We start from the raw sequence: 57,671 nt of genomic DNA on the forward strand, positions 1-57,671 counted from the left end.
AACCGTCCAGGACCGCCCCGACGGACCCGAGTTGACCATCACCCTCAGTTGGCCCGGCGGCCTCCTGGACGAGGCGGCGGCGCTGGAGCTTGGCCAGCTGTGGACACGTGTGCTGAACTCGCTGGCCGCGCACACGACCAGCCCGTCAGCGGGCGGCCACACCCCCTCCGACTTCCCCCTCGTCCGCCTCACCCCGCACACCGTGGCGGACCTGGAGGCCCGTGTGCCCGGCCTGGCCGACATCTGGCCCCTGTCACCGCTGCACGAAGGCATGCTCTTCCACGCGGCCTTCGACGACGAAGGCCCGGACGTCTACCAGACGCAGCGACTGCTGGCCCTCGACGGCCCGCTCGACACGGCACGTCTGCGCGCCTCGTGGGAGGCGGTACTCGCCCGGCACCCGGCCTTACGGGCCGGCTTCCACGAGCAGGACTCCGGCGAGGCGGTCCAGGTCGTCGCGCGGAACGTGGAACTCCCGTGGCACGAGGCGGATCTCTCCGCCCTCCCGGAGACCGAAGCCCTGGCCGAGGCCGAACGACTGGCCCGGCGCGACCTCGCGCGGCGCTTCGACCTGACGAGGCCACCGCTCCTGCGCCTCCTGCTGGTCCGCCTGGGCGAGAACCGGCACCGGCTCGCCATCACCTGCCACCACATCCTCCTGGACGGCTGGTCGATGCCGATCGTCCTCAACGAGGTGTCCGCCGTCTACGCGGACGGCCGTGACGCCCCGACCCTGAAGCGGGCGGCTTCCTACCGGGACTACCTGGGGTGGCTCGGCCGTCAGGACAAGGAGGCCGCGCGCACCGCATGGCGGCAGGAACTGGCCGGCGCGGACGAACCGACGCTGGTCGCCCCCGCCGCCGCGGGCAACTCGCCGACGACTTCGGACGTGGTCTGGGAGGAGCTGCCCCTGGAGCGGACCGCGGAGCTCACCGAGTGGGCGCGCTCGCAGGGCCTGACCGTGAACACCGTGGTGCAGGGCGCGTGGGCGCTGGTGCTCGCCCGGCTGTCCGGCCGTACGGATGTCGTCTTCGGCGGCACGGTGGCGGGCCGCCCGCCCGAGCTGCCGGACGTCGAGTCGATGGTGGGCCTGTTCATCAACACACTCCCCGTGCGCGTACGTCTCGACGCCGACCAGCCCGTGGTGCGGATGCTCACCGACCTCCAGGAACGGCAGGCGGCACTGATCGCCCATCAACACCTCGGTCTGCCGGGCATCCAGCAACTCGCCGGTCCCGGCGCGACGTTCGACACGATGCTGATGTTCGAGAACTACCCGCGCGGATCCGTCGCGCTCTCCGGATCCGACCGGTCGGCCGACGACGACGCGACCATCACCATCACCCGACTCCACACCGTCGCGGGCACCCACTACCCGCTCGCCGTGGGCGTCGTCCCCACCGAGCGGCTCCGCGTGGTGGTGACCTACCGACCGGACCTCTTCGACCGGGAGCGGGCCGGCCTGATCGCCCGCCGCGTCGTATCGGTCCTGGAGGAGCTGCTGCGGAACCCATTCGCGCCCGTGGGCCGGGTGGGTGCGCTGGGCGCGGTGGAGCGGGCGGCCGTGCTGGCCAGGTCGAGCGCGGCGGCGAGCGGGGCCCCGAACGGTTCCGTACCGGAGCTGATCGCGGAGCGGGCGCGGGTGGTGCCCGACGCGATCGCGCTGACGGAGGACGACCGGTCGCTGTCGTACGGGGAGTTGTGGGCGGCGTCGGGGCGCGTGGCCTCGTACTTGGCGGGTCCTGCGGGGGTACGGCGTGGTGATCGGGTCGCGGTGGTCATGGACCGGTCGGTGGATCTGGTGCCGGTGCTGTTGGGAGTGTGGCGTGCGGGGGCGGCCTACGTCCCCGTGGACGCGGGGTCTCCGGTTGAGCGGGTGTCGCTGGTCCTGGAGGACTGTGCTCCGGCCGTGGTGCTGTGCTCGCAGGCGACGCGTGCGGTGGTGCCGGACGAGGCAGCTGCCGCACGGGTCGTGGTCGTGGACGAGCGTGCTGTCATACGCGAGTTGACCGCAGGCGGGCCCGCACCCACCGTGCACGTCGGTCCGGCCGACGTGGCATACGTGATGTACACGTCGGGGTCCACCGGCGTGCCGAAGGGCGTGGCGGTGCCGCACGGGAGTGCCGCCGCGCTGGTCGGCGAACGCGAGTGGCACGTGGGGCCCGATGACACGGTGCTCATGTACGCACCGCACGCCTTCGACGCCTCCATGTACGAGCTGTGGGTGCCGTTGGCCGCGGGCGGGCGCGTGCTGATCGCCGAGCCCGGCATCCTCGACGCCCAGCGCATGCAGGCGTACGTCGCCGACGGCGTTACGGCCGCCTTCGTCACCGCGGGCCTGTTCCGGGCCCTGGCCGAGGAGGCACCGGAGTGCTTCGCGGGCCTGCGCGAGGTGCTGAGCGGCGGTGACGTGGTGCCCGCCGCGTCGGTGGCCCGGGTGCGGGAGGCGTGCCCGCAGCTGGCGGTCCGCAACTGCTACGGGCCGACCGAGGTGACCATGTGCGTGACCTGGCACCGGGTGCGCCCCGATGAGCCGGTGGGCTCCGTACTGCCCATCGGGGGGCCCATGCCGGGCCGCCGTACGTATGTGCTGGACGCCTTCCTCCAGCCGGTGCCGCCCGGCGTGACCGGTGAGCTGTACGCGGGCGGAGAGGGACTGGCGCTGGGGTATTGGGGCCAGGCGGGTCTGTCGGCGGAGCGGTTCGTGGCCTGTCCGTTCGTGCCGGGGGAGCGGATGTACCGGACCGGTGACCTCGTGCGCTGGACGGACGACGGCACCCTGGTCTTTGTCGGCCGTGCGGACGCGCAGGTGAAGATCCGTGGGTTCCGGGTGGAGCCGGGCGAGGTGGAGACGGCCCTCGCCGCGCATCCGTCCGTGGCCCAGGCCGTGGTCACCGCACGGGCCGACCACACGGGAGAACTCCGGCTGACCGGATACGTCGTGCCCGAGGGCCCGGACGGTGTGGACGGCGACGACGTGCGCGCGTACGTCGCCTCACGGCTGCCCGACTACCTGGTCCCCACCGCCGTCCTCACGCTCGACGCCTTCCCCGTGACGAGGAACGGGAAGCTCGACCGCGCGGCCCTGCCCACACCCCATGCCGCCGAGAAGACCGGCGGACGGCTGCCGCAGACCGAGACGGAGGCCATCCTGTGCCGGCTCATCGCCGAGTTGCTGGGGCTGGAGCGGGTCGGGGGCGACGACAGCTTCTTCGAGCTGGGCGGCGACTCGATCACGTCGATGCAGTTGGTGGCACGCGCCCGGCGCGCGGGCCTGGTGCTGAAGGTGCAGGACGTGTTCGCCCAGGCGACCCCGGCGGGTCTCGCGGAGCTGGCGGAGGCGGCGAGCGACGACGCCGTCCCGGTCGAAGCCGACGACGGTGTGGGTGTGGTGCCGTGGACGCCGGTGATGCGGGCGCTGGGGGAGCACGCCGCTACTCCGGAGTTCGCGCAGTGGGCCGTGGTCGGGGCACCGCCCGGGCTGGGGCTGGGGGCGCTGGCGGCCGCTCTGGGGGCAGTGCTGCAGACGCATGCGGTGCTGCGGGCGCGGGTGGGCGAGCACCTCACCCTGGTGGTCGGCGAGTCGGCCGCGGTCGCGACGGACGCGCTCGTCACCCGCGTGGACGCGGCGGCCGGCGATCCGGACGAGGTCGCTGGCCGTGCGGCGCGTGCGGCGGTGCGGCGGCTGGATCCCGCGGCCGGGGTGATGGTGCAGGCCGTGTGGGTGGACGCCGGACCGGACCTGATGGGCCGGTTGGTGCTGATAGTGCATCACCTGGTGGTGGACGGGGTGTCCTGGCGGATCCTGCTGCCGGATCTCCGGTCCGCCTGGGAAGCGGTCACCGTCGGCCGCGCACCCGAACTCGACCCGGTGGCGACCTCGTTCCGGGGCTGGTCCGGGCTGTTGACGGAACGGGCCGCCGACCCGGCACTGACCGGTGCGCCGGACGCCTGGGCCGAGCTGGTGCACGTGCCCGACATCTGCTTGGGCGAGCGGGAGCTGGACCCGGCGCTCGACACCGCCGCCACCATGACGCAGCGGTCCTGGACCCTCCCGGCACGGGAAGCCGCCCAGCTGGTGAACACGGCGCCCGCGCTGTTCCGCTGCGGTGTGCGCGAGGTGCTGCTCGCCGCGCTGGCCGGTGCGGTGGCGCACTGGCGTCCGCAGGTCGCGAGCGGCGTGCTGGTCGACGTGGAGGGACACGGGCGCGAACCCCTTGCCGGTACGGATCTGTCGCGCACGGTCGGCTGGTTCACCAGCACCCACCCGGTGCGGCTGGACGTCACCGGCGTAGACCTGCAAGACGCTCTGAACGGTGGTCCGGCGGCCGGTGCCCTGCTGAAGGCCGTCAAGGAACAGGTGCGCTCGGTACCCGGCGGCGACGGTCTGGGCTACGGCCTCCTGCGGTACCTCAACCCGCGGACGAGCACCGTTCTGTCCGAACGGCCCGCCGCGCAGATCGGCTTCAACTACCTGGGCCGCTTCACGACGGGTGGTCGGCAGCAGTCCACCGCCGACGAGCCCTGGCAGCTGACCGGGCAGACCGCGATCGGCGGCTCGGCCGGTCCCGACATGCCCGCCCTGCACGCCCTGGAGGCCGCCGCGACCGTCCAGGACACCCCGGACGGCCCGGTCCTGACCGTCACGCTCGGCTGGCCGACAGCCCTTCTGGACGAGACGGCGGCGGAGGGCCTCGGCCGGATCTGGCGGGACACCCTCATCGGGCTCGCGACCCACGTCGGCGACCCGGCGGCCGGCGGGCACACCCCGTCCGACTTCCCCCTCGTCCGCCTCACACCGCACACCGTGGCGCAACTGGAAACCCGGGTGCCCGGCCTGGTGGACGTCTGGCCGCTGTCGCCGCTCCAGCAGGGGCTGCTGTTCCATGCCGCATACGACGACCAGGGCCCCGACCTCTACGAGGGTCAGCGGATCCTGGCTCTGGACGGTCCCCTGGACGTGGAGCGGCTGCGGACCTCCTGGCGGTCCCTGCTGCACCGGCACCCGATCCTGCGGGCGAGCTTCCACCGGCAGGACTCCGGCGAGGCGGTCCAGGTCGTCGCCCGGGATGTCGAACTCCCTTGGCACGAGGCCGACTTGACGGGGCTGACCGAGGCCGAGGCGCAGGCCGGGCTCGACCGGCTGGTGCGGGACGAGCGGTCGCGCCGCCTCGATGTGACCCGGGCCCCGCTGCTGCGGCTGACCCTCGTCCGGCTGGGCGAGCACCGCCACCTCCAGATCGTCACCAGCCACCACATCGTCACGGACGGCTGGTCCCTGCCGGTGCTCATCGGCGAGGTGTCCGCGATCTACGAGGCGGGCGGCGACGTACGGACCCTGCCCCCGGCGACCTCCTACCGCGACTATCTGGCCTGGCTCGGCACGCAGGACAAGGACGCGGCGCGGGATGCCTGGCGGGCCGAGTTCGCGGGGGCGGACGAGCCGACGCTCGTGGCACCCGGGGAGCAGGGCCGGGTGCCCACGGTTCCGGCGCGGGTCGCCTTCGAGTTCACGGCGGAACTCACCACCGCCGTGGCCGAGTTGGCGCGCGATCACGGGCTGACCGTGAACACGGTGGTGCAGGGTGCCTGGGCGCTGCTCCTCGCCCGGCTCGCCGGACGGACCGACGTGGTGTTCGGCGCGACGGTCGCGGGGCGGCCGGCGGAGCTGCCGCGCGTGGAGTCCATGGTCGGTCTGTTCATCAACACGCTGCCGGTGCGCGTACGGATCGACGGTGACCGGCCGGTCGCCGAACTCCTCCACGACCTCCAGCGGCGGCAGGTCGCGCTGATGGCGCACCAGCACATCGGGATGCCCGAGATCAGGCAGCTCGCCGGTCCGGGCGCAGTCTTCGACGCTCTCTTCGTGTACGAGAACTACCCGCGCCCCCGTCTCGCCGAGCCCTCGCCCGACACCCTCACCATCCGACCCGGGGGCAAGCCGGAGGACACCGGCCACTACCCGGTCACGCTCATCGCGGTGCCGGGGGACCGGCTGCACGGTGAACTCATCTACCGGCCCGAGGTGTTCGGGGCCGAGTGGGCGGAGCAGGTCACGGCTGCGCTCGGGCACGTCCTCGAACAGCTGACGGCGGATCCGGACGCCCCCGTCGGGCGCGTCGATGCGTTGAGCCCGGACCGGCGCGAGCTGGTGGTGGACACATGGAGCGGCACGCAAGCGCCGGTCGAGGCCGCGCCGCTGCCGGAACTGTTCCGACGTCAGGTACGACGGTCGCCGGACGCGGTGGCGCTGGTGTCCCGCGGTTCCGCGGCGGCCCTCTCATCGGCGACGGTCCCCTCATCCGCGACGGTCCCCTCATCCGCGGTGGCCCTCTCAGTCGCGGCGGACGCCCCGGACATTCCGGGCGCCGCGGACCGCCCCGGCCCGGGCGAGCGCACACTGACGTACGCCGAGTTGGAGACGGCAGCCGGGCGCCTGGCCCGCTACCTCACCGATGCGGGGGTGGGCCCGGAGGTCCGCGTCGCCGTGCTGGTGCCCCGCTCGGAGGCGATGATCGTGTCCGTGCTCGCCGTGTCCATGGCGGGCGGTGTCTTCGTCCCCGTGGACGCCGGTCACCCGGCGGACCGGGTGGCGTTCCTGCTGCGTGACTCCGACCCGGCGGTCGTGGTGTGCACCCGGCAGAACAGGGGCACGGTGCCCGACGGGTTCCGGGGACGGATCGTGGTCCTGGACGACCCGGACGTCACCGCATCCGTGGCCCGCCGCAAGGGCGGCCCTCTCGGCGAGGAGGAGCGGCGCGCGGCCCTGCGCCCGGAAAACGCCGCGTACGTCATCTACACCTCCGGATCGACCGGCACCCCGAAGGGCGTCGTCGTCACCCACACCGGACTCGCCCACCTCGCACGGGCGCAGATCGAACGGTTCGCCGTACAACCCGACGCACGGGTCCTGCAGTTCGCCTCGCTGAGCTTCGACGCGGCCGTCTCCGAACTGTGCATGGCCCTGCTGTCCGGCGCCTCGCTCGTGGTGCCGGACCAGGACGGGCTGCCGCCGCGGGTGACGCTCGCCGAGGCCGTGCGGGAGTGGGGCGCCACCCACGTCACCGTGCCGCCCAGCGTGCTCGGCACCGAGGAGCGTCTGCCCGCCTCCCTCAGGACGCTGGTGGTGGCCGGCGAGGCCTGCCCGCCGGCACTGGTGGACCGCTGGGCCGGTGACCGGCGGATGGTGAACGCGTACGGGCCCACCGAGGTGACCGTGTGCGCGGCGATGAGCCAACCGCTCATCCCCGGCGACGTCGACACCGTCCCCATCGGCGGCCCTCCGCCGAACGTACTCGTCTACGTCCTGGACGCCTTCCTCCACCCGCTGCCCCCGGGAGCGGTCGGCGAACTGTACGTCGCCGGCCCGGGGTTGGCCCGGGGCTACGGCGGGCGGCCCGGACCGACCGCCGAACGCTTCGTCGCCTGCCCCTTCACGCCAGGCGCCCGCATGTACCGCACCGGAGACCTCGCCCGCTGGACCGACACCGGCGAACTCGTCTTCGCGGGCCGCGCGGACGGCCAGGTCAAGGTGCGCGGCCACCGCATCGAACCCGCGGAGGTGGAGGCCGCCCTCACCGCGCACCCCGCGGTCGCACAGGCCGTGGTGATGGCCCGCGAGGACCGTCCGGGCGAGCAACGGCTCGTCGCCTACGTCGTCACACGGGCGCGGGCGGCCGGGCCCGAGCCCGGTGCGACCGGGCAGAACGTGTCGTGGTCCGACGAACTCGCCTCCGAGGTAAGGGACTTCGCCGCCACGCGGCTCCCGGACTACATGCTGCCGACCGCCTACGTCCCGCTGGCCGACCTCCCCCGCACCCCGAACGGCAAGCTCGACCGCCCCGCCCTGCCCGCCCCGGACTTCGCCGGAAGGGCACGCGGACGCGAGCCGCGTACACCCGCCGAGACCATCCTGTGCGAGGTGTTCGCCGATGTCCTCGGCCTGGAGCGGGTCGGCGCCGACGACAGCTTCTTCGAGCTGGGAGGCGACTCCATCTCCTCGATGCAGCTGTCCTCCCGGGCCCGGCAGGCCGGACTGGTCGTGACACCACGGCAGGTCTTCGAGGAGAAGACCCCCGAACGCCTCGCCGTCGTCGCGGGCACGACCCCCGCGGCCGGCCGGGCAGGTCCCGACCCCGACGACGTCGCGGTCGGCGAGGTGCCCTGGACCCCGGTCATGCGGGAACTCGGCGAGCACGCCCTCAGCCCCGGATTCGCCCAGTGGGTGGTCCTCGGCGCCCCGGCGGACCTCACCCGCGAGGTCCTGGCGGCCGGGATCGGCGCCCTGCTGACCACGCACCACATGCTGCGTGCCCGGGTGACCGAGGACGGCCGACTCATGGTCGCCGAGGCGGCGTCGGAGTCGGAGGCGGGGGCAGAGACCGGGACCGAGGTCGGGGCCGGCACCGAGACCGGCGCTGAGACCGGCGCTGGGACCGGCGCTGGGACCGGCACTGGGACCGGCACCGAGGCCGACGCCATGGACGCGGATCGACTCGTCCTCCGTATCGACGCCCGCGACGCGACCCCGCACGGCCGCGACACTCTCGCGGACCGCGACCCAAGCGCGGACCTCGAAACCACGGCGGACCTCGACACGATCGCCGTCCGTGCGGCACGCGAGGCCGTATCGCGGCTCGACCCCGCCACCGGCACCATGCTCCAGGCCGTCTGGGTGGACGCCGGGCCCGGGCGCGGCGGACGCGTCGTCCTCGCCGCCCATCACCTCGCCGTAGACGGGGTGTCCTGGCGGGTGCTCGTCCCCGACCTCGCCCAGGCGTGCAGGGACGCCGCGGCCGGACGGGAAGCCCGGCTCGAACCGGCGGTCACCTCGTTCCGGCGTTGGGCGACCCTGCTGGCCGAACAGGCCCGCACGCCCGACAGGACCGCCGAACTGCCGCAGTGGACCCGGCTGCTCGACGTCGCCGAACCCCTCCTCGGCGAGCGCGCCCCGGACCCGGCGGTCGACACGGCGGCGACCGTGCGCCACGCCTCCTGGACGGTGCCCGCGCCGCAGGCGGCCACCCTGACCGCCGCCACACCGGCCCTGTTCCACTGCGGTGTGCACGAGGTGCTGCTCGCCGGTCTCGCGGCGGCCGTGGCGCAGGCCCGGGCAGACGGTGACCGTGTCCTGCTGGTCGACGTGGAGGGCCACGGCCGGGAAACGGTCGACGGCGTGGACCTGTCCCGCACGGTGGGCTGGTTCACCCGCACGCACCCGGTGCGCCTCGACCTGAGCGGCATCGACCTGGAGGACGCCCGCGCCGGGGGCCCGTCGAGCGGGTCCCTGCTGAAGGCGGTGAAGGAGCAGACACGGGAGGTGCCCGGCGACGGGCTCGGCCACGGACTGCTGCGGCACCTCAACCCGGAGACCGCCCCGTCCCTGGCCGCACTGCCGACGCCCCAGATCGGCTTCAACTACCTGGGCCGCTTCACCGCGGGAGCCCGTCAAGGGGCGCCCGGTGACTGGCAGTTGACGGGGGAGATCGGCGGCGGCGCCGACCCTGACATGCCGTCCACGCACGCGCTGGAGGCCGGCGCCATCGTGGTGGACACTGCTGACGGACCCGAGCTCACCCTGTCCCTCGGATGGCCCCGCGGCGTGCTCGACGACGCCGCCGCCCGACGCCTCGGGCAGGCCTGGCTGGACATGCTCCGCGCGCTCGCCGCCCACACCGACGGCCCCGCCGCCGGTGGGCACACCCCTTCCGACTTCCCCCTGCTCGACCTGGCACAGAGCCAGATCGAGGAACTCGAAGCCGGGTTCGCCGACGACCAGGCATAGGCCCTGTCCAGGACCTGCCCGACCACGCCCCGCCGAGGAGAGAAGCGATGACCCGATCGTCAGTCGAGGACGTGTGGCCGCTGTCGCCGCTGCAGGAAGGGCTGCTCTTCCACGCCGCCTTCGACGACCAGGGACCCGACGTCTACACCGTGCAGTCGGCGCTCGCCGTCGACGGCCCGATCGACGAGGCACGTCTGCGCGCGTCATGGGCGGCGCTGCTGGACCGGCACGCCGCGCTGCGGGCCTGCTTCCGGCAGGTCAGCGGAGCACGGATGGTGCAGGTCATCGCGCGGAACGTGACCCTGCCATGGCGCACCGAGGACGTGTCACACCTGCCCGAGGCGCAGGCCCGCGCCGCCGCCGAACGCCTCGCCGAGCGTGACCGCGCCGAGCGCTTCGACCTGGCGACCGCGCCGCTGCTGCGGGTCCTGCTCGTCCGGCTCGCCGAGCACCGCCACCGCCTGGTGATCACCAGCCACCACATCCTCATGGACGGCTGGTCCGCACCCGTACTGATCGGCGAACTCGCCGCCCTGTACGCCCAGGACGGCGACACCTCGACGCTGCCCCGCACGACGTCGTACCGGGACTACCTGCTGTGGCTCGGCAAGCAGGACAAGGAGGCCGCCCGCACCGCATGGCGGGAGGAGCTGGCCGGGGCCGACGAGCCGACCCTGGTCGCACCGGTCGCCCCCGACCGCCGGCCCGTCTTCCCCGACCACGTCGACCGCGAACTGCCGGACGACGTCGCCCGCGCCCTGACCGAGCTGGCCCGCACCCGCGAACTCACCGTGAACACCGTGGTGCAGGGCGCCTGGGCACTGGTCCTCGCCCGTCTGGCCGGGCGCACGGACGTGGTGTTCGGCGCGACCGCGGCCGGGCGTCCCGCGGACCTGCCCGGCGTGGAGACGATGGTGGGGCTGCTCATCAACACCCTGCCGGTGCGGGTCCGACTGGACGGCGACCGGCCGGCCGACGACCTGCTGCGGGACCTCCAGCAGCGGCAGTCCGCGCTGATGGGCCACCAGCACCTCGGCCTGCTGGAGGTCCAGCAACTCGCCGGTCCGGGCGCGGTGTTCGACACCCTCGTGATCTACGAGAACTTCCCCCGGCAGCCCACCGGACGGCAGGGCCGAGCCGCCGCGCCCGACACCCCGGTCATCCGGCCCGAGGGGTTCGCCCGAGAGGCGGCTCACTACCCGCTGACCCTGGTGGTCGCCCCCGGTGAACGCACCCGGTTCCGGCTCGAATACCGGCCCGACCTGTTCGAGAAGTCCGCCGCCGAAGCCGTCCTCACCTCCCTGGTCGGCATCCTGGAGCAGCTGACGGCCGACCCTTCCGTGCCGACGGGCCGCATCCGGGTCACCGAACCGGCGCTCCCGGAGCAGGGTGCCGCGCCCGGCGTGGCGCCGGTCCGCACGGTGCCCGGGCTGATCGCCGGACGGGTCGCCGTCGCCCCGCACGCCGTGGCGCTCGTAACGGACGAACAGGCCCTGACGTACGGCGAGTTGTGGACGTCCGCCGGGCGGCTCGCGGCGTATCTCGCGGACGCGGGAGTGGTGCGCGGCGACCGCGTCGCGGTGGTGCTCGAACGGTCGGCGGACGTGGTCGTGGCACTGCTGGCCCTGTGGCGGGCCGGTGCCGTACAGGTGCCGGTGGACGCCGGTCATCCGGTGGAGCGGGTGGCGGCGGTCCTCGCGGACTGTGCGGCCTCCGCGGTGCTGTGCAGCGGAGCGACGCGCGCCGTGGTGCCGGAGGGCGCGCCGGGCGTCGTGGTCCTCGACGACCCCGCGGTACAGGCCGGCCTGCTCGCGCACCGGGCCGGCCCGGACGCCTTCCCCGTCGCCGCGCACGAGGTGGCGTACGTGATGTACACCTCCGGCTCGACCGGGGAGCCCAAGGGCGTCGCCGTCCCGCACGGGAGCGTCGCCGCGCTGGTCGGCGAGCCCGGCTGGCGGCTCGGGCCGGACGACACGGTGCTGCTGCACGCCCCGCACGCCTTCGACGCCTTCCTGTTCGAGGCGTGGGTGCCGCTGACCGTGGGCGCCCGCGTGGTCGTCGCGGGACCGGGCGTGGTCGACGCGCAGGAGGTGCGCCGGTACGTGGCCGAAGGCGTCACCACGCTGCATCTCACGGCCGGCACCTTCCGGGTGCTCGCCGGTGAGACCCCCGAGTGCTTCACCGGGCTGCGCGAGGTCCTGACCGGCGGGGACGTGGTGCCCGTCGACGCGGTGGCACGGGTGCGGGCCGGCTGCCCGGAGGTGGCCGTACGGCATATGTACGGGCCCACGGAGACCACCCTGTGCTTCACCTGGCACACCCTGCGGCCCGGGGACGAGAACCTGGCCGTGCTGCCGGTGGGCCGTCCGCTGCCCGGCCGGCTGGCCCTTGTGCTCGACGCCTTCCTCCAGCCGGTGCCGCCCGGGGCGACCGGCGAGCTGTACCTGGCGGGCGCGTCCCTGGCCCGCGGCTACTGGAACGCACCCGGGCCGACCGCGGAGCGCTTCGTGGCGTGTCCCTTCCTGCCCGGCGAACGGATGTACCGCACGGGGGACCTGGCCCGCTGGACGGACGACGGCGAGCTGGAGTTCGTCGGCCGCGCGGACGCGCAGGTGAAGATCCGCGGGTTCCGTGTGGAACTGGGCGAGGTCGAGGCCGCCCTGACCGCACACCCGGCCGTCGCGCAGGCCGTCGCCGTCGCCCGCGACGACGGTCCCGGCGGGCGGCGCCTCGTCGGCTACGTCGTCCCCGCCGCCGCGGAGACGGTGGACCCGGAACGGATACGGGAGTACGTCGCCCGGCGCCTGCCCGACTACATGGTCCCGGCCGCCGTCCTCGCCCTGGGCGCGCTGCCGGTGACCCGCAACGGCAAGGTCGACCGCAGGGCGCTGCCCGCCCCGGACTTCGCCGCCCGCGTCACCGGACGCGGGCCGCGCACGGGAGCCGAGGAGAAGCTCTGCCGCCTCTTCGCCGAGGTGCTCGACCTGGAACGGGTGGGCTCCGACGACAACTTCTTCGAGCTGGGCGGGGACTCCGGCCTGGCCATGCGGCTCGCCGGGCGGATCCGTGAGGAGTTCGACGCCGAACTGCCCATCCGGCAGTTCTTCGGCTCGCCCACCCCCGCCGGGGTCGCCCGCCTCCTCGCCACCCGCGCCCGCCCCGTCCTCGGCGCCGCGGCACCCGACGCGGACGGCACCCAAGTCCCGGTCACCGCAGGCCAGTTGCAGACCTGGCTCACCGCCAGGCTCGACGACCTGGCGGGCCTGGACCGCATCCCGGTCGCCCTGCGGCTCACCGGCGAACTCGACAAACAGGCACTCCGCTCGGCCCTGACCGACCTCGCGACCCGCCACACCGTCCTGCGCACGATCTTCCCCGGCACTCGGAGCGGAGACCTGCACCAACACATCCTGACCCCAGAGGAGACCCGGTCCCGGGCAACAGACCCCGACCCCGCCGAGCGCCCTCCGACCAGCGACGCCGACCTCGCCGAGGACGTTCCGAGCACGGGCCTTGCCCTTGCCGAGGGCGCTTCGAGTACCGGCCTTGCCCTTGCCGAGGACGTTCCGAGCACCGGCCCTGCCCTTGCCCAGGACGTTCCGAGTACCGGCCCTGGCCTCGCCAACGGCGCTTCGACCAGTGACCCCGACCTTGCCGAGGGCGCTCCGAGCGCCGACCTCGTGGTCGAGGAACCGGTCGACGAGGAGGCACTGGCCGGTGTCCTCGCCGAACATGCCCGACGCCCCTTCGACCTCGCCCGCCACACCCCCTGGACCCGGCACCTGCTCACCCTCTCGGACACCGACCATGTGCTGCTGCTGGTCGTGCACCGGATCGCCGCCGACGAGGCCTCCGTGGAGGTGCTGCTGCGCGACCTGGCCACCGCCTACGCCGCCCGGCGCGAGGGACGTGTGCCCGAACGGGCCCCGCTGCCCGCGCAGTTCGCCGACTACGCCCGCTGGGAGCGGGAACTGCTCCGCGGCGAGGAGGCCAGGGAGAGCCTCGCCGGCGACCAGCTCGACTACTGGAAGGGCACCCTCGCGGGCCTCGACGCCGAACTCGCGCTGCCCGCCGACCGTCCGCGCCCCCAGGTCGCCTCCCACCGGACCGGCGCCGTCCCGCTGCGCCTCGACGCCGACCTGCACGCCCGCCTCGCCGACCTGGCCGAATCCGCCGACGCGACGCCGTTCACCGTGGTGCACGGGGCGCTCGTGGCCCTGCTCGCCGGGCTCGGTGCCGGCGACGACATCACCGTCGGCACCCTGATCCCGCGCCGCGACGACCCGGCCCTCGAAGGCGTCGTGGGCCCCTTCGCCGGCCCCCTCGCCCTGCGCGCCGACGCCTCGGGCGACCCCACGTTCACGGACCTGCTGGCCCGGGCCCGGGAGACGTACCAGGAGGCGGCCGCACACCGCGACGTACCGTTCGAACGACTCGTGGACGTCCTCGGCCTGCCGCCCTCACTCGCCCGCCACCCGGTCTTCCAGGTCATGCTCGACGTCCGCGACGACATCGCCGACGCCTGGGACCCCTGGGAACTGCCCGGGCTGCGGACCACCCGTCTCGACATGGGCCCACGGCCCGCCGAGACCGACCTCTCGCTCGACCTCGCCGAGCGCTATCGGTCCGACGGCGACTTCGGCGGCATCGACGGCCAGGTCCGCTACGCCACCGACCTGTTCGACGAACCCACCGTCACGGCGTTCGCGCACCGGCTCGTCCGCGTCCTGGAACAGGCCGTCGCCGACCCGCGGCTGCGGCTGAGCGCTCTCGACGTCTTCCTGGACGAGGACGAGCGCCGACGTGCGGTGGACCTCGGCAACACCACGGCCGCGCCGCTCCCCGAGGCCACCGCGGTGGAGCTGTTCGCCGCACGGGCCTCGCGCACCCCGGGCGCCGTGGCCGTCCTCGACCAGCGGATCCCCGGAATGTACGAGGCGTCCATGACGTACGAGACGCTGGACGCCCTCTCCGACGAGGTGGCCGGGCGTCTGGTGGCGGCCGGTGCGGGACCCGAGCGCGTCGTCGTCGTGGCGATACCACCCACCCTCATGCTGGTGATCGCGCTGCTCGGGGTCCTGAAGGCGGGCGCCGCCTGCCGCTTCGCCGACCCGTCCCGGCCCTGGGAGGACGACGCCCCTGCCCGGCCCGCCGCCCTGCTGTGCGACGCCGCCGGACCCCTACCGTCCGACACAGACGTCCCCGTCATCCTCCTGGACGACCCGGTGACGGACGGGACGGATCAGGACGGGACGGACCAGGGCGTGGCTGACCAGGACGGGCCGGCTGTGGACGGGGCGACGGCGGACGGGCCGGCTGTGGACGGGTCGGCGGTGGACGGGTCGGCGGTGGACGCGGCGACGGTGGACGGATCGGCTGGGGACGGGGCGACTGCGGCTGTGCTCGACTCCCTTGCCGGGCAGGCGAGTCGGACCGGGTCCGATGGACACGCACGGCTGCCGCACCCCGACCACCCGGCCCTCGTGCTCGACAGCACGACACATCCCGGTGCCGCGGCGCTCGTCTCCCATCGCGCACTGGCCGGCCAACTGGCCGACCGCGCCCGCACCGCACACACCGAGGAGCCGCTACGGCTGGACAGCAGGGCCCCGGCCGCGGACCTCGTGGCCCCGCTGCTGGCGACGCTGTGCGCGGGAGGCCAGGTGACCCTGGGCACGGCACAGCCGACACCACTGGGTGCCGGACACGGGGCCGCGGAGACGGGCGGCCGGTGGCTGGAGTACGGCGACGGTACGGAAACCGCCGGTGAACAGCCTTCGGCGGGGCGGCAGATGGCCAACACCCGCGCGTACGTGCTGGACGACTTCCTGCGACCGGTGCCCCCGGGCGCCCCCGGCGACCTGTACCTGGCGGGCACCTCACTCGCCCGCGGCTACCTCGGCCGCCCCGGCACGACCGGCGAGCGGTTCGTCGCCTGCCCGTTCGGCCCGGCGGGTGAGCGCATGTTCCGCACCGGGCAGCGGGCGCGCCGGGACGCGACGGGCGGGCTCACCCTGCGGGCCGGCACCGACCCCGCCGCGCGACGCGGACGCGCGGGCCGTCGTACCGGCACCGCAGGCGGCGACCTCAACGTCCTGCTGCCACTGCGCCCCGAGGGCAGCCGCCCGCCGCTGTTCTGCGTCCATCCCGGCATGGGCCTGAGCTGGGGGTACGCCGCCCTTCTGCCGTATCTCCCCGGGGACGTGCCGGTGTACGGCATCCAGGCGCGCGGCCTGGCCCGGCCCGAGGCGCTGCCCGGCAGCATCGAGGAGATGGCCGCCGACTACGCGGACGAGATCCGTGCCGCGCAGCCCTCCGGCCCCTACCACCTGCTCGGCTGGTCCATCGGCGGCACCCTCGCCCAGGCCGTGGCCGCCCGCCTTGAGGAGCTGGGCGAACAGGTGGCGCTCCTCGCGCTCCTCGACGCCTACCCCAGCAGCTCGGCACAGTCCCGGATGCGCGGCGAGGAGGGCGGACCGGCGGACGGCTATGCCGTGCTGCGGCAGGACGAGGGCGGCATCGCCGACCTCTACCGCTCCACGGGGCTGAGCGAACAGTCCCTGGCCAACCTGGAGAAGGTGCTGCGGAACATGGCCGGCTTCACGCCCGACCACACCCCGCGGACCTTCGACGGCGACCTGCTGCTCTTCGTCGCCACCGAGGACCGGCCCGCCGAGCTGCCCGCGAAGGACGCGGTCACCGCCTGGCGGCCCCACATCGGCGGGCGGATCGAGTCCCACGAGATCGCCGTCAGCCACTACGACATGCTCCAGCCCGGGCCCCTGGCGCAGATCATGCGCATCGTCACCGAAAAACTCGTCACGGAATGATTCGTCACGGAAGAACTCCGGAAGGACTGAGGAAATGACCAACCCCTTCGACAACGAGAACGGCACATTCGTCGTCCTGGTGAACGACGAGGGCCAATACTCGCTCTGGCCGAATTTCGCGGAAATACCCGAGGGCTGGACCGTCGCGCACGGTGAGTCCACCCGCCAGGAATGCCTCGCCTTCATCGAGGAGAACTGGACGGACATGCGCCCCAAGAGCCTGGTCGAGGAAATGCGCTGAGCGCGGATGGACACCGAGTCCATCGCGGCCGTCGCCATCGGTGACGTCGCCGTCATCGTCGTCGCCTCGCGACTCCTCGGCGGTCTGGCCCGGCGCTTCGGCCAGCCCGAGGTCATCGGGCAGATCGTCGCCGGGATCGCGCTCGGGCCCACACTGCTCGGGCGGCTGCCCGGCGACTTGACGGGCCGTCTCTTCCCGGCGGAGGTGCTGCCGTTCCTCACGGTGCTCTCGCAGGTCGCCGTCGTGCTCTTCATGTTCGTCGTGGGGTACGAGATGGACCCGCGGCAGCTGCGCCGGGGCGGCAGGGCCTCGGCGACGGTGGCGCTGTGCGCGTTCCTGGTCCCGGCGGGCATCGGGGCCGGGCTGGCGGGAGGCTTCCCGGGAATCTTCGCCGCGGTCCGCCCGGACGGCGCGGCGGGTGCGGACGGCCGGCCGTTCTGGATGTTCATGGCGGTCGCCCTGTCCGTCACCGCGCTGCCCGTGCTCGCCGCCATCGTCCGTGAACGCGGACTGGCGGGCACCCCGGCGGGCAGTGTGGCCACCGCCGCGGCCGGGCTCATGGACGTGGTGGCCTGGCTGGTGCTGGCCGTCGCGCTGGTCGGCACCGGCCACGCGACCGGACCCGCCTGGCCGGTGACGCTGCTGCTGGGCGCGGTGTTCGTGGCGGCGCTGTTCCTCGTCGTACGCCCGCTGCTCGCACGGTGGCTGGAACGGTCCGGCGCGCTGCGGGCCAACCAGCGCACGGTCGCCCTGGCGCTCGCCCTCGGCAGCGGCTGGGCCACCGCGGAACTCGGCCTGCACGCCGTGTTCGGCGGCCTGCTCGCCGGCATCGCGATGCCCCGCAGGGACGGCGTGCCGGACGCCGACGTGCTCAGGCCCGTGGAGGAGAGCGCCGGACTGCTGCTGCCGCTGTTCTTCGTCACGACGGGCCTGTCCTTCGACATCGGGTCCGTCGACGGCGACGGCGCCGGAGTGCTCGTCCTCGTCCTCGCCGTGGCCGTCCTCGGCAAGCTCCTGCCCGCCTACGGTGCGGCCCGGATCAGCGGCATGGAACGGCAGGAGTCGGCGCTCGTCGCCGCCCTGGTGAACACCCGCGGCCTGACGGAACTCATCGTCCTCAATGTCGCGCTGGACGCCGGGATCATCGGCCGGGAACTCTTCACGATCCTCGTGCTGATGGCACTGGTGACCACGTTCCTGACGGGACCGCTGATATCGCTCGTCGAGAAATGGACACGCTTGACGGTCGGACGCCGTCATTACGAGACTCGCACAAGAACTCGCACAAGAAGTCGGAATTCCACGGCCGGGACGGGCGATTCCCCGGTGCGGGAGAACGCGAACAATCCTGAAGGGGGATGAACGTTGCCGGAATCCGAGGAATTCGACGTCGTGGTCGTCGGCGGAGGCCCCGCCGGATCGACCCTGGCCGCCCTGGTGGCCATGCAGGGACACCGGGTGCTCGTCCTGGAGAAGGAGTTCTTCCCCCGCCACCAGATCGGGGAGTCGCTGCTGCCGTCCACCGTGCACGGCGTGTTGCGGATGACCGGGGTCGCGGACGAGCTGGCGAAGGCGGGCTTCCCGCGCAAGCGCGGCGGCACCTTCCGCTGGGGCGCCAACCCGGAGCCGTGGACGTTCTCCTTCTCCGTCTCCCCGCGCATGTCCGGGCCGACGTCCTACGCCTACCAGGTGGAGCGCTCCCGCTTCGACGAGATCCTGCTGAACAACGCCCGCCGCGTGGGCGTCGACGTCCGTGAGGGCTGCGCCGTGGTCGACGTCGTCGCCGACGAAGAGCGGGTCCGCGGCGTGCGGTACACGGACGCCGACGGAGCCGAACGCCGGGCCCTCGCCTCGTTCGTCGTGGACGCCTCCGGCAACCGCAGCCGCGTGTACCAGCGGGTGGGCGGCACACGCGAGTACTCGGAGTTCTTCCGCAGCCTCGCCCTCTACGGCTACTTCGAGGGCGGCAAGCGGCTGGCCGAACCCAACTCCGGCAACATCCTGTCCGTCGCGTTCCCGAGCGGCTGGTTCTGGTACATCCCGCTCAGCGACACCCTGACCAGCGTCGGCGCGGTCGTACGGCGCGAGATGGCCGACAAGATCCAGGGCGACCGGCACAAGGCGCTCATGGCGCTGGTCGACGAATGCCCCCTGATCGGCGAGTACCTCGCGGACGCCCGGCGTGTGACGAGCGGACCGTACGGCGAACTGCGGGTCCGCAAGGACTACTCGTACCACCACACCACGTTCTCCCGGCCCGGCATGGTGCTGGTCGGCGACGCCGCCTGCTTCGTCGACCCGGTCTTCTCCTCCGGCGTCCACCTCGCGACGTACAGCGCGCTCCTCGCGGCCCGCTCCATCAACAGCGTCCTGGCCGGACTGGTCGACGAGCCCCGGGCGATGCGGGAGTTCGAGGCCCGCTACCGGCGTGAGTACGGCGTCTTCTACGAGTTCCTGCTCTCCTTCTACGAGATGCACCACGACGAGGACTCCTACTTCTGGCAGGCCAAGAAGGTCACCCGGACCGACCGGCCCGAGCTGCAGTCCTTCGTCGAACTGATCGGCGGGGTCTCCTCGGGGGACCAGGTCCTCACCGACGCCGACGTCGTCGCCAAGCGGCTCGCCGCGGGCTCCGCGGAGTTCGCCGACGCGGTCGGCACCCTCGCCGGCGACGCCGACGACAGCATGGTGCCGCTGATGAAGTCGTCCGTCGTGCGCGAGGTGATGCAGGAGGGCGGCCAGGTCCAGATGCGCGCCCTGCTCGGCGCCGACGCCGAACCGGAGGCGCCCCTGTTCAGCGGGGGCCTGGTGCCGTCCACGGACGGCATGTTCTGGCAGCCGACGGACCGGGCGGCACACACCGCCGACGGCGCGGGCGAGTGAGGGGATGCGCTGATGGCGCGGCCGACCGACCTCTCGATGCACAACCGGCGCGACCGCCTCGACCCGCTGCCCGAACTCACCCGGCTGAACGCCACGGCACCGCTGACCCGGACCCACCTCACGGACGACCCGTCGGCCGGCACCGGCTGGCTCGTCACCGGGCACGACGAGGTGCGTGCCGTCCTCGGCGACACCGAACGGTTCAGCACCCGACTGCCCGGTGACAGCGGGCGGCCCGCGCAGGTGGGCAACCTCGTGCAGTACGACCCGCCCGACCACACCCGGCTGCGGCAGCTGCTCGCACCCGAGTTCACCGTCCGGCGGATGCGCGGCCTGGAACCCGCCGTCGACCGGATCGTCGAGGACTGTCTGGACTCCCTGGAGAAGGCCGGGCGGCCCGCCGACTTCATGCGCCATGTCGCCTGGTCCGTGCCGGGCCTGGTGATGTGCGAGCTGTTCGGCGTGCCGCGCGACGACCGGGCCGAGCTGGCGCGGCTGCTCAAGGTGGGCCGCCCCGCGTTCCGGGGCCGCCGTACCCAGGTGACCGCGGGCGGCGCCTACCTGGCGTACATGGGCCGGCTCGTGGCCCGCAAACGCCGCGAACCCGGCGACGACCTTCTCGGCAGGGTGGTGCGCGAGCACGGCGCGGAGGTCAGCGACGAGGAACTCCTCGGACTCGGCGCGTTCGTCATGGGCTCGGGGGTCGAGAACGTGGCGGCGATGCTCGGCCTCGGCATCCTCGCCCTCCTGGAACACCCGGACCAGCTCCAACTGCTCAGAGCGCAGCCGGAGTTGACCGACCGTGCGGTGGAAGAACTCGTCCGCTACCTCTCGGTCATCCCGACCGCCACACCCCGCACCGCCCGCGAGGACCTGACCCTGGGCGGCCAGGTGATCAAGGCCGGTGACCGGGTGGCCTGCTCCCTGATCGCGGCCAACCGGGGCACACCGGAGGGCACCGCGGACGGCCTCGACATCACCCGGGACGCCACCTCCCATCTGGCGCTCGGCCACGGCATCCACTACTGCATCGGCGCCTCCCTGGTCCGGATGGAACTGCGCAGCGCCTATCCGGCGGTACTGCGCCGCTTCCCCGCACTGCGACTGGCCGTCCCCGCGCAGGAGATCCAGTTCCGGCCGGGAGCCCCGTACGGCGTGGAAACACTGCCCCTCACCTGGTAGGAGGAGCCATGTCCCAGGCAGTCACGCCCGGCGCGGACACACCGGCCGCGTCCCGGGCGGGCGACCGCGGCGCCGCCGAGCCCCAGCTCGTCTACGCCCGCCGCGACCGGTTCGCCCCGGCGGCCGCCCTGCGCGACCTCGCCGCCGACGGACCCGTCACCCTGGTCGAGGTCGGGCCGGGCACCGACGGGAAGTCGGTCTGGCTGGTCACCGGATACGCCGAGGTCCGTCAAGTCCTCGGCGACCATGTGCGCTTCTCCACCCGCCGCCGCTTCGGGTCGAGGAACGCGACCGGCCGGGACCCCGGCGTCCGGCCCGACCCGATGGTGGGCCAGCTCATGGACTACGACCCGCCCGAACACACCCGGCTGCGCCAGATCCTCACCCCGGAGTTCACCCTCCGCCGCATCCGCAGACTCCGGCCGCGCATCGACACCGTCGTCGGCGAACGCCTCGACGCCCTCGCGGCGGCCGGCCCGCCCGCCGACCTGGTGCCGGCGTTCGCGCTACCGGTACCTGGCGCCGTGCTCTGCGAACTCATCGGGGTGCCGCGCGACGACCGCGACGAGTTCCTGCGCCGCTGCCACGGCTTCCTCGCCGCAGGCCAGGGACGCGGACGGCGGGCCACGGTCGGTGAACTCCTCTCCCGCTACGTCGCCGCGATGGTGGCACGACAGCGCCGCGACCCGGACGACGGCTTCCTCGGCATGCTGGTGCGCGAGCACGGCGACGACGTCACCGACAAGGAACTGCGCGGCGTGTGCGTCCTGTTGGTGCTGGCGAGCCTCGACAACCTCTCCGGCATGCTCGGCCTCGGCACCCTGCTGCTCCTCGAACACCCCGACCAACTCGCGGCCGTCCGCGACGACCCCGGCGCGGTGGACCGCGCGGTCGACGAACTGCTCCGCCATCTCGCGGTGCCGCACGCCCCGACCCCCCGGATCGCCCGCACGGACGTCACCGTCGGCGGACAGCTCATCAAGGAGGGCGAGTACGTCCTGTGCTCCCTGCCGATGGCCAACCGGGACCCCGCCCTGCTGTCCGAGCCCGACCGCTTCGACATCACCCGGGAGCCCACCGCCCACGTCACCTTCGGGCACGGCATCCACCACTGCCTGGGCGCGCCCCTCGCCCGCATGCTGCTCGGCGTCGCCTACCCGGCGCTGTTCGGACGCTTCCCGGGGCTCAGGCTCGCCGAGCCCGCGGTCTCGGTCCCGTTCCGGGTGCACGCACTCGCCCACGGCGTGGACCGCCTGCCGGTCACCTGGTGAGAGGAGACGAGGGACATGAACGAGACGGAAACCCGGACGGCCCGGCCACGCGTCGAGGTCGACCGCAACCGGTGCGTGGCCTCCGGGCTGTGCCTGGCCCATCTCCCCGCCGTCTTCGACCAGTCGGACCGGGACGGCAGGGTCCTACTAGTCGACCCGGCACCCCGGGCCGGCCTGGTGCCGGCGGTGCGGGCCGCCGCGGACCGCTGCCCGTCCGGCGCGATCACCCTGCACGAGCCCGGCCGAACGGGCCACGACCTGGAGGAGGAGTGATGGAGCAAGCAGCCACCGGCACCGAGGACAAGACTCTGACAGCCGTACGGGACGTCGTGGCGCCCCTGTGGTGCGAGGCCCTGCAAGTACCCGAAGTGGCGGACGAGGACGACTTCTTCGCACTCGGCGGCCACTCGCTGGCGGCCCTGCACGTGATGACCACGGTCGAGCAGACGTACCAGGTGGAACTGGGCGGCGTCCGCGACATCTGGGAGAACCCGACCCTCGGTGAGTTCGTCGCGGCGGTCGCGGCGCTGATCACCGACCCCGCCGAGTAGGCCGTGGCCGTGCGTGCAGAAGGTGCGGAAGGCGCGGAAGACATGGCGGGCGAGAGCACCACGGCACTGCTGCCGGCGCTACGGGAAGGCCGGGCCCGCGTCGACGTGGCCGGGCAGCGCCTCGAAGGGGACGAACTGACGGGCGCCGTCGGTGCGCTGGCCCGGTCCGTGGCCGGCGCCCGCAGGGTGGCGATCGTGGCCCACCCCAGCGTCGCCACCGTCGTCGCCGTCGCCGGAGTCCTGACGGCCGGGGCCACCGCAGTCCCGCTGCACCCGGCGGCCGGCGCACACGAACGCGCGCACGTCCTGCGCGACGCCGAGGTCGACCTCGTCCTGGACGAACCCGACCTCACCGACCGCGCCGCACCGCCACCCGAACCACCCGCCGACGGCAGCCCCGCGCTCATCCTGTACACCTCCGGCTCCACCGGACCGCCCAAGGGCGTCGTCGTCCCGCGCCGCGCCATCGCCGCCAGCCTCGACGCCCTCGCCGACCTGTGGCAGTGGTCCCCGGACGACGTACTCGCCCACGCGCTGCCGCTGTCCCACGTCCACGGCCTCGTCTTCGGCAGTCTCGGCCCCCTGCGCATCGGCTCCCCGCTCGTGCACACCGGCCGCTACCTCACCCCGGTACCGCACGCCACGGTCTACTTCGGTGTGCCCGCACTGTGGGGGTCCCTGGGCGTCGCCGACCTGCGGGAACTGCGGCCGGCGCGGCTGCTGGTGTCCGGGGCGGACCGGCTGCGCCGCGCGGTCGCCGAGCGCGTCCTGCTCCACTCCGGCCACCGCATCCTCAACCGGTACGCCATGACGGAGACCCTCGCCATCGCCTCCCCGCGCGCGGCGGACCTGCGCGCCGAGCAGCAGGCCGGGTCGGTGGGGCGCCCGGTGCCGGGGATGCGGGTGCGGCTGTCCGGCGGGGAGGACGGGGACTGCGGGGACTACGGGGACGGCGCCGACGGTGCGGGCCCGGGCGGTGAGGTCCGGGTGCGCGGCACCGGGCTGTTCTCCGGCTATCTCGGGCGCGGGCCCGCGGTCGACGGCGATGGCTGGTTCGGCACCGGAGACCTCGGCGAGTGGCTGCCGGACGGATCGCTGAGGCTGCTCGGCCGCAAGGACACCGACCTGATCAAGAGCGGCGGCTACCGGATCGGCGCGGGCGAGGTCGAGGACGCCCTCCTCGCCCACCCCGCCGTCACGGAGGCGGCCGTGATCGGCGTGCCCGACGACCGGCTCGGGCAGCGCGTTGCCGCGTGGATCGTGGCGGACGACCCCGACCGCGCCGACCTCGTCTCCTTCCTCGCCGCCCACCTCGCCCCGTACAAGCTGCCGCAGGAGATCCATGTGGTGCCGGCCCTGCCGCGCACCGCTCTGGGCAAGGTCCACAAGAGCCTGCTCGCCGCGGAGACTCGATCTCGATAAGTCCCGGACCACACAAGGGAGTTGGCCGAACATGCCGCAGTCCTTCACCCCCCGGTCGTCGATGCCGCCGTCCACTCACCGTCCACTGGAGCTGCCGGTGCGCGAACCCAAGCCCCGCCGCCGCGGGCGGACGATGGTCATCGACGCCGGGGCACCGCTCCGCTGGTTCGAGGACGTCGTGGAGAGCGCCGGAGACTTCATCGACCTCGTCAAGTTCGGCTGGGGCACGGCGCTCGTCACCGCCGGCATCAAACACAAGACGGAGGTGCTGCGGCAGCACGGCATCTCCTACATGTTCGGCGGCACCCTCTTCGAGAAGTACGTGCTGCGCGGCCGGTTCGACGACTACCGCGGGCTGTGCCTGGAGCACGGCTGCGACCGTGTGGAGGTGTCCGACGGCACCATCGACCTCGCCCCGCGGGACAAGGCCCGGTACATCGGCCGGCTCGCCGCGGACTTCGAGGTGATCTCCGAGGTGGGGTTCAAGGATCCGCACCGCTCCGAACTGTTCGCGCCGAGCCAGTGGATCGCCGGGATACGGCGCGACCTGGACGCGGGGGCACGCTCGGTGATCCTGGAGGCGCGCGAGAGCGGCACCAGCGGCATCTGCCGGGCCGACGGGGAGCTCAGGTTCGGGCTCGTCGAGGACGTGCTCGACGCCGGGCTGCCCACCGAACTGCTCATCTTCGAGGCGCCCACGAAAAAACTCCAGACCTATTTCGTGAAACGGGTCGGCAGCGACGTAAATCTCGGCAACATCGCCCTGACCGACATCATCGCCGTCGAAACACTACGGCTCGGTCTGCGCGCCGACACACTGCTCGACGCCGAAGAGTCCGGGGAATTCGAGGTGCACCTGTGAGGAATTCCGCGGACGCGTTTCACATCGCCGTCCCGGCCCACGATCTGGACGACGCCGCACGCTTCTACAATCAGCTGCTCGGCTGTCCGATCGCCCGCCGCTATGCCGACCGGGTGACATTCGACTTCTTCGGCGACCAACTCGTCTGCCACCACTCACCGGACGAACCCGTCGCGGCCCGGCCGCGGCTGTATCCCCGGCACTTCGGGGTGACGTTCCGCTCGACCGCCGACTTCGACGCGCTGCTGCGCCTGGTCGAGGTGCGGAAGGTGCCGGTCTTCCAGGAGGTGCGGTCCCGGTTCGAGGGAACCGTCGAGGAGCACCGCACCCTGGTCCTGGTGGACCCGACCGGCAACCTCCTGGAGTTCAAGCACTACACCGACCCGCGGATGATGTACTGACCGCCGTCGACGTGGCTGCTCACGGCAGCCGCACCGCCCGCAGCTCCCGTGCCCCGGCCGGCGAGGCACACCCGGCCAGCCCCAGCGCGTCACGCAACTCCTCGGCCAGCAGGTCGAGTACGCGCCGTACCCCGGACTGCCCGTCTGCCGCGAGGCCCCACACCGGCGGGCGCCCCACCATCACCCCGGAGGCGCCCAGGGCCAGCGCCTTGAGCACGTCCGTGCCGCAGCGGACCCCGCCGTCCACCAGCACCTCGCAGGATGCCCCGACCGCCTCGGCCACGGCGGGCAGCGCCTCGACGCCGGGCAGCGCGCCGTCGAGCTGGCGCCCTCCGTGGTTGGAGACCACCACGGCGTCGACCCCGAGGCGGGCCGCCCGCACGGCGTCGTCCGGCGCGAGGATCCCCTTCAGGACGATCGGCAGCCGTGTCACCGACCGCACCGCCTCCACGTCCGACCAGGTCAGCGCGGGCGAGAACGCCTCCGCCGTGTGCGCGGCCACCGCGGAGCCGCCCCCGGTGGTCCGGTGGGCCGCCGACGGGGCGCCGAAGTCCAGGTGCGCGGCACGGACATGGCCGGGCAGCGCGAACCCGTTGCGTACGTCGCGCAGGCGGCGCCCCATCCACGGCACGTCCACCGTGAGCACCAGCGCCTCGCAGCCCGCGGCCTCGGCCCGGCGGGCCAGGTCCAGGGAACGCCCGCGCTCACGCAGCCAGTACAGCTGGAACCACACCCGCCCGCCGGCCGCGGTCACCTCCTCCATGGGCACACTGCTCAGCGTCGCGACCGTGAACGGCACACCCGCGTCCCGCGCGGCCCGGCCGGTCGCCAGCTCACCGTCGGGATGCACCAGACGCTGGTAGGCGACCGGCGCGACCACCACCGGCATCCGCGCCGGCCGTCCGAGCAGCGTCGTGTCCGTCGTGCACCCGGAGACGTCCCGCAGCACCCGGGGCGTGACGAAGACCCGGTCGAAGGCCGCGCGGTTGGCCGCGAGGGTCAGCTCGCGGGCACTGCCGCCGGCGACGAAGTCCCACACCTCACCGGGCAGCACGGCCGCCGCGGCCCGCTCTACGTCGTCCAGATCCCGCAACTCCCGAGGCCCGGACGGCGTGTCGAGGGCCGGCCGCGTCCCCGGAACGGGCTCCCCGCCGGGCCCGCTCCGGTCAGTCCCCGGCACGCCGTCCCGCCCGCTCCAGCTCCACGGCCTCGTACAGGGCCTTGATGTTGGAGCTGCCGAACGTCCGCGCCCCCCGACGCTCGATGACCTCGTGGAAGAGGGTGCGGCGCGGGTGCGCGGAGGCGGTGAAGATCTGGAACAGCTGGCCTCCGTGGTCCTCGTCGACCAGCAGGTTCGTCGACCGCAGGTCCTCCAGGGTGTGCGCCTGCAGGCCGATCCGCTCACCCAGCAGGTCGTAGTACGTCCCCGGGGTGCTGAGGAACGTCACGTCGCGCTCCGCCAGCGCCCGCACCGAGCGGACGGCGTCGTCGCTGGAGAACGCCAGGTGCTGGACACCCGGCCCGTGATGGCTCTTGAGGAACTCGTCGATCTGCCCCGGCTGCGCCTCGGGGTCGGGCTCGATGAGCGTCAGGGTGACCGCCTCGGACACGGCGCTCTGCACGACCTTGGACTCCATCGCCTGGGCGCCGACGACGATGCGCTCCTGGAAGATCTCCCTGAAGCCCAGGGCCCGTCGGTAGAACCGGGCCGTCGTGTCGAGGTCACCCGCGTCCAGGCACACCGCGACGTGGTCGACGTCCAGGAGCCCCACCTCGCCGCCGGAGGTGTTCCGCGCGCCCGGGACCGGCACGAACCCGGCCGGCAGCCCCGGACCCGCACCGGGGGCCCGCTCCACGAGCGTGTGCACCACGTCGCCGAACCCCGAGACGGCGGCCGTGACGCGCGGCCCGTCGCCCTCGTGCCGGGTCGGCCGGCGCACCGGCTCGGCACCGCCCGCCACCGCCCGGGCGAAGGCCGCGGACACGTCGGCGGTGCGCAGGGCGATGTCGGCGACACCGTCGCCGTGCGTGGCGACGTACGCGGACGCGGGATGCCGTGCCGAGTCCGTCTCGGTGAGCACCAGCGTCGTCCGCCCCTGGCGCAGCGCGATGCCGCGGTGCTCGGCGAAGGAGCCGGTGCCGACGACCGTGAACGCGTAGCCGTCCACCCAGGCGGACACCGCCCGGTCGAGGTCGTCGACATATAACTCGACGTAATCAATGGCGAGATCGGTCAGTTCCGTCATGAGAGTCCTCGCACACGGAATGGGTACGGATTCGAATGCAGCGGACCGCCGCCCGAATACGCCACGCGGATTGTGCAGTTCCTCTTCCGGGGTGCGTCTTTACCGTCGGGCGGGGAGGTCGAATACTTCTGATGCGGCCCGATCGTACGGAGGCCGGCGCATTACCGCAGCTGTCAAGAAAGACACTGCCGTTCCCGATGAAGGACCCAGGTGATGGAAATCCTGAATTCCGAGATCATCCGGGCCGAGTTGCCCGCGGCCACCCTGCACACCTCGCTCGGCGACACGTCGATGGAGTCCATGACCCTGCTCAACGAGATCGCGGGCACCTACCCGGACGCGATCTCCTTCGCGGCGGGCCGGCCCTACGAGGGCTTCTACGACGTGTCCCTGCTCCACGCATACCTGCGGACCTTCTGCCACCACCTGCGCACCGAACGCGGCATGAGCGAGCCGGAGGTCGCCCGCACGCTCTTCCAGTACGGCGACACCAAGGGGATCATCACCGACCTCGTGGTACGCAGCCTCGCCGCGGACGAGGGCATCGAGGCCGACCCCGCGTCCGTGGTCGTCACCGTCGGCTGCCAGGAGGCGATGTTCCTCGTCCTGCGCGCACTGCGGGCGAACGACCGGGACCTGCTGCTCGCGCCGAGCCCGACCTACGTCGGCCTGACCGGCGCCGCGCTCCTCGCCGACCTGCCCGTCCTGCCCGTGCGCACCGGCCCGGACGGCGTCGACCTCGACGACCTCGCCGACCGGCTGCGCGGGGCGCGCGCCGCCGGCCACCGCGTCCGCGCCTGCTACGTCACGCCCGACTTCGCCAACCCGGTCGGTGTGAGCATGCCGCTCGCCGACCGCCACCGGCTCCTCGAACTCGCTGCCGCCGAGGACCTGTTACTCCTGGAGGACAACGCCTACGGGTTACTCAACAGCGCCGCCGAGCGGCCCCCCACCCTGAAGGCGCTCGACCGGCACCAACGCGTCGTCTACCTGGGGTCGTTCGCCAAGACCGGTATGCCGGGCGCCCGCGTCGGCTACGTGGTGGCCGGGCAGCGGGTCACCGCGGCCTCCGGCGGCGGCAGCACGCTCCTCGCCGACGAACTGTCGAAGATCAAGAGCATGCTCACCGTCAACACGGCACCCATCGCCCAGGCGGTCGTCGGCGGCAAACTGCTCACCCACGGCTGCAGCATGGCCCGCGCCAACCGCCGCGAGACGGAGGTCTACGCCCGCAATCTGCGCCAGGTGCTCGACGGCCTCGACCGGCGCCTCGGCGGACACGCCGACGTCTCCTGGAACGCGCCGACCGGCGGCTTCTTCGTCGTGGTCACCGTCCCGTTCACCGTCGACGACGACCTCCTCGCCCACGCGGCCCGCCGCTACGGCGTGCTCTTCACGCCCATGCACCACTTCTACGGCTCCACCGCCGGGCACCGGCAACTGCGCCTGTCCATCAGCACGTTGACGCCCAAGCGGATCGAGGAGGGGCTGGACCGGCTGGCCGCGCTGATCGGCGACCGGCTGCCCGGGCGAGAGGGCACGGGGGAGAACCTCCCGAGTGGTGCGCCGTGACCATCCGCACGCTGGCAGTCGTCGGCACCGGCCTCATCGGCACCTCCGTGGCGCTCGCGGCGAGCAGGCACCGGGTGACCGTCTACCTCTCCGACCGGGACGAGTCCGCCCTGCACACCGCGGCCGCCCGCGGCGCCGGTCGGCCCGAACTCCCGCCCCACCCCGTCGACCTGGCGGTCCTCGCGGTGCCGCCCAGCCAGATCGCCCCGGTGCTGGCGCGGGAGCAGGCCCGGGGCCTCGCCCGGAGCTACACGGACGTGGCGAGCGTCAAGGCACGCCCCCAACGCGAGATCCTCGCCACCGCCCCAGATCCCTCCTCCTACGTCGGCGGCCATCCCATGGCCGGCCGTGAGCGGTCCGGCCCTCTCGCGGCCCGCGCCGAGCTGTTCCGGGACCGCCCCTGGGTGCTCACCCCCACGCGGTTCACCACCAAACCCGCCTTCGACCGGGCCCTCGGGCTGATCGCGCTGTGCGGCGGGACACCCCGGGTGATGCGGGCCAGCGCCCACGACGACGCGGTCGCCCTCACCTCCCACGCCCCGCATCTGCTGGCCAGCCTGATGGCGGCTCGGCTGCGGGACGGCCCGGTACCGGCGGCCCGCCTCGCCGGGCAGGGACTGCGCGACGTGACCCGCATCGCCCGCGGCGACTCACGGCTGTGGGGCGACATCGTGGAGTCCAACGCCCTGGCGGTCGCCGACGTACTCACCCGGCTCCAGGAGGAACTCGCCGGAGTCCTGGCCGCCCTGTACGACCTCGCCGAACCGGACGGCGCCGACGGCCCGGGCCCGGAGACCCGCGGCAAGAGCAGGCACACCCTGGTGGACCTGCTGGAGCGGGGCATCGCAGGCGTGGGAGAACTGTCCGAGGACCGGGCCGACGGCACGCCGCACTGACGTCCGGACCACCGACGGCACGGACCGCTGCCGCCGACGCGGGGCGGCGGCCCCCGGGCCGGGGCCCGGGCCTGTACGCGGGTGCGCAAGGAGCCTGTACCCGAGGCGTCTGTTGTGTCCGCGCTGTGACCGCCGCCCGCGTAGTACTTGGCCCCATGTCCACTACTCACAAGCGAACCGCTTCCACCCTGCTCGCGGTGTCCGCGCTGCTCACCGGCGCGTTCCTCACCGGCTGCTCCGACGACGGCTCGTCGTCGAACGAGGCGAAGGCGCCCGCCGGCGCCGAGGCCTCACCCACCAGTCCGCAGGACCAGGCCCTGGCCTTCTCGAAGTGCATGCGGGACAACGGCGTGGCCGCGTTCCCCGATCCGGAGCCCGGCGGCGGCCTCGCGCTCAGCCCGGACAGCGGCATCGACCCCAACTCGGCCGAGTTCCAGCAGGCGTTGCAGGCCTGCCGCGACAAGATGCCCCAGGGCCAGGTCGGCGGCGGCGGTGGCGGCGGCGGGGCGCTCGACTCCACGAAGGTCGCCGCCTGGGCGAAGTGCATGCGGGAGAACGGCCTGCCGGACCTTCCCGACCCGGAGATCAACGGCGGCAACATGAGCATCGACTTCGGGGGCAGCGGCATCAACCCCGGCGGCGAGGAGTTCCAGAAGGCGCGCATGGCCTGCCAGGACAAGTGGCCCGGCGGTGGTCTCACCGGCTCGGGCGGTGGCCAGTGACCGCACCCGACGAGACCCGCGAGCGGGAGCACGAGGCCGACACCGAGGCGCCGCATCCGTCCGGTGACGTCGCCGGCCGGCCGAGCCCCGCGGGCAACGGCGCCGCCCCGGACCCCTCCGTGGCACTGGAACTGCGCCAACCGGACGAGGTGTCCCCGTCGGGCAAGGGCAAGGCCAACGGGGACCTGGAGGCCAGGTCCACGACCGCCCCGGACACCGGCACCCGCCCAGGGGCCGAGCTCGACACCGCCGTACCGCAAACCGCGCCCGCGCGGACGGACGGTGACGACGGGGCGCCTGCGACGGCCTCCCGCCGGCGTCGCCCCCTGCGCACCGCGGGACTGGTCGTGCTCGCGATCGCGGTCGTCGCCGGAGCCGGGGCCGCGAGCGCCGGGGTCCTCGGCGGCGACGGGTCCGGCACGGACGTGAGCGCGCCCGACGCCCCGCCCGGCACCACCGAGGTGAAGCGCACCACGCTCACCCGCAGTCAGACCGTGGACGGCACCCTGGGCCACGGCGACGTGACGGCCGTACAGGCGCCGTCCGGCCCGCAGGGCGGCAGCGGAGTCGTCACCTGGGTGCCGTCCGACGGCGACGTGATCAAAAGGGGCGACGCCGTCTACCGGGTCGCGGAACAGCAGGTCCCGCTCCTGTACGGCTCGATCCCCCTCTACCGGCAGATGCAGGACGGCACCGAGGGCGTCGACGTGCGGATGCTGGAGAAGAACCTCGCCGCGCTCGGCTACACCGGCTTCACCGTCGACGACGAGTACACCGCCGGCACCGCCGACGCCGTACGCGAATGGCAGGACGACCTCGGCCGTGAGGAGACCGGCACCGTACGGCCGGGCGACGCCGTGATCGCCGACGGCGCCCGGCGGGTGGCGGACGTACGGGCGGTGCCCGGGGCGCCGCTCACCGGGGCCGTGCTGACCTGGACCGGCACCGAACGCGTCGTCAGCGTCGACCTCGAAGCGCAGTACGAGGACCTGGTCCACAAGGGCACCAAGGCCACCGTCACCCTGCCCGACGACACCACCGTGCAGGCCGAGGTCACCGAGATCGGCACCCCGACCACCGGCCAGGACGACACCCCCTCCGGCGGCGGCTCGGGAGGCGGCGGCTCCGGCGGCTCCGACAAGGCCACGCTGCCCGTCGAGTTGAAGGTGGCCGACCAGAAGAAGCTCGGCAGCTACCAGGCCGCCGCCGTCGACGTCTCCCTGAAGGCGGAGACCCGCGAGAACGTCCTCGTGGTGCCCATCAACGCCCTGGTGGCACGGCAGGGCGGCGGCTACGCCGTGGACGTCGTCGGACCCGACGGCACGCCGCGGCGCACACCCGTCGAGGTCGGCATGTTCGCCGACAGCATGGTCGAGATCACCGGCAAGGGCATCGAGGACGGCACGGTCGTGGGGGTGCCCAAGTGACGACCGCAGCGGGCCCGTTGGTCGAACTCACCGGGGTCTCCAAGACGTACGGTGACGTCCGCGCCCTGAGGGACGCCGACCTGGTGATCCACCGCGGCGAACTGCTCGCCGTCGTGGGCCCGTCCGGCTCCGGCAAGTCCACGATGCTCAACATCATGGGCACCCTCGACAGACCCACCGCAGGCACCGTCCGCATCGACGGGCACGACGTGGCCGGCCTGACCGACCGGGAACTGTCCGCGCTGCGCGCCCAGGCCATCGGGTTCGTCTTCCAGCAGTTCCATCTCGCTCCCGGCGTACCGGCCCTGGACTCCGTCTCGGACGGGCTCCTCTACAGCGGCCGTACCCGCGCCGAGCGCCGCCGGCTGGCCGAACGCGCCCTGCGCAGGGTGGGGCTGGGCCACCGACTGCACCACCAGCCGCACCAGCTCTCCGGCGGCGAGAAGCAGCGCGTGGCCATCGCCCGCGCGGTACTCGGCGATCCACCGCTGCTGCTCGCCGACGAACCCACCGGCGCCCTCGACTCACGCTCCGGCGCCGTGGTGCTCGACCTGCTCCACGAACTGCACCGGGCGGGCACCACCGTCGTCGTGATCACCCACGACCGGGACATCGCCGCCGCACTCCCGCGCGAGGTGCGCATCAAGGACGGCGGCATCGAGTACGACACCGCCCGCGGGCCCACCGGCGAACGCACCGGCACCCCCGCACCCGCGGTCCTGGAGGAGGCCACGCGATGAGCCTGACCACGCAGCGCCCACCGCGGCAACGGCCGGACTCCGCCGCCCGCCCCCGTCCGAAACCCGCCCGCCTCGGCCCCGCCGACGTCCTGCGCGTCGGCGGATCCGGACTGCGGTCGAGGCCGCTCAGGGTGTTCCTGTCCGCGCTCGGCATCGCCATCGGCATCGCCGCCATGGTCGGTGTGGTCGGCATCTCCACGTCGAGCACGGAGGACCTCGACCGCCGGCTCGCGGCGCTCGGCACCAATCTGCTCACGGTCACTTCGGGCCAGTCGTTCACCGGAGCCGCCGCCCATCTGCCGGACGAATCCGTCGACATGATCGGGAACATCGACGGCGTCACCGCGGTGTCCGCCATCGGCAGGACCGACGCCAAGGTGTACCGCAACGACCGCGTCCCCAAGCAGGAGACCGGCGGGCTCACGGTGTCCGCGGCCCGCACCGACCTGCCGCGCAGCGCGGGCGTCGAGGTCGTCGACGGCCGCTGGCTGAACGCCGCCAACGCCCGGTACCCCGCCGTCGTCCTCGGCCCCAAGGCCGCCGAACAGCTGGGCGTGTTCCGGGCCGGCTCCGACTCCCGGGTGTGGATCGGCGACCAGTGGTTCACCGTCGTCGGCCTGCTCGCCCCCAACGACCTGGTGCCCGAACTGGACTCCGCCGCGCTGGTCGGCTGGCCGGTGGCGGAGGCGGAGCTGGACTTCGACGGATACCCGACGACCGTCTACACCCGTACCGAGGAATCGGCCGTGACCGACGTCCAGTCCGTCCTCGGCCCCACCGCCAACCCGGAGAACCCCACCGAGGCCAACGTGTCACGGCCCTCCGACGCCCTGGAGGCCAAGCAGGCCACCGACGACACACTGAGCGGTCTGCTCCTCGGACTCGGCGCGGTCGCCCTGCTCGTCGGCGGGGTGGGCGTGGCCAACACGATGGTCATCTCCGTGCTGGAGCGCCGCTCCGAGATCGGCCTGCGCCGTTCCCTCGGCGCGACGCGCGGACAGATCCGCACCCAGTTCCTGTGCGAGGCCCTGCTGCTGTCGGCGCTCGGCGGGCTGGGCGGCGTCCTCCTCGGCATCGCCGTCACCTCCGGCTACGCCGCCTACCAGGGCTGGCCGTCCGTGGTGCCGACCTGGGCGATGGCCGGCGGCGTCGGCGCGACCCTCGTCATCGGCGGCCTGGCCGGTTTCTACCCCGCCGTCCGCGCCGCCCGGCTGCCGCCCACGGAGGCACTGGCCACCACCTGACCTCGCGCACCCCGGTACCGCGGTGCCCCCGCCGCCTCCATCCCCCGTCGGCGGCGGGGGCATCGCTCAGCCATGCTCGCGCACCTGCGCGCGGTCCGCTCGCGGCCCACCTGGACAGCGGCCGACTCCCTTACGCTCGCCGCATGACAGAGCAATCAGCGAAGGCCGGCGACGACGCCCTGTTCCAACTGCTCGGTCAACAACGGATCGGCACGCTCGTGACCCTCAAGCGTGACGGCCGCCCCCAGATGTCGAACGTCGGTTACGCCTACGACGCGGAGGCCCGCCTCATCCGGCTCATGGTCACCTACAACCGCGCCAAGACCCGCAACCTGCGCCGCGATCCACGCGCCAGCTTCCTCGTCACCAGTCCCAACGGCTACGCCTACATGATCGCCGAGGGTGTGGCGGAGCTGACGCCGATCACGACGGACCCGTACGACGCGGTCGCCGACGAACTCGTCGTCGTCTTCCGGGGATTCCGTGGCGAACACCCCGACTGGGAGGGCTTCCGCAACGCCATGGTCGCCGAACGGCGCCTGGTCGTCAGGCTCCCCGTGGACCACGTGTACGGGGCGGCAGGCCGCCGCCTGAGCGGCCCCCGAGCGGGCACCGCCCCGGCCGGCCGTCTGTAGCGGACAGCGGGTCGGAGGTCGCTCAGCGGATGACCAGCGGCCGTCGCACCCGAGGCGGCAACGCCCCCACTCGCTGATGCCCCTCGACCACCACCGTCGTCCCGGGCGCGATCTCCGTGAACCCGGCGTCCCGCACCAACGGCAGCCCGGCCGTGGTCAGTTCACGCCAGCGCCCCGGCTCCGCGGTCCGCACGGCCAGAGGGAACCCCGCCTCGCGCCAGGCGTCCCGCTCCTCGTCCGACAGCTCCCACCAGGCGATCTGCGCCGCGTGTCCCGCCTGCGCCATCGTCTTGCCGGCCGACATGTCGAGCTCGGGATTCACCCAGAGCACCGGCGCCGACGGATCGGCGTCCATGGGCGGCTCCGGATCATCCAGCTCGGTTCCCGACACCTGGAGCTTCGCCAGCTCCTTGGGCCACCCGTCCAACGGCACGGGCGGGAACACCCGCACCTCGGCCGCCCTGCCGGTGACGGTGATCCCCGCCAGCCCTTCCGCCCGCCGCCACTCGGCCCCCCGGGCCCGCCGCACGACCTTGCGGATCCGGGCGTCCTCCCAGTCCCGCATGGCCTTCGCCCACTCACCGTCCCCGACGGACCGCTCGTCACTGAGCATCACCAGCACGGCGCGGGCGGCGGTCTCCAGAGCGTCGGTGCGGGCCGGGGGATCGGCCCGCTCGATCCGTACGACGAGGGGTAGGACGTACTGCGGAGCATGATCGCGAGCACTTGGCTCGGACCGAAAAGGACTGGCGTTCACGGAAGTCGGATCACTGTTCACGCCGTCCAGTTTGCCAACTCAAGGGGCGCGGGGCTGTGTCGTTTGCGGCTCCGCCGCGTGGGCGCGACCAGCCCCCACGGCCCCGCAGCCGCGATACGACAAGATGTCCCCATGCATCGCGATCTTCGTCTGGACAACGTAGGCCGCCGCTACGGCCTGCGCGGCCCATGGGTCTTACGCGGCGTCCACCTCACCGTGCCCCCCGCCACCCTCATCCGCATAGAAGGCACGAACGGCACCGGCAAATCCACCCTGCTCCGCCTCCTGGCCCGCATAGACGCCCCCTCCGAAGGCCGCGTCAGCGGAGCGCCCCGCACCGCGTACGTCCCCGAACGCTTCCCCACCGCCCTCCCCTTCACCGCCCTCGGCTACCTCACCCACCTCGGCACGGTCCACGGCCTGTCCCGCCCGGCGGCCACCCGCGCCGCCCTGGAGTGGCTCGACCGCTTCGGCGCCGCCCCGTACGCCCGTACCCCGATGGCCCAGCTGTCGAAGGGCAGCAGCCAGAAGGTCGCCGTCGCCCAGGCCCTGCTCGCCCGACCGGAGCTGCTCGTCCTGGACGAGGCATGGACCGGCCTGGACGCGGACGCCCGCGCCGAGCTGGAGCGTGCCGTCGCCGAACGCACCGCCGCCGGCACCGCGGTGGTCTTCGTCGACCACGACCCGCGCCGCCTGGCCGGGGCACCCGACGCGACGTACACCGTGCACGACGGCGCGCTCAACCTCCGTACCGGCGAGGGAAGTTCACCACCCGCCGGCCCGCACACGACAGTCGTCGTCCAGGGTCCGAGCGGCGCGAGCCTCCCCGCCGAGGCGATCCGCACAGCGACGGAGACGAACGAGCCGGCTCCCGGCACCCACCACCTCACCGTCCCCGCCTCCCACTCGGACGTCCTGCTGCGGGCCCTGCTGACCGCCCACCCGCCCTGGCACGTGGTGAGCGTGAGCCAGGAGACGACGACAACCACCGCTCCCGATCCCTCCGCCCCTTCGGACCCCTCCGCCCCCTCCGCCCCCTCAGAAATTTCCGAAGCCGAGAGTCGCCGATGACGTCGATGAGAGCCCTCCTCCGCTACCAGGCCGCCCTCCTGGCCCGCTCGCAGCGCTGGCTGCCGCCGTTCATCCTGTACGCCGCGTTCCTCGGCATCGGCGTGCAGGGCGGCCAGCCCGTCCTCGACTCGCTGGGCTACACGGCCGCGGCCCTGCTGCCCGTCGCCGCCTGGCTGGTGCGGATCTGTGTCGCCAACGAGCCGCCCGCCGCCCGCAGCTGTGTCGCCGCGGCGGTCGGCCCCGGCCGGGCGCACCTGGCCGCACTGCTGGTGGCCCTGGCGGCCGCCGCGGCCCTGGGCACGCTCGCGACGATCGCCGTAACCCTGATCAGTGACCCGGCGAGCGCGGATCACCAGATGCGTGTACCGCGGCTTCCGGCGGGCGCGGCCGGGCTGCTCGCCACGCTGGCCTGCGCCCTGCTCGGTACGGCTGTCGGCGCGCTCACCGCCTGGCCGGTGCTGCGCTCGACCGGTCGCGCCGTCCCGACGATGCTGCTCGCGGCGCTGCTGGCGGTGGTGGTGACCGGTTCCCCGGCGCAGGCGGCGGTCAGCGGCCTGGTCACGGGCTCCCGCTCGGGCACGGTTCCGATGCCCGTACTGCCCCTGGCTGCAGCGGCCCTGCTCACGGCGGCGGCAACCTCCGTGGCCTGCATGCTCACGTCCCGCAGATCACCCTGAACAGGCCGTGCGCTGCGCCTCCTGCCACTCGCAGACCGGGCAGAGCGTGATCCCCTTGTACGACTCCGGGTACTCAGTGGGCTCCAGGCACAACACACAGTCGGCGTACGGCGGCCCGTCAGCCTTGGGCGGCCTGGTCGCGTCGATCAGGCAGTAGTCGGTGCTGGGCTGCTCCTCGCTCATAGGTCCAGAGTACGAGCCTCAGCCCCGCCGGCCCGCGGCCCCGATCAGCTCGGACACCTTCACGAACCGGAAGCCCTTGTCGCGCAGCGCGGGCACGATCCGCCTGATCACCCGCTCGGTCGTCGGAGCGGCGCTGAGCGTGCAGTGCATGACGACCACGGACCCGGCCCGCACACTGTCCAGCACCCCCTGCGCGACCGCGCGGGCATTCGTCGCGAACGCGTCCCCGCTCACCACGTCCCACTGCACGGCCGTGACCCCGACCGGAGCCAGTGCCTTCAGGGCCCGCCGGTCGTAACAGCCACCGGGAAACCGGAAGTACGGCATCACATCCCGCACCCCCACCGTCCGGAACGCGGTGTACGCCCGCTCCACATCCCCCCGCATCCGCTTCTCGTCGAGGGTCGGCAGCTCGTAGCAGTCGTCGGTGAAGGCGTAGTGGCTGTACGAGTGGTTGCCGACCTCGAACTGCGGGTCCCGCCCGATGGCCCGCGCCTGCCCGGGATACTCCTCGGCCCACCGCCCCGTCATGAACACGGTCGCCGGCACCTTCAACTCCCGCAGCGCCCCGATCAGCCCCGGATTGTCGAACCGCTCCCCGCGCTTCGCCCGTACCCCCTGACCGGCGGTCATGTCGGCATCGAAGGTGAGCGCGAGGGCCCGGTCCCCGCTCCGCGAACCGTGCTCGAAGACGGGGGTCAGCCCCTCGGGCCCGGGAGCGAGCGTCGGCGGCCGGGTACCGGGCGACGTGGAGGACAGGGGCGAGGCGGCGGACGCCGAGGGCGCCGGCAGCGGAGCACGGGTACTGCCGGTCTCCTCGGGCCCCGCACAGGCGGCGAGCGCGCCGAGTGACGCGATCAGGACACAGGCTGCGGTGACGTTTCGTACGCGAGTGATCACCACATGAAGTTATGGGTGCCACCTGGCCATTCCCGCACGTCGGCGGGTGAGCCGGGGCTGGTGTCACCCGCCCGGCGGGGCCGGATCTCTCAGTCGCGGCGGGTGCAGGTGCCCGTCGGTGCGGTGGCCGGCGGGCGGCACTGGAGGCTGAAGTCGGCGGCCTTCTTGCTGAGGTAGCGGCCGATGCAGGTGTTCACCGTCGTGCGGTCGCGCTCGGCGCAGAACTTCAGTGCGGCCCGGCCGGTGGGGAAGGGGCCGGGGGCGTAGAACACCCAGAAGCCGCTGCGCAGGGAGGCGTAGTCGTCGCTGCGCAGGACGGCCGCCTCGGGGACGGTGCGGCGGATGGCGGCGAGCCGCTGGTCACGGTTGGCGGTGCCCGCGGCGACCGGCTCGGAGTGGAGCTGGGCGATCCAGCGACCGGCCCGCACGGGTCCGGCTGGATCGGCGGAGGTCTCCCGGGCGCGGGTCGGGGAGGGGGACGGCCGCTGCTTCGTCGGGGTGGGGCTCGATGCCGAGGTCGACGGGGTCGTGGTGCCGCCTGCCGTGTCGTCACCGTCGCTGCCGCCGGGGCGCAGGGCGATTGCGACGCCCGCCGCCGTGGCGATGACCAGCGCCGCCGCGACGGTCACCACGAGGGCCGTACGGCGTCGGGGCGCGGGCACCTGCTGCGGAACCGTCGGACGCGGGGTGTCCAACTGGGTCGGGACCGGAGCCGGGGCCGGGGCCGGGTGCGGTGCGCCCGCGGCCAGCGTCGGCCGGGTCCAGTGCGGTGTCGTCCCCGCCTCCACCGCCGCCAGCATCGCGTCCAGCCGGGCGGCGTCCGGGCGGGCCGCCGGGTCCCGCACCAGCAGCGCGTCGAGCACCGGTGTCAGCGAGCCCGAGCGGGTCGGCGGCGGGAGCGGGTCGTCGAGTACGGCGGCCAGGGTGGCCAGCGTGGTGGGGCGGCGCAGCGGGCTGACGCCCTCCACACAGACGTACAGGACCACGCCCAGCGACCAGAGATCGGCGGCCGGGTTGTCGTCGCCGTGCCCCCGGATCCGCTCCGGGGCCATGTACTCGGGCGAACCGACGAGCTCGCCCGTGGCCGTGAGGCCCGTCGTGCCCTGCAGGGCGGCGATGCCGAAGTCGGTCAGGACCGCGTGGCCGTCGGGGCTCAGGAGGATGTTGGCGGGCTTGACGTCCCGGTGCTGGATGCCCGCCGCGTGCGCGGCCCGCAGCGCGCCGAGCACCTGGCGGCCGAGCCGGGCCGCCTCGACCGGAGTCAACGGGCCGTCGTCCAGCCGCTGTTGGAGCGAGACCCCCGGCACCAGCTCCATCACGATCCACGGATGCGGGTCGGCGTCCACGATCTGATGGACCGTCACCACATGTGGATGGCTGAGCCGGGCCAGCGCCCGCGCCTCCCGCATCACCCGCTCGCGCATCACGCCGACCGTGTCCGCGTCGGACCGCACCGCCTTCAGTGCCACCTCGCGGTGGAGCACCGTGTCGCGCGCCCGCCACACGGTGCCCATACCTCCGCTGCCGAGCCGTTCCACCAGCTCGAAACGGCCGTCGACGAGATCCCCCGGTGCGTTCATTCCGCACAGGTTAGAGGACGCCGCGGAGGGGCGGCTTCCGCAGGGGAGCCCGTGATCGGGCGGTCACTTGCGCCAGGGTCCGGTCACCGCGAACGTGGTGCCCGGTGTGTAGCAGTTGACGTACATCGTCCCGCCGTCGGGCGAGAAGGTGACCCCGGCGAACTCGCCCCACTCCGGTGCCTGCGGGGTACCGATGTTCTGGGCGTTGCGCGCCATCGCGTAGACCTCGCCGTGCCGGGTCACCCCGAAGACGTGCTGGGCGCCGTTGCCGTCCTCGCAGACCATGAGGCCGCCGCTGGGGGCGAGGCAGATGTTGTCCGGGGACTCGCCGGGCAGCTGCACATCCGTGTCCGGCCCGAAGACGATCACCAGGGTGAGGCGGCGCGCGTCGGGGTCGTAGCGCCAGATCTGGCCGTAGTGGTCGGCCGCCGAACCCTCCGCGCTGTGGGCGAAGGAGGAGACGAAGTAGACGCTGCGGCCGCCCCAGTAGCAGCCCTCCAGCTTCTGCGCGTGCGTGATGCCCCGCGGGCCGAAGTCCTGCAGCCGGACGGGAGTCTGGACGGCCAGCGGATCCGGTACGTCGACCCACTCGATGTTCTCGAAGCTCGCGCCCGGCTCCTGGATCGAGGAGAGGTCGGGAACGCCCGGCACCCGCATCGCCTGGAGCCGCCCGCCCGCGCGCAGGGAACCGAGGCCGCCGAGCGGGGCGTGCGGCAGGAAGCGGTAGAAGAGGCCGAACGGCTTGAGGAAGGCGTCCTCCGTCTCGTAGACGACGCCGCGCCGCGGGTCCACCGCGATCGCCTCGTGCTGGAAGCGGCCCATCGCGGTCAGCGGGACCGCGCCGGAGCGGTACGGGTTCGCCGGGTCGACCTCGAAGATGAAGCCGTGGTCCCGGGTGTAGCCGTTGGTGCCCGCCTTGTCCTCGGTCTCCTCGCAGGTCAGCCAGGTGCCCCAGGGCGTGGGCCCGCCCGCGCAGTTGACGGCCGTACCGGCGATGGCGACGCGCTCCGACAGGACGCGGCCCCGCCGGTCGAGGGTCAGGGCCGTACAGCCGCCCTTGCCGGCCGGGTCGTAGGTGAGGCCGGCGACCGTCGGGACGGGGACCTTGCCGTTGGCGCGGTTCTCGTGGTTGCGGACCAGGTGGACGCGACCGCCCCCGCCGGGCAGGGCGGTCATGCCGTCGTGGTTGGAGGGGACCAGGCCCTCGCCGGAACGGAGCGGGTCGCCCTCGCGGGAGAGGACCCGGTAGCGGAAACCTTCCGGCAGGTCGAGCAGGCCGTTCGGGTCGGGGACGAGGGGGCCGTATCCGGTGTGGCCCAGGGTCTGTGCGGCGGCGGTGCCCGCGAAGAGTTCGGTGAGGTTTCCGGCGAAGGCGATCGACACGCCCAACGCGCCGGTTCTGGCGAGGAGTTGACGACGGGTCGTACGACCGGCGGTCGTGTGCTCGGACATGGGCAACCTTCCTGCTGGCGGACAGGAACTGTGACCCCGCCGTGTCTATCACCTGGTGCCGGTCGCGGGAACCACGCGCGTAGCGTGTGTCCCTTCGGGCTCCCGCACCGCGTGGGTCACTTCTCGGTGGCGTCCTCGATGATGTCGTCCACCGTCCGCTCGACGTCCCGTTCGGCCACGGGCTCGACGGCCTGCTCGGCGTCCTGGCCGACGTCCGGCCCGGCGCTCGGGTCCGCGGATTCCTCCAGGGCGTGACCCGCATCGCGCTTCGGCGCCGGCGTGTGCTTCCCGTCGTGCCTCGCGGGCGCCTCCTCCGCGCCCCTCTCCAGGAAGCGGAGCAGCTCCACCGGGATGGGCAGGACCAGCGTCGAGTTCTTCTCCGCCGCCACCGCCATCACGGTCTGGAGCAGCCGCAGTTGGAGCGCGGAGGGGGTGTCCTCCATCTGGTGGGCGGCCTCGGCCAGCTTCTTGGAGGCCTGGAGCTCGGCGTCCGCGTTGATGATCCGGGCCCGCCGCTCGCGGTCCGCCTCGGCCTGCCGGGCCATGGAGCGTTTCATCGACTCCGGCAGCGACACGTCCTTGATCTCGACGCGGTCCACCTGGACGCCCCAGCCGATGGCCGGGCTGTCGATCATCAGCTCCAGTCCCTGGTTGAGCTTCTCGCGGTTGGAGAGCAGGTCGTCCAGATCGCTCTTGCCGATGATCGAGCGCAGCGACGTCTGCGCCATCTGAGAGACCGCGTACTTGTAGTCCTCGACCTTGATGAGCGCGCTCGCGGGGTCGACCACCTTGAAATACACGACCGCGTCCACACGCACGGTCACGTTGTCGCGGGTGATGCCCTCCTGGGCCGGCACCGGCATCGTGACGATCTGCATGTTGATCTTGTGCAGCCGGTCCACGACCGGAACGATCAACGTGAACCCGGGCGCTCGTACGTCTCCTGCCAGCCGTCCGAGCCGCAGGATCACCCCGCGCTCGTACTGCTTGACGACCCGCGCCGCGGCCGCGACGTACACCAGGCCCACGGCAGCCGCTCCCGCGGCCGCGCCCAGCAGCTCCTCGACCATGACGGCCTCCTCGCGAAGAGGTCCGTTCCGAATGCTCCTGTAACGATATGCCCGCTGCCTGGTCCGGGGCCATGGACGGCCCCGGACCAGGGTCATGCCTCAGCGGGCGTCATCGGTGGGAGTCGTACGCCGGTCAGGGCGCCGTGACCCGCACCGGTTCCGTGCCCGCCGCACTGTGCCGCTCGGCCCAGTTCTCCAGGGCCGTACGGCAGGCGTGGTCGAGGTGGTGCAGCCCGGACAGGTCCAGCTCCACCGGGCGGTCCTGCGGCAGCGACTCCAGGCTGTCGAGGATCTTCGGCAGCCGCAGGAAGGTCGCGTTGCCCGACAGGTGTGCCTGGATGGGTCCGGCGCCCTTGTCGATGACCTCCAGCTTCACGTGCGAGGCCTCCCAGGCGGTCTTGGCGACCGACAGGGCCAGACCGATGAGCACGCCCTCGAACATGTTCACCGCGACTATGGAGACGGCGGTGACCACGAGGATCAGCGCCTCGCCCCGGTGGCCGCGCCACAGCGAGACGATGCCGCGGAAGGGGATCAGCTTCCAGCCCGAGTGGACCAGGATGCCGGCCAGCGCGGGGATCGGGATCAGCGCCAGCGTGGCGGGCAGCAGCGCCGCGAACAGCAGTAGCCACACACCGTGCATGACACGGGACGCCTTGGTCTTGGCGCCCGCCTGGACGTTGGCGGAGCTGCGCACGATGACCGCGGTCATCGGCAGCGCGCCGAGCGCACCGCAGACGGCGTTGCCCGCGCCCTGCGCCATCAGCTCCTTGTCGTACTCGGTGCGCGGCCCGTCGTGCAGCCGGTCCACGGCCGCGGCGCTGAACAGCGACTCGGCCGACGCGATGAGGGTGAAGGCGATGATCGTGCCGATCACACCGACGCTCGCGAGCTCGCCGAAGGCGCTCAGGGACGGCGGCTGGATGGAGCCCAGCAGGCCCTTGACCTCGACGGTGGCGACCGGCAGCGAGAAGACGACCGCGACCAGCGTGGCCAGACCGACCGCGGCGAGCGGACCGGGCACCGTGCGCACCTGGCGCGGCATCCGCTTCCACAGCACCAGGACGGCGATGGTGCCCGCGCCCAGTCCGATCGAGGCCAGCGCCCCGGTGTTCCCGACGGCCTCGACGAGCGCGCCGGGCAGCCCGGCTATCTTCTCCAGCCCCGAGGCGGGCGCCTTGGCGCCCGCGACCGAGTAGAGCTGTCCGGCGATGAGCACAAGGCCGATACCGGCCAGCATGCCCTCGACGACGGAGACCGAGATGGCCCGGAAGTAGCGCCCCAGCTTCAGGGCGCCCATGAGGAGCTGGAGCAGGCCGGTGGCGAGCACCAGCACACCGAGCACGGGCAGCCCGAACTCCTGGACGGCCTCGAAGACCAGCACGGTCAGACCGGCGGCCGGTCCGGAGACCTGGAGGCTGCTGCCGCGCATCATGCCGGTGACGATGCCGCCCACGATGCCGGTGACGAGGCCGAGCTCGGCCGGCACTCCGGAGGCGACGGCCACGCCGACGCACAGCGGCAGCGCGACCAGGAAGACGACCAGCGAGGCGGCGAAGTCCTGCCGCAGATGAGGGTATTTGGTCAGCATGCCGATCACAGGGCCTCGAACGCGTCGGTCGCGGGGCTGTGCGCCTGTACGGCGCCCTTGTGGACCTCGTAGTACCAGGCGTGCAGGGTCAGTTGACGCTCCTTCAGCTTCTGCTCGATGAACGGGTACGAGCGCAGCCGCAGCAGCTGCGCGAGCACATGGGCCTGGACGCCTTCGGCGACCTCGGGGTCCTCGGCGGCTCCCGTCGGACGCGGGGTTGCGTTCGTGAGCCAGTCGCGCACGGCTGGTACGGCGTCGAGGTCGTCGCCGCGCACCAGCGCGCCGACGGCGCCGCAGTGGGAGTGGCCGCAGACCACGATGTCGCTGACGCCGAGGACCTCCACGGCGTACTCGATGGTGGCCGCCTCGCTGGTGGGGTGCTCGGAGGCGTACGGCGGGACGATGTTGCCCGCGGTGCGGAGCTCGAAGAGCTCACCGGGGCGGGCGCCGGTGATCAGGGCCGGGACGACCCGGGAGTCGGAGCAGGTGATGAACAGGACCTGCGGGGACTGCCCTTCGGCCAGCTTGGCGAACTCCTCAGGGCGCTGTCCGAACGTGCGGGCGTTGTCGATGAGGGGCTGCATATGTGGTGACTCCTCCTGGCGCGCCGCAGTGGCGCGTCGGGGTTACATGACAGAGGTGGGGGGATCTGCTCTGCTGCTCAGCAGCGGAAGACCTGAAGCGCGGCCGGGGTGTGCGCCGCCGCGGGTCTCGACGGGCGCTCGTGCGCGGTGCCGGCGGTGGCCGGTTCGCGCGCGGACGCGGGATCCTGAGTGATCAGGGGCCGGTAGGGCGCCAGGGGCCCTGAGTCGGCGACGCGCTGACGGTCACGAGTCCGCAGCGGACCGGTCGGGTCCCCATGGCCCGAGGGTTCGCAGTGGCGGGATGTGAGGGTTTCGTCGCGCAGCGCCTTCCCGGAGAGTTTGATTCCGGGCTGGGCTTTGGCCTTTGCCTGACTGACTGTGTGCGCGTCTGCGAAGGATGCGGTGGGTGCGAAGAACTGGAGGGCGAGCAGGACGGCGGCGAGAAGCGAAACCACGGTCCGTGCCGTCGTACCTCGGAACATGCGCCCCCCTTCCAGTCAGTCCACACCTCTTGCGCGTGCCAACACTTGGTCAATCGTTGGTCAAGAAACACATTAGCCCGGCAAAGTTGTTTGCAGGGTTAACTTAACGTTTCAAGCTGAAGAGAGCCTGAAATGCGAGGGTGGCATGGCTAAAACTCCCCCTTGACCAGGGGGAGTTGACGGGATAGTGAGCGTCAGGCGGTGACGAGACCCTGCGCGTCGCGCGCCAGGGCGGTGAGCCGCGAGATGGCGCGGAAGTACTTCTTGCGGTAGCCGCCCTTCAGCATCTCCTCGCTGAAGAGCCGGTCGAAGGGCAGTCCCGAGGCCAGGACCGGGACCTCACGGTCGTAGAGCCGGTCGGCGAGCACGACGAGCCGCAGGGCGGTGGACTGGTCCGGAATCGGCTGTACGTCGGTGAGGCACACGGCCTTGAGGTCATCGGTGAGCGCGCCGTACCGGCTGGGGTGGACGCGGGCCAGGTGGTCCAGCAGATGCGGGAAGTCGTCGAGCGAGGCGCCCGCGGTGGCGTACGCCGCCTTCGTCACCTGTTCGTCCGAGTACGGCGCCGGCGCCTCCGGCAGGCCGCGGTGGCGGTAGTCCTCGCCGTCGATGCGCAGCGCACGGAAGTGGGCCGACAGGCCCTGGATCTCCCGCAGGAAGTCGACCGCCGCGAAGCGGCCCTCGCCGAGCTTGCCGGGCAGCGTGTTGGAGGTGGCGGCGAGCGCGACGCCCGCGTCGACCAGCTTGCCGAGCAGGGTGGAGACGAGGACGGTGTCGCCCGGGTCGTCCAGCTCGAACTCGTCGATGCACAGCAGCCGGTGACCGGAGAGGGTCTGCACCGTCTGCTGGAAGCCGAGGGCGCCGACGAGGTTCGTCAGCTCCACGAAGGTGCCGAACGCCTTGAGCGACGGCTCGGCCGGCGTCGCGTGCCAGAGGGAGGCGAGCAGGTGGGTCTTGCCGACGCCGTAGCCGCCGTCGAGGTAGACACCGCGGGGACCTGCCGGGGTCTTGGGTGCCTTGGACCTGCCGAACCCCAGGAAACCGCGCTTGCCGGTCTTCCCGGCGCCGCTGGCGTGCGCCCCGCCGAGCCCGCCCGCGAAGCCCTCCAGGACGCGGACAGCGTCGGTCTGGCTGGGCTGGTTCGGGTCCGGTATGTACGTGCTGAAGCGGACCGAGTCGAAACGAGGCGGCGGCACCATCTCGGCGACCAGCCGGTCCGCGGGGACGTGCGGCTCACGGGTGCAGAGCGAGAGCGGGCTCGCTTCGGCTATCGGGCTCGGCTTGGACGCGGCGGTGGAGGACGACACGGTTCACCATGCTAAGCGCCGTGCCACACTCCTTGGCATGCGACGCCTGTTCCCTGTGACCGACGAAACAACAGCGAGGGGCTCCGGCGGTTCGGCCGGGGCGGACGGGGGTGGAGCTGCTGATGGGGAGCTTGTTTCCGGTGCCGCCGGTGCCGCCGGCGGGGGCTCCGGGGTCGTTTTTCCCGGTGGGGACCTGGTCGACCGGGAGTGGAGTCTCGCCGAGCTCGCCGTCGCCTATGCCTACCCGCGGCCCGGGCCCGACGGGCGGCAGCCCTGGCTGCGGGCCAACATGGTGTCCACGCTGGACGGGGCCGCCCAGCACGACGGCCGTTCGCAGCCCATCTCCAGCGCGGCCGACATGCGGATCTTCGGCACGCTGCGGGCACTGGCGGACGTCGTGATCGTCGGTGCCGAAACGGTACGTCAGGAGGGGTACCGTCCGGCACGCGCGCGTGCCGAGTTCGCGCAGGCCCGTCAAGCCGCCGGTCAGGAGCCCGCTCCGGCCATCGCGGTGGTCAGCGCGAGCCTGGACCTGGACTACGGCCTGCCGCTGTTCACCTCTCCCTCCGTGCCCACCCTGGTCCTCACGGGCGCCGCCGCTGCCCCGGACCGGATCGCCGCCGCGGAGAAGGCGGGGGCGCGCGTGGTGGTCGCCGGTGACGGCGTCGGCGTGGACCCCGCCCGTGCCGTCCGGGCCCTGGCCGAGCTCGGCCACACCCGGCTGCTGACCGAGGGCGGGCCGCGGCTGCTCGGTCAGCTGGTGGCCGCCGGGGTGCTCGACGAGCTCTGTCTGACGATCTCCCCGATGCTCACCGCCGGTGACGCGCAGCGCATCGCCGGAGGGCCCTCGGTGGCGGTCCCGAAACGGTTCGGGCTGGCATCCCTGCTGGAGGAGGACGGATTCCTGTTCGGCAGGTACCGGCGGACGTGAGGTTGGTACGGACATGGGTTCTATCGATGCCGTAGTCCTGAAAACGGCGGAATAGGCCGTTCCGTTTAGCTTCCGCCGGGCACACTAAAACTCGCAGTCCCCGTGCGAGCACGGGGCAGGATGGTTTCCGCAGAAGGGGCGCCCGGTGTTCACAAGCGTTTTGATGATCGAGAAGGCCCTGACGTCCGCCGACGTGGAGTTCGTGACCACCTTGCACGGGGACGAACAGGTCGCCTTCCATGTGCTGCTCCAGCCGCGCGGCGAGCAGGCCGACAGGCTGTTGCGCGCCATCGACGACATCGCCCTCGGCGAGCTGGACGAGGCGGTCCGGGAGGGGAAGACCCCGGAGGGGGAGGAGGCGCTCAGTACGGGGGAGCGGGCGCTGGAGGTGTCGCTCACGGCGTTGCGCTCCGCCGGGGCGGCGGCGGAGGGGCGGTTGCTGGAGGACCATCCGCTGGATGCGCTCAAGGCGGTGGTGGAGGAGGTCCGGGCGGATGAGGTGATCGTGCTGACCGATCCCCACTACGTGGAGGAGTTCTTCCATCGGGACTGGGCTTCTCGGGCTCGGCACAGGGTGGGGGTGCCCGTGCTGAAGCTGTTCTCGCACAGTAAGGCGTAGGGGGGTTTTCGGGGGCCGCGCCGTAGGGGCTGACGTCGGTTCCCGGCTGCGGGTCGCCTCTGGCTTGTCGCGCAGTTCCCCGCGCCCCTGGGCGTTGCAGTCACCCCCCAGCCAATAGGCTGGGGCCTCATCGTCGTATCGCAATCCTGGGAGAACACGCATGGCACCCGGCATTCCCACCGCCATGGACCGACCGCACTTCATCGGCATCGGCGGCGCCGGGATGTCGGGGATCGCGAAGATTCTCGCGCAGCGTGGGGCCAAGGTGGCCGGCAGTGACGCCAAGGAGTCGGCGACCGCCGAGGCGCTGCGGGCGCTGGGCGTGACCGTGCACATCGGGCACGCCGCGGAGCACCTCGCCGACGACGCCAGCTGTGTCGTGGTGTCGTCGGCGATCCGGAAGGACAACCCGGAGCTGGCCCGCGCCGCCGAGCTGGGCATCCCGGTGGTGCACCGCTCCGACGCGCTGGCCGCGCTGATGGACGGGCTGCGTCCGATCGCCGTCGCCGGTACGCACGGCAAGACGACCACGACGTCGATGCTGGCGGTCTCCCTGTCCGAGCTGGGCCTGAAGCCGTCGTACGCCATCGGCGGCGACCTGGACGCCCCCGGCTCGAACGCCCTGCACGGCGACGGGGACATCTTCGTCGCCGAGGCGGACGAATCGGACCGCAGCTTCCACAAGTACACGCCCGACGTCGCGATCGTCCTGAACGTCGAGCTCGACCACCACGCCAACTACGCGTCGATGGACGAGATCTACGAGTCCTTCGTGACGTTCGCCGACCGCATCACCGAGGGCGGCACGCTGGTGATCTCGGCCGACCAGGACGGGGCGCGGGAGCTGACCCGACGGGTGTCCGGCACGGTCCGGACGGTGACGTACGGCGAGGCGGAGGACGCCGACGTACGTGTGCTGTCGGTGCTGCCGCAGGGGCTGAAGAGCCAGGTCACCGTCCTGCTGGACGGCCAGGAGCTCACCTTCACGGTCTCGGTCCCGGGCCGGCACTACGCGCTCAACGCGGTCGCCGCCCTGGCCGCCGGCGCCGCGCTGGGCGTCCCGGCCGCCGAGCTGGCCCCGGCGCTCGCGGCCTACACCGGGGTGAAGCGGCGCCTCCAGCTGAAGGGCGAGGCCGCGGGCGTCCAGGTCATCGACTCCTACGCCCACCACCCGACCGAGATGACGGCCGACCTGGAGGCCATGCGCGCGGCCGCCGGAGACGCCCGGATCCTGGTCGTCTACCAGCCCCACCTCTTCTCCCGCACCCAGGAGCTCGGCAAGGAGATGGGCGACGCCCTCGCCCTCGCGGACTCCTCGCTGGTCCTGGACATCTACCCGGCCCGCGAGGACCCGATCCCCGGCATCACCAGCGACCTGGTGATCGAGGCGGCACGGGCGGCGGGCGCCGAGGTGACGGCGGTGCACGACAAGGGCGAGGTGCCCGCGCTGGTCGCGGGAATGGCGAAGCCCGGTGATCTCGTTCTCACCATGGGCGCGGGCGATGTCACCGACCTCGGCCCGCTCATCCTGGACCGCCTGGCGAAGTGAGGGACAAGGACCCATGTCGTACGACGTCGAAAAGCCGGACGAGGAGTGGCGCGCGGAGCTGAGCCCGGCCGAGTACGCCGTCCTCCGCGAGGCAGGCACGGAGCCCGCCTTCACCGGTGAGTACACCAACACCAAGACGAACGGCGTCTACTCCTGCCGTGCCTGTGGCGCCGAACTCTTCACCTCCACCACCAAGTTCGAGTCCCACTGCGGCTGGCCGTCCTTCTACGACCCGAAGGACACCGACGCGGTGGAGCTGATCGAGGACCGCTCGCACGGGATGGTGCGGACGGAGGTGCGCTGTGCCCGGTGCGGGTCGCATCTCGGGCATGTATTCGAGGGGGAGGGGTATCCGACCCCGACCGACCAGCGCTACTGCATCAACAGCATCTCGCTGCGGCTGACGCCGGACGAGGGCTGACCGCCGGCCCGAGGCCCTCGGCCGTGGAGTGTCCGGGGCGGGACCGCTCCGGACACCTCGGTCAGGAGGCGTTCGACGTCCGTGCCCCAGCGTGAGGCGATCACGAGGTCCCGGGCCGGGTCCACCCACAGCAGGTGACTGCCGCCGTTGCCGCGGGCGCAGCGGTCGGTGCGCGGGGCCCGGGGCCCGGGGCCAGACCGTGCCCCGGTCGTTGAGCCACCACGACAAGCCGTACTCGGGCTTGACGCGGCAGGGCGTCCACGACTCCTCGACCCAGCGGCGCGACAGGACCTGGCGTCCGCCCCACCTGCCGCCGTTCAGGCAGAGCAGGCCGATGCGGGCCAGGTCCAGGGCGCCGATCCACAGGCCGCCGCCCCAGTGGGCGCCGCCGGAAACGACCGGCACCGGCCGCCCCGCCTGGGCACGAACGGCGGGCGCGAGCGCGGTACGGTCGCGGCCCTCCCCGGAGTCGAGGGCCGGGACCTCGCTGTCCGGGGACCGTTCCTTCGTGCCGGAATCCAACCGAGTTCACACCGCATCTCCGCCGAGCAGGGACACGGCCACCTGCCCCGACCCGGCGGAATCCGCACCCATGTCGGGCCTGGCCCGCGTCACACATGGGGTGCGGGTGCGCTGGCACGGGGGAGGCGGTTGTTCCTAGACTCGTAAGACGGGGGGCAGGCCGGAGTCCCGGCCCGGCGTCGTGACCCGTGCGGGAAGGCGGTGGCGGCTTGTGCCGTACGTCGCTGTGAGTGCGATCAGTCATCCCGGCCTGCTGCGCGAGCGGAACGAGGACAGCCTCGTCGTCGGGCCGTGGACCCTGTGCGGCACGGTGACCGAGAATCCACAGACCCTGGTCTTCCCACTCGGCACCCCGCTCGTCGTTGCCGTCGCCGACGGGCTCGGCGGGCATCCCGGCGGTGAGGTGGCCAGCTCCCTGGTCGCCCGGCAGCTCGCCGCGCTGGGCCCGGCCCTGACCAGCGAGGTCGCCGTCCGCGACGTTGTGAACACCTGCAACCGCGCCGTGTACCAGGCGGCCGGCGGCGACCAGGTGACCGAGCTCACCGCCATGGGGACCACGGTCGCCGGCGTCGTCGTGCAGTCCGACTCGGTCCTGGTCTTCAACGTCGGCGACAGTCAGGTCCTCGCGGCCGGCGGCGACGGGCTGCGCCAGGTGAGCGTCGACGACAATCCACCACATCCGCCGGGCCGGACCACCTCCCTGGTCACCCAGTGCCTGGGCGGCTCGCCCACCTACCGCGCCATCCATCCCCACGTCACGTCCGAGACCCCGACACCCGGCGAGCGCTACCTGATCTGCTCGGACGGCCTCACCGACCCGGTGCCCACAGACGTCCTTGAGCGGATCCTCGACGAGCACGACGACGGGCGGGCGGCCTTCGAGCTGTGGAAGGCCGCGATCGACGCGGGCGGGCCGGACAACATCACGGTCGCGGTGGTGCGGGTCGGGGAGGAGTAGCGCGCGGTCACCGGACCGGACGGTGCCGGTGTCGGTGCCTGGTGTCAGTCCGAGGCCAGGGGATCGCGCTGGTCAGCCTCGTCCAGCTTCCCGTAGCCCTTCGCGTAGGTGTGCCGGCGGTCCAGGCCCAGGCCCTCCGTGAAGTGGCGGCGCATCTCCCGGATGGCACCGGACTCGCCGGCCGCCCACGCGGCGCCGCCCTGCGAGGGAACGGTGGCCTTGAGTACGGCGTCCCGCAGTGCCTCCCCGGGCCGGTCGGCGGCCCGGTGGATCCAGACCACGTCCAGGTCGGAGTGCGATGCCGCGGTGGCCGGTGAGTTCGCCGCCGGCCACTACGGACTGCGCGCCGCCGCCACCGGGATACAGGACACCGCGGGTGCCACCACACGGTTCCTGCTGTGCTCGCGCTCCGGAAGGCCCGACGCAGTACCCGCCGACCGCACCTCGCTGATCGGGCGGCTCGCCGGACGGCCGCAGCACATCGGCGCCCTGCTGGACGGCCTGCGCCGGCACCCCTTCCTGCGGGCCGTGTCCCTGCACCTCGTGCCCGACGGTGGAGGCCGCTCGCTGCTCTTCGCCGACTGTCCGGGCCGCATTGACCGTTGCTTGTGAAAGTGGCCCCCGGCTGTCGAGCCGGGGGCCACTCTCATGCAACGGCCAGTGATCAGGCCTTGGGTGACGGCTCACGGGCGAGAGCCAGCACGAGTCGTGCGGTGGAGTCCACGAGTTCCCTGTCGATGGGTGTGCCGGCCACGAGTACCCGGTAGTAGAGCGGGCCGAGCAGCAGATCGACGAGGTGGTCGAGGGTCCGGTCGTCGACGGTGGTCCCGTGATCGCGGGCGAGGAGCTCGCGCAGGCCGGTCATGTCGCGTTCGCGTTGCTCCTTCAGGAAGCCGTCCCGCAGTGACGCGGCGGTGTCGCTCTCCAGCTGGGCGTGGCCGAGCAGTGCCTGGAGCACCTGGCCGGCCGGCTCCTCGAAGAAGTCGGCCACGCGCCGGAGATGGGAGGCGAGGTTCTCCTCGGCGCTCACGGTCTCGTCCGTCCGCCACTGAAGGGCTTCACGGGCGTCGTCGATGAGGGTGTCCAGGAGGATGTCGACCTTCGACTTCCACCAGCGGTAGATCGTCTGCTTGGCCACGCCGGCGCGCTGGGCGATGCCCTCGATGGTCAGACCGGCGAACCCCCGCTCGACGAGGAGATCGTCCGCGGCGTTCAGCACCGCCAGCCGGACACTCTCGCTGCGGTGAGGGCCGGTTCGGCTGATGACCTCGGCCTGTTCGCAGGCGGGTCGTGGCTTACGCGTGGCGCTGATGGTCCGTCAACCTTTCGAGTCGTGTCACTGCTGAGATTCTGGCACAGCGGATCCGCCGTCCGTCGTGGCGAGCGATGGCGGGATCAGGCGGCCTTCCTGCCCGTCCGCACCAGGCTGAGCAGGACGCAGAGGGAGAGCGCGGCCACCGCTGCGCTGAACGTCTCGCCCGCAGGGCGCAGGCTGGTCTCGCGGATCAGGACACCCACGCCGATCGCGGGTACCGCCAGCATCGAGTACAGGATGGCGAAGAAGGTGGACACCGAGGCGCCCCGGTGCTGGGGAGCGCTGCGCGTGGTGATGCTGCCGATGCCGTGGCCCACGGCGATTCCCGTCGCGAGCCCGTTGACCGCGGCGCCGATCAGCAGGGGTGCCAGGGTGCCGGTGGCCATCGACGTGGCGATCAGGGCGGCCGCGACGATCAGGCCCAGGCAGGCGGCGGGCAGGGCGGTGGCCGGCTTGAGCGCACGGACCAGGAGCTGGCCGAGCGCGGTGCAGGCGAAGGCGATGAAGACCACGAGGCCGGTGAGCGCATGGCTGGTTTCGTTGAGCACGGTGCCGAGGAACAGTCCGGTCACGGCGGTCAGCACGCCGAGCACCGCGAAGCCCGAACCGGCCGCCATGGCGGAGCGCAGGAAGTCCGAGCGGATCTCGCTCGGCACGTGCAGCGGCTGGAACTGCAGGGAGAAGCCGGTCCGGTGCGCGCAGCTCTCCCCGTTCACCATGACACCGAGCATGCCGATGGCGGCCAGGACGAGCATGACGACCCACGGCGTGCGCAGCGGGGACGGGGCGACATCGGCCAGGACGCCGGCGAGCAGCGTGCCGCACGCCAGGCCGCCCATGTTGGCGAACAGCGCGATGGTGGCGGGCTTTACGCGCGCGGTGGGCCCGAGCCGTTCGGCGAGGGAGGCGGTGGCCGCACCGGTCACCAGGGCGGCCGAGAACCCGGAGACGACCCGGGCGACGAGCATGACCCCGACGTTCTGGGCGACCAGGAAGACGGCCGCCGCGCACACGGACAGCAGCGTGGCCGCGATGAGCACCGGGCGGCGCCCCACCTGGTCCGAGAGGCGCCCGAAGAGCAGCAGTCCGAGAACGACGCCGAGCGCGTAGACGGCGAAGACGACGGTCACGGTGAAGGGTGTGAAGCCGAACTGCTCGCCGTAGAGCGGGTAGAGGGGAGTCGGCGCCGTGGTGCCCGCCATGGTGATCCACAAGGCGAAGGCCACGCTGAACACGGCGAGTCCGCCGCCCTTCATTCTGTCCGGTGTGTCGGTTCGGTCCGTGGAGTCCATGGACCGGACGGTGGGGTTGCCCACTGCTGTGGCCTCTCGTGAGTTGTCGCAGGCTGAGCGACGCGCCAGTGATACGAGACTTACCGTTGCGTCTATTCAAAAAGACTAGACTAGTCGTCTCGTCTATTCAATGTGGATTGTCGAGGCTACGAGAGGCTGCCGGTCGGCGTCGGCGGGTCCGTGAGTGGGCGTCGGTCAGAGGATCTTGCGCTGGACCATGATCGACAGTATGAGTGCGCCCGGCAGCAGCGGGACCCACACCGTCAGGACGCGGTAGCCGATGACGGTGGCCGCCGCGAGGCCCGTCGGGGCGCCGAAGGTGACCATCGTGAACACCAGGGCCGCGTCCACGGGGCCGATGCCGCCGGGTGCGGGCACGGCGCCCACCGCCGTGCTGGCGAGGAGGAGGGCGAGGGTCACCTGAGTCCAGGACAGCGGCAGGCCCAGGGCGAAGCCGATCGAGGCGATCACGCCGGCCTGGAGCAGCGGGGTGGCCGCGGCCCCGCCCCACAGGGCGAGGACGCGGCTGGGGCGGGTGTGCAGGATCCGTACGTCGGTCAGCGCGGTGCGGACGAAGCAGACGAGGGGGCGGCGCAGCGGCCGCACGACTGCCACGAGCACGCCCGCCGTGCCGAGAGCGGTCGTCACGCCCGCGGCGACCAGGAGCAACGTCCGCTGGTCCGGGACGAGTTCGCCCAGGTGCAGCAGCTCGGGGAAGGCCACCAGGAAGCCGAGCAGCACGACCGTCTTCGCTATCGGCTTGACCAGCGAGTACAGGGCGAGTGAGGCGGTGCCCCGGGCCAGGGGTATGCCCTGGCCCTGCAGGAAGCGCAGGGTGACTGCGTGGGCGCCGATGCTCGCCGGCAGCACGTGGTTGGCGGCGCCGGCCGCGAACTGCGACGCGAGCAGCAGGCCCGGCGGCAGACGTTCCGGTATGGCCCCTTGGCGGACCAGGGCGGCGACCACCCAGCCCATGCAGGTGAAGAAGAGACCGGCGAGCAGCCACCAGGGGTCGGCGGAGGCGAGCCGCCTGGCCCCGTCGAGGAAGGCGGACCGGTCGGCCGCCGCCCACGCACCGATCAGCAGGAGCGGGAGCAGGGTCAGCGCGTGGCGGGTGAGGCGGGCGAGGGAGAAGGGGGAGCGGGGGGAGCGGGCCGACGCCGGGGCTGGCGCGGCGGGCAGCGGTCCGGGGAGATCGCTGAGCGGGAGCGAGGACACGGCGCGGTCGTCCTTCCGCGTCGCACCCGCACGCAGGCGGGCGGACGACTAGAGGGCGAGGCAGGAGGGGACGACGGCAACGTGCCCGTTCGGCATGACGTCATGGTGTCCGGAATCCGAAGGGGCGTCGGCGGGAGGGCGACGCGAGCGGGTCCCCGGCGCCCCACCGCACCGCACAGCCGACCCCGGCACTCTGCTGTTGAATCAGCAAACCACCGGATGGTTGACTTTCGGCTGACCCAGCCAGAGCATTGTCGAGGTGAGCCCTTTCGAACACGAGCACGTCCCCCTCCGGTCGGCCGCCGCGCTCCCCGGCGACCTGGACGAAGCCGCCCACCGCTGTCTCGTCGCCGGGTTCGACGGGGTCACGAGCGTGCCGGACACCCTCAAGGAGCTCATCGACCGCGGCCTCGGCGGCGTCATCCTCTTCACCCGCAACATCCGCGACGCACGGCAGGTGCGCCACCTCACCGACGAACTGCGGGCCATACGCCCCGACCTCGTGGTCGCCATCGACAACGAGGGCGGCGGCATCGGCCACCTGGTGAGCGCCGGCGCCCCCGAGGTCCCCGGCTCCTACGCCCTCGGTGTCGCCGACGACCCGAACCTCACCGCCCGCTGCGCCGACGCGCTGGCCGGACACCTCGCCCGCCTCGGCATCACCGCCTCCTACGCCCCCGTCGCCGACCTCCAGCACCGGCCGGACAACCCGATCGTGCGCACCCGCTCCTTCGGCGCCGGCCCCGAACGCGCCGCCCGCCATCTGCGCGCCTGGATCACCGCCACCGAGGCCCGCGGCATAGCCTCCTGCGCCAAGCACTTCCCCGGCCATGGCGGCACCGCCACCGACAGCCACCACGGCCTGGCCGTCGACCCGCGGCCGTACGACGAACTCCGCGTCGACGTCGAGCCGTTCCGTGCGGCCGTCGCCGCGGGTGTGCCGATGCTGATGAGCGCCCATGTCGTGTTCCCGGCGCTCGACCCCAACCGGCCCGCCACGCTCAGCCGCCGCATCCTGGGCGACCTGCTCCGCCACGACCTCGGCTTCGACGGCGTCCTCGTCAGCGACGCGCTGGAGATGAAGGCCATCGCCGACGCGTACGGCGAGGCGGCCGGCGCGCGCATCGCCCTCGCCGCCGGAGCCGACCAGGTCATCGTCGCCGTACCGGACCTGGACGTCACGCTGGCCTGCCGGGACGCGGTGCTCGACGCGCTGCGGACCGGCGTGCTCGCCCCGGAGCGCGTCGAGGAGGCCGCCGGCCGGGTACGACGGCTCGCCGAGCGCTATGCCACCCCGCCCGGCGAGGTCGCCGACTGGGACGCCGGGGCCGGTCTCACCGCCGCGCGGCGCGCCGTACGCGGCCGGGGCGTACCGCCCGCCGTGCGCGGCGCCCATGTCGTCGACCTCTTCCCGCCGCCGCACCCCGCACTCAACTGGGGCGGCGAGGACCTGCTGACCGAGGTGCGCGCCGTCGACCCCACGGCCACCGGCACGGCGGTCACGGGTGAGTGCGCCGATCCGGACGCTCTCGTCGAGGGCATCGTCGGCCACTGCGGAGCGGCTCCACTGGTCGTGGCCACCTGCGACGCCGGGCTGCACCCCTGGCAACGGCGCTTGCGTGACGCCCTGTTGGGCCGCCGACCGGACGCCGTCCGCGTGGACACGGGGCTGCCGGAGGGCGGCGCGCTGTGCTCCTACGGGCGGGGGCGGGTGAACCTGCGGGCGGTGGCCGAGGCGCTGGCGGGCATCTGACGGGCGACTCGCCCTCAGTGCTCAGGTCGGCCGTACGACCTCCCTGATGCCCCGCGCCGCCAGGTGCTCCGCGTCCAGTGCCCGGTCGGCCAGGACCACCGCCGGTCGCACCCCTTCCGTCCGCAGCCTCATCCACGACTCGAAGAACGCGCCGCCCGGGCCGGACACCGATCGGGTGCCCGACTCGCAGTCCAGCAGCAGGGCGATGTCGCGCGGCGGTGCGTTCTCGGGCGCCCGGCGCAGTTCGGCGATGGTCTCGGCGAGGGCCTTCGCGATCGGCTTCGGGCGGCCGGACGAGTCGAACAGGCCCAGTGTGTACTCCAGTTCCGGGAAGTCGGACAGCGAGCGGTCCACGTCGTGGGAGCACCACCAGGTCACGCCCCACAGCCCCGCGCACCCGGCGGCGTTCCGCACGGTGGCGCGCGCGAAGTCCGCCGCGTCGGTGGCCGGGATGTGCGGTTCCGGCGCGCCCGTCTCCTGGACCCAGACGGGACGTGCCGGGTCGGTCGCGTAGGCCTTGGCCAGCTCGG

Annotated in this window: 44 protein-coding genes and 1 pseudogene (1 of these 45 running past the window's edge); 28 read left to right on the forward strand and 17 right to left on the reverse strand. The window is 72.9% G+C overall.

From position 1 onward, the window contains the following. Nucleotides 1–31: 31 nt before the first annotated feature. From POF73_RS29170 to POF73_RS29225, 12 genes and pseudogenes are all read left to right on the forward strand, one after another. Nucleotides 32–9,784 (forward strand): annotated as a pseudogene (locus POF73_RS29170) (amino acid adenylation domain-containing protein); the annotation flags it as partial. A 47-nt stretch (nt 9,785–9,831) separates the two neighbouring features. Continuing rightward, on the forward strand, nt 9,832–16,614 hold the full coding sequence (locus tag POF73_RS29175) for an amino acid adenylation domain-containing protein (protein ID WP_272121383.1): 6,783 nt from the start codon (nt 9,832–9,834) through the stop codon (nt 16,612–16,614). Between the two features lie 34 nt (nt 16,615–16,648). Then, nucleotides 16,649–16,855, forward strand: coding sequence for an MbtH family protein (locus POF73_RS29180; RefSeq protein ID WP_272121385.1), 207 nt, complete (start codon nt 16,649–16,651; stop codon nt 16,853–16,855). 6 nt (nt 16,856–16,861) lie between these two features. Further along, complete coding sequence (locus POF73_RS29185) at nt 16,862–18,217, forward strand: cation:proton antiporter (RefSeq protein WP_272121387.1); 1,356 nt, start codon at nt 16,862–16,864, stop codon at nt 18,215–18,217. A 3-nt stretch (nt 18,218–18,220) separates the two neighbouring features. Continuing rightward, nucleotides 18,221–19,738 carry a tryptophan 7-halogenase gene (locus POF73_RS29190; RefSeq protein WP_272121389.1) on the forward strand — a complete coding sequence of 506 codons (1,518 nt, stop codon included), beginning with the start codon at nt 18,221–18,223 and terminating at the stop codon, nt 19,736–19,738. A gap of 12 nt (nt 19,739–19,750) precedes the next feature. Beyond that, a complete protein-coding gene (locus POF73_RS29195) occupies nt 19,751–20,920 on the forward strand; it encodes a cytochrome P450 (protein ID WP_272121391.1) in 1,170 nt (389 codons plus the stop codon). 8 nt (nt 20,921–20,928) lie between these two features. Further along, nucleotides 20,929–22,191, forward strand: coding sequence for a cytochrome P450 (locus tag POF73_RS29200; protein WP_272121393.1), 1,263 nt, complete (start codon nt 20,929–20,931; stop codon nt 22,189–22,191). A 15-nt stretch (nt 22,192–22,206) separates the two neighbouring features. Next, nucleotides 22,207–22,464, forward strand: coding sequence for a ferredoxin (locus tag POF73_RS29205; protein ID WP_272121395.1), 258 nt, complete (start codon nt 22,207–22,209; stop codon nt 22,462–22,464). Further along, nucleotides 22,464–22,742 carry a phosphopantetheine-binding protein gene (locus POF73_RS29210; RefSeq protein ID WP_272121397.1) on the forward strand — a complete coding sequence of 93 codons (279 nt, stop codon included), beginning with the start codon at nt 22,464–22,466 and terminating at the stop codon, nt 22,740–22,742. Before POF73_RS29205 ends, POF73_RS29210 begins: the two co-directional genes overlap by 1 nt. Nucleotides 22,743–22,784: 42 nt before the next feature. Continuing rightward, the gene (locus POF73_RS29215; protein ID WP_272121399.1) at nt 22,785–24,164 is read left to right on the forward strand and encodes an AMP-binding protein; all 1,380 of its coding nucleotides are present in this window, start codon (nt 22,785–22,787) and stop codon (nt 24,162–24,164) included. 31 nt (nt 24,165–24,195) lie between these two features. Then, nucleotides 24,196–25,026 (forward strand): phosphosulfolactate synthase, encoded by an 831-nt coding sequence (locus POF73_RS29220; RefSeq protein ID WP_272121401.1) that lies wholly within the window; start codon nt 24,196–24,198, stop codon nt 25,024–25,026. Then, nucleotides 25,023–25,427, forward strand: a complete 405-nt coding sequence (locus POF73_RS29225) for a VOC family protein (RefSeq protein WP_272121402.1) — start codon at nt 25,023–25,025, stop codon at nt 25,425–25,427. Before POF73_RS29220 ends, POF73_RS29225 begins: the two co-directional genes overlap by 4 nt. Before the next feature lie 19 nt (nt 25,428–25,446). Here POF73_RS29225 and POF73_RS29230 read toward each other — a convergent pair whose 3' ends face one another. Both POF73_RS29230 and hppD read right to left on the reverse strand, forming a co-directional pair. Further along, nucleotides 25,447–26,607 carry an alpha-hydroxy acid oxidase gene (locus tag POF73_RS29230; protein WP_443049660.1) on the reverse strand — a complete coding sequence of 387 codons (1,161 nt, stop codon included), beginning with the start codon at nt 26,605–26,607 and terminating at the stop codon, nt 25,447–25,449. After that, nucleotides 26,594–27,673 (reverse strand): 4-hydroxyphenylpyruvate dioxygenase, encoded by a 1,080-nt coding sequence (gene hppD / locus POF73_RS29235; protein ID WP_272121404.1) that lies wholly within the window; start codon nt 27,671–27,673, stop codon nt 26,594–26,596. Before hppD ends, POF73_RS29230 begins: the two co-directional genes overlap by 14 nt. A 213-nt stretch (nt 27,674–27,886) precedes the next feature. Here hppD and POF73_RS29240 point away from each other — a divergent pair, with 213 nt between their 5' ends. From POF73_RS29240 to POF73_RS29270, 7 genes are all read left to right on the forward strand, one after another. Continuing rightward, complete coding sequence (locus tag POF73_RS29240; RefSeq protein WP_272121406.1) at nt 27,887–29,245, forward strand: aminotransferase-like domain-containing protein; 1,359 nt, start codon at nt 27,887–27,889, stop codon at nt 29,243–29,245. Next, nucleotides 29,242–30,141: a prephenate dehydrogenase gene (locus POF73_RS29245; protein ID WP_272121408.1), complete on the forward strand. Its 900-nt coding sequence runs from the start codon at nt 29,242–29,244 to the stop codon at nt 30,139–30,141. The genes POF73_RS29240 and POF73_RS29245 overlap by 4 nt, the downstream gene beginning before the upstream one ends. 155 nt (nt 30,142–30,296) lie before the next feature. Next, nucleotides 30,297–30,863 (forward strand): hypothetical protein, encoded by a 567-nt coding sequence (locus POF73_RS29250; protein ID WP_272121410.1) that lies wholly within the window; start codon nt 30,297–30,299, stop codon nt 30,861–30,863. After that, nucleotides 30,860–32,290 (forward strand): peptidoglycan-binding protein, encoded by a 1,431-nt coding sequence (locus POF73_RS29255; protein ID WP_272121412.1) that lies wholly within the window; start codon nt 30,860–30,862, stop codon nt 32,288–32,290. The genes POF73_RS29250 and POF73_RS29255 overlap by 4 nt, the downstream gene beginning before the upstream one ends. Then, on the forward strand, nt 32,287–33,030 hold the full coding sequence (locus POF73_RS29260) for an ABC transporter ATP-binding protein (protein ID WP_272121414.1): 744 nt from the start codon (nt 32,287–32,289) through the stop codon (nt 33,028–33,030). Before POF73_RS29255 ends, POF73_RS29260 begins: the two co-directional genes overlap by 4 nt. Continuing rightward, on the forward strand, nt 33,027–34,274 hold the full coding sequence (locus POF73_RS29265; protein ID WP_272121416.1) for an ABC transporter permease: 1,248 nt from the start codon (nt 33,027–33,029) through the stop codon (nt 34,272–34,274). The genes POF73_RS29260 and POF73_RS29265 overlap by 4 nt, the downstream gene beginning before the upstream one ends. 143 nt (nt 34,275–34,417) lie before the next feature. Next, a complete protein-coding gene (locus tag POF73_RS29270; protein WP_272121418.1) occupies nt 34,418–34,909 on the forward strand; it encodes a PPOX class F420-dependent oxidoreductase in 492 nt (163 codons plus the stop codon). 22 nt (nt 34,910–34,931) lie between these two features. Here the strand turns inward: POF73_RS29270 and POF73_RS29275 are convergent, their stop codons facing one another. After that, entirely contained in the window at nt 34,932–35,687 is a 756-nt protein-coding gene (locus POF73_RS29275; protein ID WP_272121420.1) for an aminoacyl-tRNA hydrolase, read from the reverse strand. A gap of 111 nt (nt 35,688–35,798) precedes the next feature. Here POF73_RS29275 and POF73_RS29280 point away from each other — a divergent pair, with 111 nt between their 5' ends. Further along, complete coding sequence (locus POF73_RS29280) at nt 35,799–36,737, forward strand: ABC transporter ATP-binding protein (RefSeq protein WP_272121421.1); 939 nt, start codon at nt 35,799–35,801, stop codon at nt 36,735–36,737. A gap of 5 nt (nt 36,738–36,742) precedes the next feature. After that, complete coding sequence (locus POF73_RS29285; RefSeq protein ID WP_272121544.1) at nt 36,743–37,414, forward strand: ABC transporter; 672 nt, start codon at nt 36,743–36,745, stop codon at nt 37,412–37,414. Here POF73_RS29285 and POF73_RS29290 read toward each other — a convergent pair. From POF73_RS29290 to zapE, 9 genes are all read right to left on the reverse strand, one after another. Next, a complete protein-coding gene (locus POF73_RS29290; protein ID WP_272121423.1) occupies nt 37,406–37,597 on the reverse strand; it encodes a hypothetical protein in 192 nt (63 codons plus the stop codon). The two genes, POF73_RS29285 and POF73_RS29290, sit on opposite strands and share 9 nt — an antisense overlap. An 18-nt stretch (nt 37,598–37,615) precedes the next feature. Beyond that, a complete protein-coding gene (locus POF73_RS29295) occupies nt 37,616–38,497 on the reverse strand; it encodes a polysaccharide deacetylase family protein (protein WP_272121424.1) in 882 nt (293 codons plus the stop codon). An 89-nt stretch (nt 38,498–38,586) separates the two neighbouring features. Continuing rightward, nucleotides 38,587–40,077, reverse strand: coding sequence for a serine/threonine-protein kinase (locus POF73_RS29300; protein WP_272121427.1), 1,491 nt, complete (start codon nt 40,075–40,077; stop codon nt 38,587–38,589). A gap of 63 nt (nt 40,078–40,140) precedes the next feature. Next, complete coding sequence (locus POF73_RS29305; protein ID WP_272121429.1) at nt 40,141–41,529, reverse strand: PhoX family protein; 1,389 nt, start codon at nt 41,527–41,529, stop codon at nt 40,141–40,143. A 116-nt stretch (nt 41,530–41,645) separates the two neighbouring features. Next, the gene (locus POF73_RS29310; RefSeq protein ID WP_272121431.1) at nt 41,646–42,599 is read right to left on the reverse strand and encodes a slipin family protein; all 954 of its coding nucleotides are present in this window, start codon (nt 42,597–42,599) and stop codon (nt 41,646–41,648) included. Nucleotides 42,600–42,732: 133 nt separating this feature from the next. Beyond that, nucleotides 42,733–44,190: a SulP family inorganic anion transporter gene (locus POF73_RS29315; protein WP_272121433.1), complete on the reverse strand. Its 1,458-nt coding sequence runs from the start codon at nt 44,188–44,190 to the stop codon at nt 42,733–42,735. A 5-nt stretch (nt 44,191–44,195) separates the two neighbouring features. After that, entirely contained in the window at nt 44,196–44,774 is a 579-nt protein-coding gene (locus tag POF73_RS29320; RefSeq protein WP_272121434.1) for a carbonic anhydrase, read from the reverse strand. Between the two features lie 77 nt (nt 44,775–44,851). Next, nucleotides 44,852–45,256, reverse strand: coding sequence for a hypothetical protein (locus POF73_RS29325; protein ID WP_272121437.1), 405 nt, complete (start codon nt 45,254–45,256; stop codon nt 44,852–44,854). A gap of 194 nt (nt 45,257–45,450) precedes the next feature. Beyond that, the gene (gene zapE / locus POF73_RS29330; RefSeq protein WP_272121438.1) at nt 45,451–46,563 is read right to left on the reverse strand and encodes a cell division protein ZapE; all 1,113 of its coding nucleotides are present in this window, start codon (nt 46,561–46,563) and stop codon (nt 45,451–45,453) included. Nucleotides 46,564–46,600: 37 nt separating this feature from the next. On the opposite strand from zapE, the gene POF73_RS29335 reads away from it, so the two are divergent. The 5 genes from POF73_RS29335 (at nt 46,601) to POF73_RS29355 (ending at nt 51,563) form a co-directional block, all read left to right on the forward strand. Further along, nucleotides 46,601–47,494, forward strand: a complete 894-nt coding sequence (locus POF73_RS29335) for a pyrimidine reductase family protein (RefSeq protein ID WP_272121439.1) — start codon at nt 46,601–46,603, stop codon at nt 47,492–47,494. A gap of 145 nt (nt 47,495–47,639) precedes the next feature. After that, nucleotides 47,640–48,113: an indole-3-glycerol phosphate synthase gene (locus tag POF73_RS29340; protein WP_272121441.1), complete on the forward strand. Its 474-nt coding sequence runs from the start codon at nt 47,640–47,642 to the stop codon at nt 48,111–48,113. A 160-nt stretch (nt 48,114–48,273) separates the two neighbouring features. Beyond that, nucleotides 48,274–49,662: a UDP-N-acetylmuramate--L-alanine ligase gene (gene murC / locus POF73_RS29345; RefSeq protein ID WP_272121443.1), complete on the forward strand. Its 1,389-nt coding sequence runs from the start codon at nt 48,274–48,276 to the stop codon at nt 49,660–49,662. A 13-nt stretch (nt 49,663–49,675) separates the two neighbouring features. Continuing rightward, a complete protein-coding gene (gene msrB / locus POF73_RS29350; protein WP_272121445.1) occupies nt 49,676–50,083 on the forward strand; it encodes a peptide-methionine (R)-S-oxide reductase MsrB in 408 nt (135 codons plus the stop codon). Between the two features lie 733 nt (nt 50,084–50,816). Further along, nucleotides 50,817–51,563 carry a PP2C family protein-serine/threonine phosphatase gene (locus POF73_RS29355; RefSeq protein ID WP_272121448.1) on the forward strand — a complete coding sequence of 249 codons (747 nt, stop codon included), beginning with the start codon at nt 50,817–50,819 and terminating at the stop codon, nt 51,561–51,563. Between the two features lie 44 nt (nt 51,564–51,607). On the opposite strand, the gene POF73_RS29360 is transcribed toward POF73_RS29355, so the two are convergent. Beyond that, nucleotides 51,608–51,844: an SIP domain-containing protein gene (locus tag POF73_RS29360; RefSeq protein ID WP_272121450.1), complete on the reverse strand. Its 237-nt coding sequence runs from the start codon at nt 51,842–51,844 to the stop codon at nt 51,608–51,610. A gap of 25 nt (nt 51,845–51,869) precedes the next feature. Between POF73_RS29360 and POF73_RS29365 the strand changes: the two genes are divergently transcribed. Continuing rightward, nucleotides 51,870–52,175, forward strand: a complete 306-nt coding sequence (locus tag POF73_RS29365) for a hypothetical protein (protein WP_272121452.1) — start codon at nt 51,870–51,872, stop codon at nt 52,173–52,175. 52 nt (nt 52,176–52,227) lie between these two features. Here POF73_RS29365 and POF73_RS29370 read toward each other — a convergent pair whose 3' ends face one another. From POF73_RS29370 to POF73_RS29380, 3 genes are all read right to left on the reverse strand, one after another. Beyond that, on the reverse strand, nt 52,228–52,782 hold the full coding sequence (locus POF73_RS29370) for a TetR/AcrR family transcriptional regulator (RefSeq protein ID WP_272121454.1): 555 nt from the start codon (nt 52,780–52,782) through the stop codon (nt 52,228–52,230). A 176-nt stretch (nt 52,783–52,958) separates the two neighbouring features. Further along, entirely contained in the window at nt 52,959–54,170 is a 1,212-nt protein-coding gene (locus POF73_RS29375) for an MFS transporter (RefSeq protein ID WP_272121456.1), read from the reverse strand. Between the two features lie 195 nt (nt 54,171–54,365). Next, nucleotides 54,366–55,388, reverse strand: a complete 1,023-nt coding sequence (locus POF73_RS29380) for a lysylphosphatidylglycerol synthase transmembrane domain-containing protein (RefSeq protein WP_272121458.1) — start codon at nt 55,386–55,388, stop codon at nt 54,366–54,368. A gap of 259 nt (nt 55,389–55,647) precedes the next feature. On the opposite strand from POF73_RS29380, the gene POF73_RS29385 reads away from it, so the two are divergent. Beyond that, complete coding sequence (locus POF73_RS29385; protein WP_272121460.1) at nt 55,648–57,141, forward strand: glycoside hydrolase family 3 N-terminal domain-containing protein; 1,494 nt, start codon at nt 55,648–55,650, stop codon at nt 57,139–57,141. A gap of 21 nt (nt 57,142–57,162) precedes the next feature. On the opposite strand, the gene POF73_RS29390 is transcribed toward POF73_RS29385, so the two are convergent. Continuing rightward, nucleotides 57,163–57,671, reverse strand: partial view of a glycoside hydrolase 5 family protein gene (locus POF73_RS29390; RefSeq protein WP_443049661.1) — the end only. It continues 763 nt past the right edge of the window; the window shows 509 of its 1,272 coding nt (coding positions 764–1,272); its start codon lies beyond the right edge, outside the window; its stop codon occupies nt 57,163–57,165.

The organism is Streptomyces sp. HD (assembly GCF_028369295.1).
Taxonomy (GTDB): Bacteria; Actinomycetota; Actinomycetes; order Streptomycetales; family Streptomycetaceae; genus Streptomyces.

Excerpts from the sequence above, each read along its gene's own strand:
- POF73_RS29375 (WP_272121456.1), bottom strand. The coding sequence starts at position 54,170 with ATGGACTCCACGGACCGAACCGACACACCGGACAGAATGAAGGGCGGC.
- POF73_RS29300 (WP_272121427.1), bottom strand. The coding sequence starts at position 40,077 with ATGAACGCACCGGGGGATCTCGTCGACGGCCGTTTCGAGCTGGTGGAA.
- POF73_RS29290 (WP_272121423.1), bottom strand. The coding sequence starts at position 37,597 with ATGAGCGAGGAGCAGCCCAGCACCGACTACTGCCTGATCGACGCGACC.
- POF73_RS29195 (WP_272121391.1), top strand. The coding sequence starts at position 19,751 with ATGGCGCGGCCGACCGACCTCTCGATGCACAACCGGCGCGACCGCCTC.
- POF73_RS29240 (WP_272121406.1), top strand. The coding sequence starts at position 27,887 with ATGGAAATCCTGAATTCCGAGATCATCCGGGCCGAGTTGCCCGCGGCC.
- POF73_RS29280 (WP_272121421.1), top strand. The coding sequence starts at position 35,799 with ATGCATCGCGATCTTCGTCTGGACAACGTAGGCCGCCGCTACGGCCTG.
- POF73_RS29305 (WP_272121429.1), bottom strand. The coding sequence starts at position 41,529 with ATGTCCGAGCACACGACCGCCGGTCGTACGACCCGTCGTCAACTCCTC.
- POF73_RS29335 (WP_272121439.1), top strand. The coding sequence starts at position 46,601 with ATGCGACGCCTGTTCCCTGTGACCGACGAAACAACAGCGAGGGGCTCC.
- POF73_RS29325 (WP_272121437.1), bottom strand. The coding sequence starts at position 45,256 with ATGTTCCGAGGTACGACGGCACGGACCGTGGTTTCGCTTCTCGCCGCC.
- POF73_RS29265 (WP_272121416.1), top strand. The coding sequence starts at position 33,027 with ATGAGCCTGACCACGCAGCGCCCACCGCGGCAACGGCCGGACTCCGCC.
- murC (WP_272121443.1), top strand. The coding sequence starts at position 48,274 with ATGGCACCCGGCATTCCCACCGCCATGGACCGACCGCACTTCATCGGC.
- POF73_RS29250 (WP_272121410.1), top strand. The coding sequence starts at position 30,297 with ATGTCCACTACTCACAAGCGAACCGCTTCCACCCTGCTCGCGGTGTCC.
- POF73_RS29210 (WP_272121397.1), top strand. The coding sequence starts at position 22,464 with ATGGAGCAAGCAGCCACCGGCACCGAGGACAAGACTCTGACAGCCGTA.
- hppD (WP_272121404.1), bottom strand. The coding sequence starts at position 27,673 with ATGACGGAACTGACCGATCTCGCCATTGATTACGTCGAGTTATATGTC.
- POF73_RS29200 (WP_272121393.1), top strand. The coding sequence starts at position 20,929 with ATGTCCCAGGCAGTCACGCCCGGCGCGGACACACCGGCCGCGTCCCGG.
- POF73_RS29205 (WP_272121395.1), top strand. The coding sequence starts at position 22,207 with ATGAACGAGACGGAAACCCGGACGGCCCGGCCACGCGTCGAGGTCGAC.
- POF73_RS29220 (WP_272121401.1), top strand. The coding sequence starts at position 24,196 with ATGCCGCAGTCCTTCACCCCCCGGTCGTCGATGCCGCCGTCCACTCAC.
- POF73_RS29315 (WP_272121433.1), bottom strand. The coding sequence starts at position 44,190 with ATGCTGACCAAATACCCTCATCTGCGGCAGGACTTCGCCGCCTCGCTG.
- POF73_RS29320 (WP_272121434.1), bottom strand. The coding sequence starts at position 44,774 with ATGCAGCCCCTCATCGACAACGCCCGCACGTTCGGACAGCGCCCTGAG.
- POF73_RS29185 (WP_272121387.1), top strand. The coding sequence starts at position 16,862 with ATGGACACCGAGTCCATCGCGGCCGTCGCCATCGGTGACGTCGCCGTC.
- POF73_RS29215 (WP_272121399.1), top strand. The coding sequence starts at position 22,785 with ATGGCGGGCGAGAGCACCACGGCACTGCTGCCGGCGCTACGGGAAGGC.
- msrB (WP_272121445.1), top strand. The coding sequence starts at position 49,676 with ATGTCGTACGACGTCGAAAAGCCGGACGAGGAGTGGCGCGCGGAGCTG.
- POF73_RS29175 (WP_272121383.1), top strand. The coding sequence starts at position 9,832 with ATGACCCGATCGTCAGTCGAGGACGTGTGGCCGCTGTCGCCGCTGCAG.
- POF73_RS29270 (WP_272121418.1), top strand. The coding sequence starts at position 34,418 with ATGACAGAGCAATCAGCGAAGGCCGGCGACGACGCCCTGTTCCAACTG.
- POF73_RS29310 (WP_272121431.1), bottom strand. The coding sequence starts at position 42,599 with ATGGTCGAGGAGCTGCTGGGCGCGGCCGCGGGAGCGGCTGCCGTGGGC.
- POF73_RS29285 (WP_272121544.1), top strand. The coding sequence starts at position 36,743 with ATGAGAGCCCTCCTCCGCTACCAGGCCGCCCTCCTGGCCCGCTCGCAG.
- POF73_RS29180 (WP_272121385.1), top strand. The coding sequence starts at position 16,649 with ATGACCAACCCCTTCGACAACGAGAACGGCACATTCGTCGTCCTGGTG.